54 protein-coding genes, 1 tRNA gene and 2 pseudogenes (1 of these 57 cut by a window edge) are annotated in these 56,359 nt (G+C 61.3%); 17 read left to right on the forward strand and 40 right to left on the reverse strand.

The window, feature by feature from the left end:
* Positions 1 to 110 precede the first annotated feature (110 nt).
* Positions 111 to 1,105: pseudogene (locus tag RV045_RS07085) on the forward strand (IS256 family transposase); the annotation flags it as partial.
* Here RV045_RS07085 and RV045_RS07090 read toward each other — a convergent pair.
* The 6 genes and pseudogenes from RV045_RS07090 to RV045_RS07115 form a co-directional block, all read right to left on the reverse strand.
* Positions 1,090 to 1,206, reverse strand: a pseudogene (locus tag RV045_RS07090) (dTDP-glucose 4,6-dehydratase); the annotation flags it as partial. The pseudogenes RV045_RS07085 and RV045_RS07090 overlap by 16 nt on opposite strands.
* A 10-nt stretch (positions 1,207 to 1,216) precedes the next feature.
* The gene (locus RV045_RS07095; RefSeq protein WP_423235083.1) at positions 1,217 to 1,948 is read right to left on the reverse strand and encodes a glycosyltransferase; all 732 of its coding nucleotides are present in this window, start codon (positions 1,946 to 1,948) and stop codon (positions 1,217 to 1,219) included.
* A gap of 200 nt (positions 1,949 to 2,148) precedes the next feature.
* On the reverse strand, positions 2,149 to 3,246 hold the full coding sequence (locus RV045_RS07100) for a glycoside hydrolase family 99-like domain-containing protein (protein ID WP_423235084.1): 1,098 nt from the start codon (positions 3,244 to 3,246) through the stop codon (positions 2,149 to 2,151).
* On the reverse strand, positions 3,243 to 3,989 hold the full coding sequence (locus tag RV045_RS07105; RefSeq protein ID WP_423235085.1) for a glycosyltransferase: 747 nt from the start codon (positions 3,987 to 3,989) through the stop codon (positions 3,243 to 3,245). Before RV045_RS07105 ends, RV045_RS07100 begins: the two co-directional genes overlap by 4 nt.
* Positions 3,952 to 5,199, reverse strand: coding sequence for a hypothetical protein (locus RV045_RS07110; protein ID WP_423235086.1), 1,248 nt, complete (start codon positions 5,197 to 5,199; stop codon positions 3,952 to 3,954). The genes RV045_RS07105 and RV045_RS07110 overlap by 38 nt, the downstream gene beginning before the upstream one ends.
* A 526-nt stretch (positions 5,200 to 5,725) precedes the next feature.
* Positions 5,726 to 6,043, reverse strand: a complete 318-nt coding sequence (locus RV045_RS07115; RefSeq protein WP_423235087.1) for a hypothetical protein — start codon at positions 6,041 to 6,043, stop codon at positions 5,726 to 5,728.
* A gap of 258 nt (positions 6,044 to 6,301) precedes the next feature.
* On the opposite strand from RV045_RS07115, the gene RV045_RS07120 reads away from it, so the two are divergent.
* A complete protein-coding gene (locus RV045_RS07120; RefSeq protein ID WP_423235205.1) occupies positions 6,302 to 7,276 on the forward strand; it encodes an IS481 family transposase in 975 nt (324 codons plus the stop codon).
* 626 nt (positions 7,277 to 7,902) lie between these two features.
* Here RV045_RS07120 and RV045_RS07125 read toward each other — a convergent pair.
* The 21 genes from RV045_RS07125 to RV045_RS07225 form a co-directional block, all read right to left on the reverse strand.
* Positions 7,903 to 9,114 carry a glycosyltransferase family 4 protein gene (locus tag RV045_RS07125; RefSeq protein WP_423235088.1) on the reverse strand — a complete coding sequence of 404 codons (1,212 nt, stop codon included), beginning with the start codon at positions 9,112 to 9,114 and terminating at the stop codon, positions 7,903 to 7,905.
* Between the two features lie 7 nt (positions 9,115 to 9,121).
* Complete coding sequence (locus RV045_RS07130; protein WP_423235089.1) at positions 9,122 to 10,057, reverse strand: NAD-dependent epimerase/dehydratase family protein; 936 nt, start codon at positions 10,055 to 10,057, stop codon at positions 9,122 to 9,124.
* Positions 10,058 to 10,108: 51 nt separating this feature from the next.
* A complete protein-coding gene (locus RV045_RS07135; RefSeq protein WP_423235090.1) occupies positions 10,109 to 10,852 on the reverse strand; it encodes an acyltransferase in 744 nt (247 codons plus the stop codon).
* Positions 10,845 to 12,122 carry a lipopolysaccharide biosynthesis protein gene (locus tag RV045_RS07140; RefSeq protein ID WP_423235091.1) on the reverse strand — a complete coding sequence of 426 codons (1,278 nt, stop codon included), beginning with the start codon at positions 12,120 to 12,122 and terminating at the stop codon, positions 10,845 to 10,847. The genes RV045_RS07135 and RV045_RS07140 overlap by 8 nt, the downstream gene beginning before the upstream one ends.
* On the reverse strand, positions 12,119 to 13,045 hold the full coding sequence (locus tag RV045_RS07145) for a glycosyltransferase family protein (protein ID WP_423235092.1): 927 nt from the start codon (positions 13,043 to 13,045) through the stop codon (positions 12,119 to 12,121). The genes RV045_RS07140 and RV045_RS07145 overlap by 4 nt, the downstream gene beginning before the upstream one ends.
* A complete protein-coding gene (locus RV045_RS07150) occupies positions 13,042 to 14,082 on the reverse strand; it encodes a GDP-mannose 4,6-dehydratase (RefSeq protein ID WP_423235093.1) in 1,041 nt (346 codons plus the stop codon). Before RV045_RS07150 ends, RV045_RS07145 begins: the two co-directional genes overlap by 4 nt.
* 50 nt (positions 14,083 to 14,132) lie before the next feature.
* Positions 14,133 to 15,023: an NAD-dependent epimerase/dehydratase family protein gene (locus tag RV045_RS07155; RefSeq protein ID WP_423235094.1), complete on the reverse strand. Its 891-nt coding sequence runs from the start codon at positions 15,021 to 15,023 to the stop codon at positions 14,133 to 14,135.
* A gap of 16 nt (positions 15,024 to 15,039) precedes the next feature.
* A complete protein-coding gene (gene rfbH, locus RV045_RS07160) occupies positions 15,040 to 16,392 on the reverse strand; it encodes a lipopolysaccharide biosynthesis protein RfbH (protein WP_423235095.1) in 1,353 nt (450 codons plus the stop codon).
* On the reverse strand, positions 16,389 to 17,453 hold the full coding sequence (gene rfbG, locus RV045_RS07165) for a CDP-glucose 4,6-dehydratase (protein WP_423235096.1): 1,065 nt from the start codon (positions 17,451 to 17,453) through the stop codon (positions 16,389 to 16,391). Before rfbG ends, rfbH begins: the two co-directional genes overlap by 4 nt.
* Before the next feature lie 7 nt (positions 17,454 to 17,460).
* Entirely contained in the window at positions 17,461 to 18,234 is a 774-nt protein-coding gene (gene rfbF / locus RV045_RS07170; RefSeq protein ID WP_423235097.1) for a glucose-1-phosphate cytidylyltransferase, read from the reverse strand.
* Positions 18,235 to 18,258: 24 nt separating this feature from the next.
* A complete protein-coding gene (locus RV045_RS07175; protein WP_423235098.1) occupies positions 18,259 to 19,254 on the reverse strand; it encodes a 2Fe-2S iron-sulfur cluster-binding protein in 996 nt (331 codons plus the stop codon).
* A 3-nt stretch (positions 19,255 to 19,257) separates the two neighbouring features.
* A complete protein-coding gene (gene gmd / locus RV045_RS07180) occupies positions 19,258 to 20,397 on the reverse strand; it encodes a GDP-mannose 4,6-dehydratase (RefSeq protein ID WP_423235099.1) in 1,140 nt (379 codons plus the stop codon).
* Positions 20,398 to 20,412: 15 nt separating this feature from the next.
* Complete coding sequence (gene fcl / locus RV045_RS07185; protein WP_423235100.1) at positions 20,413 to 21,390, reverse strand: GDP-L-fucose synthase; 978 nt, start codon at positions 21,388 to 21,390, stop codon at positions 20,413 to 20,415.
* On the reverse strand, positions 21,387 to 22,835 hold the full coding sequence (locus tag RV045_RS07190) for a mannose-1-phosphate guanylyltransferase/mannose-6-phosphate isomerase (protein ID WP_423235101.1): 1,449 nt from the start codon (positions 22,833 to 22,835) through the stop codon (positions 21,387 to 21,389). Before RV045_RS07190 ends, fcl begins: the two co-directional genes overlap by 4 nt.
* Positions 22,832 to 23,248: a MarR family EPS-associated transcriptional regulator gene (locus RV045_RS07195; protein ID WP_423235102.1), complete on the reverse strand. Its 417-nt coding sequence runs from the start codon at positions 23,246 to 23,248 to the stop codon at positions 22,832 to 22,834. Before RV045_RS07195 ends, RV045_RS07190 begins: the two co-directional genes overlap by 4 nt.
* Positions 23,249 to 23,356: 108 nt before the next feature.
* Positions 23,357 to 23,902 carry a transcription/translation regulatory transformer protein RfaH gene (gene rfaH, locus RV045_RS07200; protein WP_423235103.1) on the reverse strand — a complete coding sequence of 182 codons (546 nt, stop codon included), beginning with the start codon at positions 23,900 to 23,902 and terminating at the stop codon, positions 23,357 to 23,359.
* Complete coding sequence (locus tag RV045_RS07205) at positions 23,899 to 24,999, reverse strand: MraY family glycosyltransferase (RefSeq protein WP_423235104.1); 1,101 nt, start codon at positions 24,997 to 24,999, stop codon at positions 23,899 to 23,901. Before RV045_RS07205 ends, rfaH begins: the two co-directional genes overlap by 4 nt.
* An 89-nt stretch (positions 25,000 to 25,088) precedes the next feature.
* Positions 25,089 to 25,727, reverse strand: a complete 639-nt coding sequence (locus RV045_RS07210; RefSeq protein ID WP_423235105.1) for a hypothetical protein — start codon at positions 25,725 to 25,727, stop codon at positions 25,089 to 25,091.
* Positions 25,724 to 26,584, reverse strand: a complete 861-nt coding sequence (locus tag RV045_RS07215) for a cytolethal distending toxin subunit B family protein (protein WP_423235106.1) — start codon at positions 26,582 to 26,584, stop codon at positions 25,724 to 25,726. The genes RV045_RS07210 and RV045_RS07215 overlap by 4 nt, the downstream gene beginning before the upstream one ends.
* The gene (locus tag RV045_RS07220) at positions 26,581 to 27,492 is read right to left on the reverse strand and encodes a hypothetical protein (protein WP_423235107.1); all 912 of its coding nucleotides are present in this window, start codon (positions 27,490 to 27,492) and stop codon (positions 26,581 to 26,583) included. The genes RV045_RS07215 and RV045_RS07220 overlap by 4 nt, the downstream gene beginning before the upstream one ends.
* Positions 27,493 to 27,645: 153 nt before the next feature.
* The gene (locus RV045_RS07225) at positions 27,646 to 28,023 is read right to left on the reverse strand and encodes a thiol-disulfide oxidoreductase DCC family protein (protein ID WP_423235108.1); all 378 of its coding nucleotides are present in this window, start codon (positions 28,021 to 28,023) and stop codon (positions 27,646 to 27,648) included.
* A gap of 148 nt (positions 28,024 to 28,171) precedes the next feature.
* On the opposite strand from RV045_RS07225, the gene RV045_RS07230 reads away from it, so the two are divergent.
* Both RV045_RS07230 and RV045_RS07235 read left to right on the forward strand, forming a co-directional pair.
* On the forward strand, positions 28,172 to 29,830 hold the full coding sequence (locus RV045_RS07230; protein ID WP_423235109.1) for a methyl-accepting chemotaxis protein: 1,659 nt from the start codon (positions 28,172 to 28,174) through the stop codon (positions 29,828 to 29,830).
* A gap of 19 nt (positions 29,831 to 29,849) precedes the next feature.
* A complete protein-coding gene (locus RV045_RS07235) occupies positions 29,850 to 30,854 on the forward strand; it encodes an NAD(P)H-quinone oxidoreductase (protein ID WP_423235110.1) in 1,005 nt (334 codons plus the stop codon).
* Positions 30,855 to 30,871: 17 nt separating this feature from the next.
* On the opposite strand, the gene RV045_RS07240 is transcribed toward RV045_RS07235, so the two are convergent.
* From RV045_RS07240 to RV045_RS07255, 4 genes are read right to left on the reverse strand one after another with little or no spacing between them, the layout of a single operon-like run.
* Positions 30,872 to 31,876, reverse strand: coding sequence for an ABC transporter ATP-binding protein (locus RV045_RS07240; protein WP_423235111.1), 1,005 nt, complete (start codon positions 31,874 to 31,876; stop codon positions 30,872 to 30,874).
* A gap of 42 nt (positions 31,877 to 31,918) precedes the next feature.
* Positions 31,919 to 32,806: a carbohydrate ABC transporter permease gene (locus RV045_RS07245; protein WP_423235112.1), complete on the reverse strand. Its 888-nt coding sequence runs from the start codon at positions 32,804 to 32,806 to the stop codon at positions 31,919 to 31,921.
* A gap of 18 nt (positions 32,807 to 32,824) precedes the next feature.
* Entirely contained in the window at positions 32,825 to 33,925 is a 1,101-nt protein-coding gene (locus tag RV045_RS07250) for a carbohydrate ABC transporter permease (protein WP_423235113.1), read from the reverse strand.
* Between the two features lie 20 nt (positions 33,926 to 33,945).
* Positions 33,946 to 35,211 carry a sugar ABC transporter substrate-binding protein gene (locus RV045_RS07255; protein WP_423235114.1) on the reverse strand — a complete coding sequence of 422 codons (1,266 nt, stop codon included), beginning with the start codon at positions 35,209 to 35,211 and terminating at the stop codon, positions 33,946 to 33,948.
* 183 nt (positions 35,212 to 35,394) lie between these two features.
* Between RV045_RS07255 and RV045_RS07260 the strand changes: the two genes are divergently transcribed.
* The 3 genes from RV045_RS07260 to RV045_RS07270 are packed head-to-tail and all read left to right on the forward strand — an operon-like array spanning position 35,395 to position 39,293.
* A complete protein-coding gene (locus tag RV045_RS07260; RefSeq protein WP_423235115.1) occupies positions 35,395 to 36,432 on the forward strand; it encodes a LacI family DNA-binding transcriptional regulator in 1,038 nt (345 codons plus the stop codon).
* 32 nt (positions 36,433 to 36,464) lie between these two features.
* Positions 36,465 to 37,871 (forward strand): glycoside hydrolase family 32 protein, encoded by a 1,407-nt coding sequence (locus RV045_RS07265; protein WP_423235116.1) that lies wholly within the window; start codon positions 36,465 to 36,467, stop codon positions 37,869 to 37,871.
* Between the two features lie 30 nt (positions 37,872 to 37,901).
* The gene (locus tag RV045_RS07270) at positions 37,902 to 39,293 is read left to right on the forward strand and encodes a GntP family permease (RefSeq protein WP_423235117.1); all 1,392 of its coding nucleotides are present in this window, start codon (positions 37,902 to 37,904) and stop codon (positions 39,291 to 39,293) included.
* A gap of 196 nt (positions 39,294 to 39,489) precedes the next feature.
* Here RV045_RS07270 and RV045_RS07275 read toward each other — a convergent pair whose 3' ends face one another.
* Both RV045_RS07275 and RV045_RS07280 read right to left on the reverse strand, forming a co-directional pair.
* Positions 39,490 to 40,875, reverse strand: coding sequence for an amidase (locus tag RV045_RS07275; RefSeq protein ID WP_423235118.1), 1,386 nt, complete (start codon positions 40,873 to 40,875; stop codon positions 39,490 to 39,492).
* A gap of 90 nt (positions 40,876 to 40,965) precedes the next feature.
* A tRNA-Pro gene (locus RV045_RS07280) sits at positions 40,966 to 41,042 on the reverse strand.
* A gap of 147 nt (positions 41,043 to 41,189) precedes the next feature.
* Between RV045_RS07280 and RV045_RS07285 the strand changes: the two genes are divergently transcribed.
* Both RV045_RS07285 and RV045_RS07290 read left to right on the forward strand, forming a co-directional pair.
* Positions 41,190 to 43,394, forward strand: coding sequence for a malate synthase G (locus RV045_RS07285; protein WP_423235119.1), 2,205 nt, complete (start codon positions 41,190 to 41,192; stop codon positions 43,392 to 43,394).
* A 20-nt stretch (positions 43,395 to 43,414) separates the two neighbouring features.
* Positions 43,415 to 44,032, forward strand: a complete 618-nt coding sequence (locus tag RV045_RS07290; RefSeq protein WP_423235120.1) for a 5-formyltetrahydrofolate cyclo-ligase — start codon at positions 43,415 to 43,417, stop codon at positions 44,030 to 44,032.
* Here RV045_RS07290 and rarD read toward each other — a convergent pair.
* Positions 44,014 to 44,886, reverse strand: a complete 873-nt coding sequence (rarD, locus tag RV045_RS07295; protein WP_423235121.1) for an EamA family transporter RarD — start codon at positions 44,884 to 44,886, stop codon at positions 44,014 to 44,016. The two genes, RV045_RS07290 and rarD, sit on opposite strands and share 19 nt — an antisense overlap.
* Before the next feature lie 153 nt (positions 44,887 to 45,039).
* On the opposite strand from rarD, the gene RV045_RS07300 reads away from it, so the two are divergent.
* A complete protein-coding gene (locus tag RV045_RS07300) occupies positions 45,040 to 45,261 on the forward strand; it encodes an HP1242/YdcH family protein (RefSeq protein ID WP_423235122.1) in 222 nt (73 codons plus the stop codon).
* Between the two features lie 79 nt (positions 45,262 to 45,340).
* On the opposite strand, the gene RV045_RS07305 is transcribed toward RV045_RS07300, so the two are convergent.
* From RV045_RS07305 to rpe, 5 genes are all read right to left on the reverse strand, one after another.
* Positions 45,341 to 45,934: a chalcone isomerase family protein gene (locus RV045_RS07305; RefSeq protein WP_423235123.1), complete on the reverse strand. Its 594-nt coding sequence runs from the start codon at positions 45,932 to 45,934 to the stop codon at positions 45,341 to 45,343.
* A complete protein-coding gene (locus RV045_RS07310) occupies positions 45,903 to 47,108 on the reverse strand; it encodes a class I SAM-dependent methyltransferase (RefSeq protein WP_423235124.1) in 1,206 nt (401 codons plus the stop codon). The genes RV045_RS07305 and RV045_RS07310 overlap by 32 nt, the downstream gene beginning before the upstream one ends.
* Positions 47,105 to 47,890 carry a DUF1365 domain-containing protein gene (locus tag RV045_RS07315; protein WP_423235125.1) on the reverse strand — a complete coding sequence of 262 codons (786 nt, stop codon included), beginning with the start codon at positions 47,888 to 47,890 and terminating at the stop codon, positions 47,105 to 47,107. The genes RV045_RS07310 and RV045_RS07315 overlap by 4 nt, the downstream gene beginning before the upstream one ends.
* The gene (locus RV045_RS07320) at positions 47,887 to 49,263 is read right to left on the reverse strand and encodes an NAD(P)/FAD-dependent oxidoreductase (protein ID WP_423235126.1); all 1,377 of its coding nucleotides are present in this window, start codon (positions 49,261 to 49,263) and stop codon (positions 47,887 to 47,889) included. The genes RV045_RS07315 and RV045_RS07320 overlap by 4 nt, the downstream gene beginning before the upstream one ends.
* A 120-nt stretch (positions 49,264 to 49,383) precedes the next feature.
* Complete coding sequence (gene rpe / locus RV045_RS07325) at positions 49,384 to 50,127, reverse strand: ribulose-phosphate 3-epimerase (RefSeq protein ID WP_423235127.1); 744 nt, start codon at positions 50,125 to 50,127, stop codon at positions 49,384 to 49,386.
* 80 nt (positions 50,128 to 50,207) lie between these two features.
* Here rpe and apaG point away from each other — a divergent pair, with 80 nt between their 5' ends.
* The 6 genes from apaG to RV045_RS07355 all read left to right on the forward strand — a co-directional run bounded on the left by apaG (position 50,208) and on the right by RV045_RS07355 (position 53,283).
* Complete coding sequence (gene apaG, locus RV045_RS07330; RefSeq protein WP_423235128.1) at positions 50,208 to 50,582, forward strand: Co2+/Mg2+ efflux protein ApaG; 375 nt, start codon at positions 50,208 to 50,210, stop codon at positions 50,580 to 50,582.
* A gap of 31 nt (positions 50,583 to 50,613) precedes the next feature.
* The gene (gene mltA / locus RV045_RS07335; RefSeq protein ID WP_423235129.1) at positions 50,614 to 51,861 is read left to right on the forward strand and encodes a murein transglycosylase A; all 1,248 of its coding nucleotides are present in this window, start codon (positions 50,614 to 50,616) and stop codon (positions 51,859 to 51,861) included.
* A gap of 16 nt (positions 51,862 to 51,877) precedes the next feature.
* Positions 51,878 to 52,291, forward strand: coding sequence for a hypothetical protein (locus RV045_RS07340; protein WP_423235130.1), 414 nt, complete (start codon positions 51,878 to 51,880; stop codon positions 52,289 to 52,291).
* A 32-nt stretch (positions 52,292 to 52,323) separates the two neighbouring features.
* Positions 52,324 to 52,608: a BrnT family toxin gene (locus tag RV045_RS07345; protein ID WP_423235131.1), complete on the forward strand. Its 285-nt coding sequence runs from the start codon at positions 52,324 to 52,326 to the stop codon at positions 52,606 to 52,608.
* Positions 52,592 to 52,885, forward strand: coding sequence for a CopG family antitoxin (locus RV045_RS07350; RefSeq protein WP_423235132.1), 294 nt, complete (start codon positions 52,592 to 52,594; stop codon positions 52,883 to 52,885). Before RV045_RS07345 ends, RV045_RS07350 begins: the two co-directional genes overlap by 17 nt.
* An 89-nt stretch (positions 52,886 to 52,974) precedes the next feature.
* Positions 52,975 to 53,283, forward strand: coding sequence for a YciI family protein (locus RV045_RS07355; protein WP_423235133.1), 309 nt, complete (start codon positions 52,975 to 52,977; stop codon positions 53,281 to 53,283).
* Positions 53,284 to 53,296: 13 nt separating this feature from the next.
* Here the strand turns inward: RV045_RS07355 and RV045_RS07360 are convergent, their stop codons facing one another.
* A complete protein-coding gene (locus RV045_RS07360; protein ID WP_423235134.1) occupies positions 53,297 to 55,429 on the reverse strand; it encodes an exonuclease domain-containing protein in 2,133 nt (710 codons plus the stop codon).
* 110 nt (positions 55,430 to 55,539) lie between these two features.
* Between RV045_RS07360 and RV045_RS07365 the strand changes: the two genes are divergently transcribed.
* Positions 55,540 to 56,359, forward strand: partial view of a putative nucleotidyltransferase substrate binding domain-containing protein gene (locus RV045_RS07365; protein ID WP_423235135.1) — the 5' portion only. 680 nt of this gene lie beyond the right edge of the window; only the first 820 of its 1,500 coding nucleotides appear in the window; its start codon is at positions 55,540 to 55,542; its stop codon lies beyond the right edge, outside the window.

Consider the following 56,359-nt stretch of genomic DNA (forward strand, 5'->3'; position numbering starts at 1 on the left):
AGGAGCCTGTCCTGAATTTTGTGTTTGAGGCATAGCATCTCACCAAGGAGCATGTGTGCCACGCAAGACCAAATCCACCGCTGCTGCAGACACCACAGCCGCGCTGCCCGCTGATCGAGCGCACCCTAGGCGCCGAGATGAGCCATCATCTGGGCTACGCCCTCCGGCCAGCCCCGCCCCGAAGGCACGGCCAACCACCGCAATGGCAGGAGCGGCAAGACCGTCCTGACCGACACCGGACTGATGCGCATCGCCGTGCCCCGCGACCGCGAAGGCGGCTTCGAGCCGCAGATCATCGGCAAGCACGAGCAACGCTTCACTGGTTTTGACGACAAAATCATCGCCATGTACGCGCGCGGCATGACGGTGCGCACGACATCCAGGGGCTGTGGATCGGGAACACCTAGGGCGCCAACTTCTGAACGAAGGTGTTCAACGACCTGAAGACGCGCGGCGTCAACGACATCCTGATTGCCGTTACCGACGGCCTCAAGAGTATGCCCGAGGCGCTGGGCGCGTGCTTCCCGGCCACGACGCTGCAGACCTGCATCGTGCACCTGATCAGGAGCAGCCTGGACTTGGCCAGCTGGAAGGACCGCAAGGCGCTGGCCGCGGCCATCAGGCCGAGCTGGACGCCTTCGAGGCCAGTGCCTGGGGCCCGAAGTTCCCCACCGTCGTGGGCGCGTGGCGCCGGGTCTGGGACAGGGTGATCCCCTTTTTCGCCTTCCCGCCCGAGGTGCGGCGGGTGATCTACACGACCAACGCGATCGAGAGCGTGAACGCGCGCCTGCGCAGGGTCATCAAGACGCGCGGCCACTTTCCCAGCGATGATGCGGCCACCAAGCAGATCTGGCTGGCGCTGCGCAACATCGCGAGGGACTGGGGTCGAGCGAGCCTCAACTGGAAGGTGGTAATGAACCAGTTCGCGATACAAAACGAAGACCGATTCACACAGCCGACGCACAATGGCGCCCGACTGAAGGGCGCTGAGCCAAGAAGACTGGATTCACTCAGACTGCCACACACACAAAAATTCGGATACTCCCTAAAGGTGTGGCGCGGATCACCCGGGAGGCTGGCCAGCGTTTACAAATTGCCAGCGTAAGTGAGTTTGTCGAGGTTGACGATGGGCTCGTTAGACTATGTCAGCCAGTCGAGCACGAAGTTGCTGTCGATGAAGCCGACGCCTCCAGTAATTAATATCACATAGAACTCTTTACAGGCCAGTTAAATAACGTAGTGCACTGACTGCATGCCACCTCATATGTGTCAAATTTCGGCGACTCGCACGCTGCGCCATATGTGTCACACTCACAAAAGGATTTACCAAGACACCCCAACCATTCTTGTGTAGACGACGGCAAATATCTGCATCTTCTAGGTACATAAAAAATCGATGATCATCAAAACCATTTATTTTTCTATATGCCTCCGTGCGGAAAACCACAAACATGCCTGCAACCCAATCCACCGCAAAAGGGACTTTTTGCAATTTGTAATCTGAGACCCGTTTTCTCAATATCACGCGCTTAGCAAATCTCTGAAGAGTAGGAAAGTGTCTGGCACTATCCTCAATTTTACCTTCACTGGAAAGAACAATAGGTGCCACGGCAGCTATATTTTCATTCTGGAATGGCATTAGCAATTCATGCAGGTCAAGATATTGAATTCGAATATCTGGATTAACGACAGCAAAATAATTGCCTTTAGCTTCAGTAAATGCAGCATTGTGATTTGCACCGAAACCCTTGGGTTCGGAATTACGAATAATCCGTATCGGAAATGTATATCCAAAATATGGTGACTCATCCTCCGGAAGATTAATTGTAAGAATAACTTCGAAGGTATTCGGAGGCAGTCTGGCTAAGTCACCCAAGAGTGGAGCAATCAGCGCAGCCTGACCGTGGCTGACAATGGAAAAAGATAGACTATGGTTGGACACCGACATGATGCAGCCCATTTGCGACGTTGAGATGTAGCGAAGGATCGCGCTCAGCATTAAGCAATTGCTGATGCGGCATGTGTAGGCTCACAGAGTTAAATGCTTAAGGAAATGCCTCAAAACCCACTTTTTCAAAAATAGAACTGTTTAAAAGTAGACACTTGCGTGATAATTTTTCGCTGAAACGGGACTTTTGATGCGTTTCCTTAAGAGAAAACATCTGCGATTGCATCCAAATAGCAACTTTCAAGGTAAGCGCATGGTTCAATTGCCGCGCCTTCAGACCATTCGTTCCAAGCATTGACAAGAGGCGGTAGTTGTTTGCAGCGATCACTCGACTTTAAGAGTAACTGAGCGAAAACTTGGGCATCTAGGTCACCCATCGCTGTAAAGCGGTCAGAGTAACGTGGAGTATTGTTCCATCCTGGAGAGAGCACGTCTTGTACAGGACACTGAATACTACGACGGATACTCTCTCTACCTTCTGATTCCAAATAAAGAGTGAACAAGTTGGCATCGTAGGTCAAACCACGCTGCTGAACTTTATCCATTAAAAGCATAAGGCGCGAGAAAAGTGACGCACTTAGCAAACGCTTTAACCCATCGTGTACACGCTTAGCAGCAGTGCTGCGACCCATGCGTTGCATGCCAAAGAATAGTCGAGGCTCAAAAAAATATGTTGCATCAACTAAACTCGAATACTGAACATCCGAAGGATTTTTGACGAAGTGTCCTATGAAAATCTCATGACCACGCTCGCGCAATGCTGTGCGATAACCATTTAAAACCAAATCCGGATTTGAAAAATGAGATAAATTATAAAAAACAAATAACGGACGTCCATTGATCCGGAAGTAATCGGGACTATTGAAGCATTTTTCCAAATAGTCACAATGATTAGCAATATCACTTCTAGATGGAGAGTCAGTGAGATGCAAAATTGATGCGGAATCACCGAGCCAACGCTTTGACCACCCTTCAGTCGCCCAAATCATGAACCATGGCAGCCCAGGTACTCGAGAGAGTATTGTTGACTCAAAAGCATCCAGCTCCTGGTGAGTGTAAAACCAGTAGTGATAGATTGCAAATCCACCGAGGCCAAATTTCTTCATTTCATCTATTTGGGCTTGATGGACTTCTGGTGATGACCCGTCATAGAAGCCACGCCTTGGTGCACGACGAACCCATCTGTCTCTTAGATTTGCATTTGCGACTAAAGACCAATCTGTGAAGCCATGGCCCCAAGCCTTGTTGTTAGTCGGGGTCGGATAGAACTGAGGAAAGTAGATGGCAAACGGAGTCATATGTGTTTGCCCCGCAACCATCGCGAGGCTGAAAGTAATACGCCAGCAGCGGGGGCAACATAGCGTTTGAGAATAAGTGGATAGAGACGCCAGAAAAGCGGATCACGAGCCACCGACGAGAAACCTTCTGAGGCGTACCAAACTCTTCCGCCACGGTAATAGCGAACATCAGCTGCGAATCGTGAGTCCCAAAGTAATCGTATATTGAGCAAATGATCAGCTTGCACTCGCATCCGTCTAAGATACGGCCCATGCTCATCAATCACTTCGCGGGAATAGATGATGCCTTGGTGACATAAGTTGCGCAGTAATACTCGCCATTTTGAAGGACGACCAGAGTACACGCCTTTATCCCCCCAGTACACATCACAAAATACTGCGTATCCACCTACCTTGGCGAGCTCATCTAGCACGTTGCCAAAAGGCAGTAAAATTATATCATCTTTGCCGAGGAAAAACAGATAGCGGCCGCAACTCATACGGATGCCATCGTTCATTGCAGCGTATATTCCTTTGCGCGTTTCAGCAACAAAAGTAGTAACTCCAGCCATGGAGGCTTGGGCAACCTCGAGCTGACACGACGGCATAACTAAGACGATCTCGCACCGACTCTCGTCCGTACCGCATGCTAGTCTGACGGAATCGATACATCTCTTCAATTCAAGATCCACCTCAATTGCGGGAATGATGACACTCAGAAGCGGGTTAGTGTTTGCTTTGTGGTGTTTTTTTGGCAAAGACATAGAATTTTTTTTGAGAGAGCCAGATAATAAAAACTGACAGTACTGCAATTGGCAGCATGACTTGGAAGGATAAGAAATCTTGAGAAAAAATCATCAAAGTCGCTAGCCAGATCGAAGTTATTACAGCCCGATGCGTCGGCCTAAAGACCAACTTGACAGACATCATGTTTATACCCACCAGAAAGAATACGCCCAGCATGCCTAGCAATGCTGGGACAAGTGCAAATCCAGCAGGAAAATAGTATGTTGACAGCGCCATGAAGGAGGCATTTGCTCCGGACCCATTAGTAATCGAGAGCCCTTCCTCGTAAAGGATTACCCCTAATGGATCATTTCTAGGCTGCAAACCAAGAAGATTACCGAGCGAACGAAATGCTTCTGAAAAAAAACTGATGTCCGAGGTCTGTGACGTGCGTAGATCTAGAGCCAAAGCACGTGCATCATTGTTTAGGAAAAAGCGGCTTATTGCGATGTTAATAAAATCCGCGATCTGCAGATTTAAGAACTCCGCAATGATCAAAGATGATGCCCACATCGAAACCAGCCCAATCAGTACAATAATTATAAATTTATAGGTCCTAATTTTAGCGCGCTTGTAATCGATCAAGCTTGCTATTGCTAGCAACCAAAGAAATACACCACCCTTTGAACCAGCCAACACAGACAACGCCAAGTTGGCAGCAATAACCAAGTACCCCCAGAGGCCAAGATATCCGCGAATTGTTACTAACGACGCCACGAGAACAGCCTGTATCGTACTTATTAGAAAGCCAGCATACGTGTAATACTTGGCTAACGAACTTGCAGAAAGATAATCAATCCGTGAGCCATCCGAAAATAGACCAAAACCAGACATACTCATGTTGGGATAGGCGAGCGCCAGTTGAAGAACTAGAGTCCACATAAGCCCGCGAACCGCATCGATTTCAGAAATGAGCATCATTTCCCGCTTTAGCTTCAGTAATAGCCTAAAGAATAATGCAAGTACCGTAGTTTCAAACAGCAGGCCCGCAAATAAATCCGCTGAATCGGGACGCGGAAGAGCGAAGAATGCCACTGTGTAGAATGCAGCAGCAAATGCCGGCGTAAAGTTATAAATTAGTCCTTTGAACCATAACTTGCCAGCGCCGACCAGGGAGCTCGATAGTAGGGCAAGAAATATTGCTGCAAGCACGGTCGCAAGTTTTTGTTCTAAAATGAATTCATACATTTTTATTTAGCTTGGCGCTCCCTTGTGGATATTAGTGCGACCGAAAACAACAATGAAATAGTACATCAGACCAAAGTAACGCTGAACAATTACAGCTTCACAAATAGCAGTCAAGCCCCGCGCAACTATAAATCCACGTACTGAATATTTCAGGCATTCTGGCGCGCCAAGCGTTTAGGACACGAGCGTGTGTCATATGGTAAAGCGGCAGCTGTAGAATTAAGCTATTGCAGGCCTTTACATAATTTCGCAACGTTGATACAAGATTTACGCCCGAGCAAATAGCGTCTGCTTCGGCACCTCACTGATCCTAGCGTTGAAGCGCTACGCCATGCCGTTGGTCTGCAGGTGCCGCAGTAGCCACAGGATATGTCCGGTACTTAACGCCTTGCAGCGCACATCGAATCCGTGGATTTTCGTGTGCTCGCACTTCTTCATAGTCAAGCAATCAGTGAGCTGGCCTCCATTGTTGGTGGGTAGTTTCGGTATTTCCTGGCTACGGCCCGCTCGAGGCGGTTTAGGAAGTCTACGCTGAAGCCCTCCCTCTGTTCGTCATTAACCTCTGGAAACACCCAGCGCGAGGCCCGATTGATGGCAAAGAGCAGATAGCGCCGAGCATTAACGGCAGGTATTTGATTTCCAAGTACAGTAAGCCCTGCGCGTAGTCTTTGAAGACTTTGAGCGTGACACTGATCTCGCTGAAATCCGCAAGCGACTTGGCATGTATCTCCTTTAAGTTCGAAGCAATGTTCCAGCGCAGGCAGTGGATCAGCCTGCGCCGCAACATCGGCGCGTCGACTAACTCGCGCACGACAACTAGCAGGTCATCGAATGGCAGCAGCATGTAACACGTATTCACGACAACGGCCTCGAGGGCAAGCGTATGAGTGCTGCTGAGCTTGTAGGCCGCATGCGGGAGGCTTTGAGTTTATAGCACGGCTTACCATAGCTTTGCTGATGAGGTGATGCTGTGCCGACTCAACTAGGTGTCAAGTCTCGTGCGATCATATTCCCCGTCGTAGCTGGGCACTCTTCCGGGCCAGGGATGTGATGCGCGGCGTGATTGAATCCTTCCAGATGGTGAACCGCACATGAGCCACAGATCCACCCGCAGGCGCGCACCACGCCCCTGACTCGCACCGAGATCAGGGAGTCCAACGATACCCTGGTGGAGCTGGCCCACCGCTACAACATCACCAAAGCCACAGCCCGCAAGTGGAAGCAGCGCGAGGACCCGCACGACCTCTCGCATCGCGCCCACAAGCGCCACACCACGCTCACGCCCGCGCAGGAAGCCATCGCCGTGGAGCTGCGCTGCATGCTGCTGCTGCCGCTCAATGACCTGCTGGTGGTGGTGCGTGAGTTCGTCAATCCGGCGGTCTCCCGCTCCGGGCTGGACCGCTGCCTGCGCCGCCACGGCGTCTCGAACCTGAAAGAAATGCAGGCCAGGGTGCTGGCCGATTCCGGCGACATCAATGTCCCGTTGAAGACCTTCAAGGATTACGAACCGGGTTTCCTGCACGTGGACATCAAATACCTGCCGCAGATGCCCGACGAGAGCACCCGGCGCTATCTGTTCGTGGCCATCGACCGGGCATCGCGCTGGTTCCTCCCGAAGGTTTACGACGACCAGAGCGAGGACAGCAGCGTGGATTTCCTCAACCGCCTCGAGCGGGCTGCGCCCATGAAGATCACGAAACTGCTCACCGACAATGGCAGCCAGTTCACCGACCGCTTCACCAGCAAGAAGCGGGAACAGACAGGACGCCACAAATTCGATGTACGCTGCAGAGCGTTGGGTATCGAACACCGTCTGTGCCCGCCGAGACATCCCCAGACCAACGGCATGGTGGAGCGCTTCAACGGCAGGATCAGCGAGGTGCTGAACCAGACCCGGTTCGCCTCGGCCACCGATCTGGAATCAACGTTGATGAATTACGTGAAGACCTACAACCACCTCATTCCACAGCGGGCTCTCGGGTACGTGACGCCCGTTCAGGCACTGAAAGACTGGAACGCCAGAAAGCCTGAACTGTTCAGGAAGCGGGTTTATGATCAGGCGGGTCTTGACAACTAGGGTATTGGTTAACTCCCTGATCTCGGTACGGCTTCTGTACGTGGATCTGGCTCAAGTATGATGCTTCGTCTGGAAGGACTCAAGCATGCCGCGCAACTAATCCTAGTTCTCGAACAGCGCCCTGTCTCGGCGGGGAATATGATTGAACGGAACTGAACTGCCGGCAACGTCACTGCAACGATCCAAAAAAATTACTTACAATTCCTGTCCAGAAAAGCCAAGCGAGCAGGACGCGATGGCTATGCCAGTAAATACCGGCTCCATAAGACTAAGCATACCGCTGGCAGTTGCGATGACAAAGCTTATGTAAAGCTCGTGGTCAGAGCTAGAATCGGTTGTATGCAGGGCGCAGAGCATCGAAATTACGAACATCACAAACACTATACTTTTGCGTGAGCTATGTCGAGCGCGCCAGACCAAAAATCGGGTAACGACAACCCAAATAGCTAGTGCAGTGTTCATTGTGTGATCTTGTCGCTCGTATTGCGTAACATGTGTATCAACAGCAATAGCTTAGCAGGAGAGACCTGTATGGAGGCAATTTGCAGGATGGCTTAGTTTGGTTGAAAACTTTGTCGCGGCGCGGTGGCATCGACCGCGAAAAGACTATCGTTAAGAAGAGTGCGTCAGGGCGAGGTGCAAGGTGACAGTTCTGCAACAATCGCTTGGTACGTCCTGGAAAAGCCGAGGATTCGATTCTGGTGGCGGTCTAGCGCCGAGGGGACGTGCGGCAGATCCAAGCTTGACCAGTTGCCGCTCAGCACACGATCCATGCACATCGCAAGATCATCACTGTCGTCAGGAGAGAAGAATAGTGCCTCACCAGCTGGGCATTGTTCTCGATGCACCGGCAGGTTCGATAGCAGAAGCGGAACACCTACAGCTTTCGCTTCCTCTACCGTTGTGCTCCATCCTTCAAAGTGGGAAGGGTTAATCACTGCAGACGACTGCAGCATCAACCGGAAGATGTGCTTGTAAGGAATCAGCCCCAGCAGCTTGAATGCATCCTGCAGACCGAGCTCCGCAATACGATATCGCAATGCTTCGATATGGGCAGGATTGCGGTAGTCCGACAAAGCGCCGCTGCACACAATCTGGGACTGCGGCCAACGCTCGCGTAAACGAGCCAGTGCCTCGACCGCCAAGCGATGGTTCTTGTGAGCCCAAAACTGATTAGGTAAATAAAAAAATTGATCGGCCAAGCCGTACAGCGACGTAAGGTCCTCCTCTCCGTTTGCATCCAGATCCGGTCGCATCGAGCAGAACTGAAGCACGCGCGCTTTGTCAAGATGGCTAGGAGAGAATTCCGCGAGGTCGTCACGCGCAGCGAAGCTGCTGACTATGACAAGATCAGACCGATCCAGAATTGTCTTGAACTGAGAGTCGCGTGACGCAAGCTCACTGGTGCTAAAGAAGTGCGGTAGATGCACGTGCTGGAAGTCGGGAATCCAAGCGATCGTGGGCAGGGTTCCCGATTCACGTGGATCACAGTGAGACACCACATCGACACCCTCGCGTACCAGAGCACGGTTCAGAAAAAGTGTTCTACCAAAGTAACGTTTGCAGAGTCGATCGAGGAACCATGCCGGACTGTATCGATTCATCGCGCTGCATCGAACGAAAGTCACCGATGCTGGAAAATCAAAGCCCGCAGAATCGATATTACTGCCTATGAATGCTACCGGGCGGATACGGCGATCATGGTCTGCGTCCATTGCACCAAAGAGCGCGCGGAAGTAGTTCTTGCCTCCGTACCAGTGTTTCCCATCGGAAAAAAACAGGAAGGCAACCACTCTCGGCTGTACGTCACACATCACCGCGCTTTTGGTTTCGGTCATTGTGCGGCTAATCATGCCGATCCCCCGCTCCACCAGCTTCAGGCAACGATTTGAACCATGCAGCGTAACGTGCTAGACCATTCTCAAGCTTCACCTGAGGCGCCCAATTCAGCAAGCGTGTTGCATGGCCGCAGTCTGAGGTGAGACGGCTGGGATTGCCCTTGTGGAGCTCACCGTTGAAGTGAATGCCGCCGACGTGTCCATAGGCGCAGGCTAGGCCGTCTAGTAACTGGCGCGTCGTCGCGTGAACAGCACCACCGTTGAAGACCTCGAAAGTCGACTGCAGCTTGTGGCTCGCAAGCGTAAGCAGAGTTGCGGCATCGTCAACGTGTATCCAGTCGCGCAGTTCGTTGCCCGTGCCAAAAAACTGGTTCTCACCGCGTCTGAATTTATTGAGTGCATCCCAAAGTAGCTGCTTGCGCAGTCCTTCGCCGTAAACCGAGAAAAGACGCACGATGCTGGAGGCCACTCCGAAGAAGCGGCTGTAAGATTCACACAGCGCCTCCGCCGCCGCCTTGTGCACACCGTACGGGGAGATGGGCGCACGTAAGTAGTTTTCTGTAACATCAAAGTCACCTTGGTCGCCATACACGGCTGCACTCGAGACAAGCACGAAACGGGTGCGACGGGCACCAGTCAGCCGGATCCACTCAAGCGCCGCTGCTGTGCTTTGAGTCGCGCGCTCAAAGTCTGAAAAGGGGTTAGTGTACGAAAATGATACTGCGCCACTACCACCACAATGCACGATGCTGACTGGCTCCTCATCAGCGGTGACACGATCCAGCGCCTCAATACTGATGTCAGCCTCGAGCCAACCGGACAGGCCCCATCGGTGCCACTCGTGGTCCGTCCATTGGCCGTGTCCGACACCGAGTACGCGATAGCCGCGCCTGGCCAAGGCCAGTGCCGTGTGGCGACCAACGAAGCCGGCGGCACCGAGCACTACGGCGGTTGCGGAGCTTACCTCGGGTGATACTAGTTCTCGCGGACACATTTAGCATTGCCCCATGTCGCTGCCTGCAGCCAAGTAGGGCATGCGCGGATCTTGGTACTCGCGAATCTGTTTCAAATAGTTGTCAGAATCTGGGAGTGCCTCTTCATCAAGGGCAGTGAAGTCGGCGCTGCGGACCCAAGTTCGACGAGGGAAACTGTAACGTCGACGCACGGTCGCCGGAAACCCAGCCACCTGTGAAAAAGGAGGAATGTCACCTGTGACCAGTGCGCAGGCACCAATAACGCAACCATGACCAATGGTGACGTGACCAAGGACTCGTGCGCCGACACCAAAAAATGTGTTGTGCCCTACTTTGATAATGTCACTGTCAGTCGTTCCTGTTGTAATACAAGGGCGTAACGGCTCGTTAACGATATGACTGCTGCCTAAAAAATGGCAGTCGTTTGCCGTAAGCACGTAGTGACCAATTTCGATACGTTTGCCAGAAGAGAAAAAGTTTCTTCGACCAATGAAACAGTGATCGCCGACTTCGATTGCAAGATCGTCGCCATGTCGATGGTTAACATTTAGCCAGCAGTCCTGGCTCAGCACGCTGTTACTACCGATGCCTACGAATGAGCGGCCTAGTATTTGAACCGAGTGATGTATGTAAGCCCCTCGACCTACTGATACGCGGCCGTGAGAACGCATTTCAGAAATACGAGTCTGAATTCGAGGAGGGAGTGCGTCATGCACATTACGCAGCAAATTCCTAAAAGCTGAGTTAATCATATGGTCACTCATATTTTTTCATACCGCGAATTAGGTGGAGCGCACAGATATTGCAGATGACCATGGGAGATATCGTTAGCAGCAATGCGGCCAATGGGACGGATGCGATTCCTACGCCCAAATTCATGAAGTAAGTGCTCAAGGGTATCATGCATACGATTGAAGCTACACCTAATAAAATTTGCAACCGAATTTTTTCAAACGAATTCATGAATACAGCACCAACATAGGCTAACGCTTGAGCCACTGCCAGACCAGCAATGGCCAGCGCTTCACGAGTTTCAACCTGAATCCGATGTTGCGTCCAAAGACTAACTATGCTGGGGGCTGCGAACGCTCCGAGTAGTGCGACAGCAAAGAAAAAACCAGCAATCATGGCCAGATTCCAAAAAATATTCTTCAATAATTTTTCGTTTCTAGCGGCACGCGCCCTTGTAATCTCTGGCCACATGACCCCAATTACTACGGAGTAGAGGCTTAAACCCACTTGATACATCTTATTAAGTACGTCGTATCGTGCAACTTCACCAGCGCCCAAATGCTTGAATATCAATATATTACCCAAACTATATAGTACTAGTGACGACAACTGCAGCACAAGAAATTCAAGACCCACACTTAAGCGGCCACGAGGAAGACCGGCAATAGAAACGCCGAATAAGCGACTAAAGGGCAAATGTAACTTACTTAGCGCTAGAGCAAAAACAAGGAGTAACGAGACCAAGTAAAAAAAACTCCATATAAGTGCAAGACTATTTATCGATGGAGAGTGATCTATCCAAGCCCAGAATCCAATGCATACAAAAAATGCCCAGCCTCCTGATGCTTGCAGAATAGCTTGTACACCCGTGGCTCGAGCTCCTTGTAGCACACTGGCACCAAGCATTAGAGGGAGTAGCATCAGTATTGGCAAATAGAGCAGCAGCATCGCGTACGAATTTCTCGGTGCTACATCCCCAATCGCTATTGTAAAAATAAAACCAGCAGAGGCTATCAGCCCAACGTAACAAAGCAACCGGAAAAAACCAATGAATTCGAAACGAACCGCTTCGGAATTTGTGTCATCCAGTGATGCGACGGAATTGCGCATGCTGTTGCCTACGCCTAAATCCAACAGGCTAATAAAAGCGACCAACGACGTCAATGTCACCCATGTGCCATATTGCTGAGTACCTAGCATTTGCAGTAGAAGAGGTACAGAGAATATGGAAACCAAAAGCGACACAAGCTTTGCCGCCATCGACCAGACAATGTTTGAGCGCGCTGACCGAGGATCGATCATACAGTGGCCTTCCACAGTCTCCATCGCATCCTCAGAAGTCGTAGGCGGGTCATCAACTTGATGTGACGAGGGGCCTGATGTCGTACCAGAAAAAGTTTCGCATTCTCTACCTCACCTTTTTTGCACAGGCTGTTCAGGCCTGTCAACAGGTTTCTGGTATAAATTTCGTCGCGGAAGCGCTCAATGTTTACTTGCCGCGAAGGAGGCTGGTGTCCAGTCTGCAGCAATTCAGCAATCTTGCTCGTCCATAGTTCAACTTCACTCAGCCACTGATCGGTAGCTTGACGGGCATGAGTTAACGAACCACTCCAAATGCGGTACTGGCCAATCACAGTCGGCACGAATGCAGTACTACCAAGCAGTGCTGCACGTTGGATTAATTCGCTGTCAGACGCAGTCAATTCAAAGCGTTCGTCAAACCCCCCGATTCGGTGTAATAAGTCAGTACGGAACAGAACGCCCGGCATACGCGCGTTGACTCCAGACTCGAAGTGCAGGAAACCATCTCCAAGTGCACACAACTCTTCTTTCTCGGGAGCCCAGCCTTTCCGTATATTTCCATGTTTGTCTACGAAATCGCATCCGAAAATAATCATGTCTGTACTAGGATATTTCTCGATTGCTTGGTTAATAGTTTTGAATGCAGTAGGCAAATACAAATCATCATCTGAAGGGATCAGGACATGTGTTGCATCGTCGGGCACAAGGGAGACTGCGCGGTTCCAGTTAACAAAGATTGGCAACAGTTGGTCTGCATGGTGGATGTTGACGTTGCTTCCGAAAGGCATCACAAGGCCAACTAAACTTCCGTCGTTATCACTTACGCTGATAGGTATGTGAGCAGGCAAGGAACGCGTCAGCTCCAGCAAAAGTTCAGGTCGTCGGTAGGTGGGAATCGCAACAGCGATCTTAGTAGGTTTCATGTCGATTGGCCTCCAAGAACAGACCCTGCCACCCAATCTAGCATACGTGAGACACCTTCCTGAGCACTCACCTCGGGGGCCCATCCGGTCAAGTGATGTATCTTCCTGCTGTCTGCCACAAACACGCGCTGATCACTCTCCCGGGGAGGTAGCTTAGTGTATAGGAGTGTCTGCCCGATCTCAGACCCCAGCAGGCGGAACAGCTCGAGTAATGAGAGGCTGTTAGCAATGCCTCCACCGATGTTGAAAGCGTGACCGGCAACAGCATCCACATGCTTCAGCGTACTGAAGTACAGTGAGATCATGTCTTCGCTGTGCAATACGTCACGCACTTGTTTTCCATCGCCGGATACAGTGAATGGTGTTTGGCGCATACCGGCGCGCGTCTCCGCAGCCATCAGGCAGAACCAACCAATCCAGCCTTGGTCAGCCGTGGCGAACTGTCGACCACCGTACATGGAGGAGTGACGAAACACGACAGTCTTTAGACCGAAAATGCGATGGTAGTCACGCAGATACTGATCTGCCGAACCCTTGGAGCAGCCGTAGGGCGAGTGAAAATCCAGAGGCGTCTCTTCATCGAAGCCATCAGGATGCTCAACGCATACATAACGTGTATCTGTTTCACGGTATTGGTACTGCTCAAGATCGCCGTAGACCTTGTTGGTTGATGAGTAGATAACAACCGCCTCCGGCGCATGCGCGCGCACAGCTTCAAGCAGGTTAAGTGTGCCCAGTGAGTTGACCTCGAAGTCCATGCGCGGATCCGCGATAGACGTCGTCATAGCGACCTGACCAGCCAGGTGGAAGATTGAGTCGGGTTTAATGCGCGCGATCACGCGCTGTACGTCGTTTGCATTCCGTATGTCGCCATGCACGAAGTCAAAGCGGCCTTGTGCGCGGAGCCACTGCAGATTGCTCTGCGAGCCATGCCGACACAAGCTATCAAACACGCACAAGTCGATGCCTTGGGATAAGGCATGAGCCGCTAGGTTAGATCCGAGGAAGCCGCATCCACCAGTAATGAGTAATTTCATGATTAGATCTTGTAATAGTGTTTGTAGTCAGGTTTGCATGCGTGACAAGCTCAACGTCCTGAATTTATTAATTGCCTAATGCCATCAGCCAATGGTACGGTCGGATTCCATCCCAAGCGACGGAGTCGCGCCGTATCTGCAGCGCAGAGCATGGCTTCATTTGCCCGATATTGCACGGCGCCGAAATCCAAGACCGTTTCCGCACCTGCTAACTGCCGTACCATTTCCACAAAACTTCGTATCGTGACAGCTTCCCCAGACCCAACGTCGATTGCATCACTCGTAGCGAACTGATCTCGTAGTTCTAAGATACGGTCGTACGCCTGCACCACATCGTCAATGTGGATGAAGTCCCGCAGTTGCTCTCCTTCGGTCAAAGCGAGGCGTGGCTTGTTTTGGCGACAAGCTTCGATGACCTGAGTAATGAACTTACTGTCATCGTCGCCAGGTCCGTACATTTGTTGCAGTCGGATGTCGATGAATTTCAGCCGTTGCGGTGTTGACGCAGCGAGTGTTGTGCCCCAAGCAGAGAACTGACTCTTGCTCAGAGCGTACAGGCTTACTCTTGGTTCCAACACGGTACCTGTGTTTAAGAATAACGTCGGTGGCGTGTCATCAAGCGACATACGCTCCAGAATTGCCTGTAACAATGAGACGCCAAGGCGTATATTGGCATCCATCACGTCCAGCGCAGACTCGCCTTTGCGTCCATAGGAGCAGGCCGTGTGCACGATCGCATCTGGCATCGCCTCGCGTACGACGGCCGCAAGCTCGTCAGGCGTGGACGCACGCATCACCTTTACTGCAGCCAGCAGATCTTGGAGCCGGTCGAGACACGAAGATGGCCTTGCTATCAACGTCAGCTCATGCCCTCGCTCAGCCCAGAAGCGAACAAGAGCACTACCGAGAAAGCCGCTTGGCCCGGTTAAAAGGATGCGCATGGTCGCAGGGGTAAGGTTAGAAATTCACGCCGAAGAACTCTTCCAGTTTGCCGGCGATGTAGTCTAACTGCTTCTTGCCGAGCGCCGGGAATGTACCCAGCCAGAAAGTCTGGTTCATCACGACATCGGTGTTAGTCAACTCGCCGCTGACGCGGTAGTTTCGTCCGGCCATGTAAGGCTGTTTGGTCAGGTTGCCTGCAAACAGCAGTCGGGTACCGATCTTGTTCTCTTCCAGAAAATTGATTAGGTCTGCACGTTTGATTCCGGCGCTATCCTTCACGATCAAGGGGAAACCAAACCACGATGGTTCGGAGTTCGGCGTCGCTTCCGGCAGATGCAGAAAATCGGCTACGCTGGCCAATTTGGTCTTCAGGTAAGCGAAGTTTGCACGTCTCTTTGAGATGAACTCTTCCAAGCGATCCATTTGAGCCAAAGCACAAGCAGCCTGCATGTCGGTGATTTTGAGGTTGTAGCCCAGGTGGCTGTAGGTGTACTTGTGATCGTAGCCGTCGGGCAGGTCGCCGCCCAGTTCCTTCTTCGTCCAGCAGAAGCGCTTATCGCAGGTGTTGTCCTTGCCGGGCGGGCAGTAACAGTCGCGGCCCCAGTCGCGGAAGGACTCAGCGATCAGCTTCAGCTCGGGGTTATTGGTGAACACGGCGCCGCCTTCACCCATCGTGATGTGGTGTGCTGGGTAGAAGCTCAGCGTGGCGATGTCGCCAAAGGTGCCGACCAGCTGGCCTTTATATGTCGCGCCGAGGGCGTCGCAACAGTCTTCCACTAACCACAGGTTGTACTTCTTGCAAAGCCCGGTGACAACGTCCAGGTTGAATGGGTTGCCCAGGCTGTGAGCCAGCATGATGGCTTTGGTCTTGGGCGTGATGGCTGCTTCGATCTTGTTGGCGTCGATGTTGTGAGTGGCGAGATCTACGTCTACGAAAACAGGTACCGCGCCGAACTGCAAAATCGGGTTGACTGTCGTCGGGAATCCCGCCGCGACGCCGATGACCTCATCACCTTGCTTTATCGCGCGATCACCAAGCTTAGGGCTTGTCAGCGTTGAGAAGGCTACCAAGTTGGCTGACGAGCCGGAGTTCACAGTAATCAAGTATTTGACGCCCAAGAATTGAGCCAAGCGTTGCTCGAACATCGCATTGAAGCGGCCAGTAGTGAGCCAGCCGTCCAACGATGCGTCAACCATCATCTTGAGTTCGCCAGCACCAATCACCTTTCCTGACACTGGCACGGCGGTCTGTCCAGGGACGAAGGGTTTGGGTGCATATGCGATATCGGCGTACTGCTGGACCAAATCGCTGATTTGTGTGCGAATCTTGTCAAGTTGTGGTTGAAAATTAACAGGGGTTGTGGTCATGAGTCGGCTCGATATTGGTTAATTTGATTCAGGCAAACAGATCTCATGTCTTGGCCGCTAAGCCAGGCATGATGCCATTCTGTGATGCGCCTTAAAGCGGTCTCTAGGGACCAACGAGGCGCCCATTGAAGGCGCTGACGCGCCTTTGAAATGTCCAGTTTCAGAAAGCTTGCCTCATGCGGATGTTCACCTGGCTGCAAGGTCCAGGAGGCGCTATCGCCCCAGGCTTCGCACAGATGTTCAACGATCCATTGCACAGTCCGTGCATCCTCATCGCGAGGCCCGAAGTTCCACCCCTCTGCGTCGGTTTGGCCATTTGTGTACAAACGTTCAGCGAGCAGCAAGTAGCCAGAAAGCGGCTCTAAAACATGCTGCCATGGGCGTATGGCATGAGGGTTACGAATGAGAACCGGCTGTTTATCCTGTAACGCGCGGAGCACATCCGGTATCAAACGGTCCAGCGCCCAGTCACCCCCCCCGACGACGTTGCCCGCCCGGGCCGTGGCCATCGCGGTCCCTGCGTCTTTGAGAAAAGACTTGCGATAAGCCGAACTGACCAACTCTGCGCAGCCCTTGCTATTGGAGTAAGGGTCGTGACCTCCCATGGGCTCATCCTCACGGTAGCCCCAAACCCACTCGCGGTTCTCGTAGCACTTGTCCGTTGTGATGTTGACGATTGCCCTAACCGAGCCAGCGCTGCGTGCCGCCTCGAGAACGTGCACCGTGCCCATGACGTTGGTGGCGTAGGTTTCAATCGGTTGCTGGTAAGACAGTCGCACCAGTGGTTGCGCAGCCATGTGGATGACGATCTCAGGCTTGAAATCATCCATCGCTGATTTGACTGCAACGTAGTCCCGTATGTCGGCGATGTGGTGCTCCATGCCTTCGGCTACACGGGCGACATTGAACAGTGCCGGTTCCGTCGGTGGCGTCAATGACAGGCCGCGTAGAGTGGCGCCCATGGACTGCAGCCAGAGGCTTAGCCAGCTACCTTTGAAGCCGGTATGGCCAGTAAGAAGGACGCGCTTGGCACGCCAAAACTCAGTGTTGGTCTGCTCCATGGTCAGGTCAATCCCACTTTTTCCAGGGCGCCTTACCAGAAGCCCAAAGCTCCTCTAAGAGATGCTTGTCCCGAAGCGTATCCATGGGCTGCCAAAAACCGTGGTGTTCAAAGGCCATGAGTTGGCCATCCTCGGCAAGTTTCATCAGTGGCTCTTGCTCCCAGATAGTGCTGTCGCCATTCAGATACGACAAAACCTTTGGACTAAGAACGAAGAAGCCACCGTTGATCATCGCGCCATCGCCTTTCGGCTTTTCTTTAAAGCTTATGACCTGACGGCATTGAATGTCCAGCGCACCAAAACGGCCGGGCGGTAAGGTGGCAGTGAGGGTGGCGTCTTTGCCGTGTTGGCGATGAAAAGCAATGGCCGCAGAGATATCGATATCTCCCACTCCGTCGCCATATGTAAAACAAAAAGCCTCATCATCCTTCACGTATTCAGCAACTCTGCCGAGACGTCCGCCTGTCATCGAGTCATCCCCGGTATCTACAAGGGTGACTTTCCATGGCTCAGCACGTTTTTCATGCACGTGCATGGTGTTGGCTTGCATGTCGAAGGTAACGTCCGACATATGCAAAAAGTAGTTTGCAAAATACTCCTTGATGACGTACCCCTTGTAGCCGCAGCACACCACAAAATCATTAATGCCGTGGTGCGAGTACATTTTCATGATGTGCCAAAGTATGGGCTTGCCACCAATTTCTACCATAGGCTTCGGCCGGGTTGATGTCTCTTCGCTGAGCCTTGTTCCAAGTCCCCCTGCAAGAATGACTGCTTTCATATCTCGTCTTCAATATGGTTGATGTTAAATACTGCCTGAACTGACAAATGCATCGGAGTAAAAGCGCGCCATGGACAAACCAGCATTGGAAAGTAATTTTTTTGCAGCGTAGATCATGGCGTCAGAGCCGCAAGCGTAAACAGCTGCTTTGCTTAGATCCGGCGCTGTAGATAGCAAAATATCCTGAACATAGCCTGTAGCACCGGTCCAACCTTCGTGCGGGCGAGAAATCACAGGGATATAACGGTGCTTACCAGGGGTGGCCGCTATGTCAATGTATAAATCTTCGGTTTTCCGCCCGCCCCACAGCACGGTAATGGACTGGGGCTGCAGGTCTTCAGGAACATGCATTAACGATTCCAGCATGGCTTTGACCGGCGCTATGCCGGTGCCTGTCGCCAAAAGAAAGATATCACTGTTTTTGCATTCGCGAAGGAAGAAGGTGCCCAGCGGTCCGGTCAAACGCAACAAGTCATTAAGCTTGGCATGGTTAAACCAGTAGTCACTCATCGCGCCGCCGTTAACGGCTTTGATATGCAACTCAAGCAACTTATCTGAAAAACTTGCGTTTGCCAGCGAGTAACTGCGTCGTGTGCCGTTGAGACCAATTACGTCTATGTATTGACCAGGTATGAAAGAGAAGGCTGAGGTAGGAGGAAGCCTGAGTTTTACTCGCAGAACATCGGATGCTAGCTTTTCTAGCTCGGCAATCCGGCAGGGGAGCGTTTTAGGCTGAGGCAGAGTAATACCCCCCAGATCCTCTATGTCCAGCTCAACATCTGTTTCCGCTGAGCGCACACAAGTGAGGATCCAGCCAGCCTCAATTTCCTCGGGGCTAAGACCCGTTTCTTCAGTTCGCGGACACGTTTGACCGCGTTGAACAAGCGCTTTGCATGTACTGCAGCGGCCAGTACGGCAACTGTAGGGCAGTGCGATGCCAGCAGCCGATGCGGCGTCCAACAGAGAGACTCCAGATTCTGCGACAAATTCCCGCCCACTGGTTAAATGAATTATCGCCACAGATTATTCGACGCTGACGTTCACGACAAACCCGTTGGCCTTCAGCAGAGCGTGTTGCTTAGCCGCTTGCAAGTCAGCAGCCACCATTTCGGCGCACATCTGTTGCACCGTGATCTCAGGTGTCCAGCCCAGCTTGGCCTTGGCTTTCGATGGATCGCCGAGCAGGGTTTCCACCTCGGTGGGACGGAAGTAGCGCGGGTCGACGCGTACGACGATCTGCCCGGGTTTGAGCGCTGGCGCTTTGTCGCCCTCAATGCTGTCAATGATCGCGACTTCGTCCACCCCTTGGCCATCAAAGCGCAACTTGACGCCCAGTTCAGCAGCCGACCATTCAATGAACTGGCGCACGCTATATTGGACACCGGTCGCAATCACATAATCTTCAGGCTTCTCTTGCTGCAGCATCATCCACTGCATGCGCACATAGTCTTTGGCATGGCCCCAGTCACGCAGCGCATCCATATTGCCCATGTACAGGCATGGCTCCAAGCCCTGAGCAATGTTCGCCAATCCGCGGGTGATTTTGCGAGTCACGAAGGTTTCGCCGCGACGTGGACTCTCGTGGTTGAAAAGAATACCGTTGCAGGCGTAAATGCCATAAGCCTCGCGGTAGTTCACAACGATCCAGTACGCGTACATTTTGGCCACAGCATAGGGGCTGCGAGGATAAAACGGCGTGGTTTCCTTTTGTGGAATTTCTTGCACCAAGCCGTACAGCTCGCTGGTACTGGCTTGATAGAAGCGCGTCTTTTTCTCAAGGCCCAATATCCGAATGGCTTCGAGAATACGCAGCGTGCCAATGCCGTCAACGTCTGCCGTGTATTCAGGGCTTTCGAACGACACGGCCACATGGCTCATGGCACCGAGGTTGTAAATCTCGTCTGGCTGAGTTTCCTGAATAATGCGCACTAGGTTGCTGGTGTCGGACAAATCACCGTAGTGCAACTTGAAGCACGCATTGTCGATATGAGGGTCTTGGTAGATGTGGTCGATGCGCTGGGTGTTGAACAAGCTACCCCTGCGTTTAATGCCGTGGACGATGTAACCTTTTTCAAGCAGAAACTCGGCGAGGTAGGAACCATCTTGACCCGTGATGCCGGTAATGAGGGCCACTTTTGGGGTTGCACTGGGTGTTGTCATCATTTGTTTTCTCTATGTTTATGCGGCGTAACGGGCCAAAAAGTCTTCGTAGGCGACTTTCAGGCCTACTTCAAGTCCGACCTGTGCTTGCCAGCCCAATGCGTTAAGACGGGTGCTGTCCATGAGCTTGCGCGGCGCACCGTCAGGCTTAGTAGGGTCAGTGTGGATGGGGCCGGTGTAGCCCACGGTTCGAGCCACGGTTTGTGCCATTTCCAAGATGGTCACGTCTTCCCCACAGCCCACGTTAATGTGGCTGAGCATGGGCTGGGTGTACTGGCTATAGGTGGCTTGGGGCAAGTTCATGACGTGCACACTGGCTGCTGCCATGTCGTCCACATACAAGAATTCGCGCTTGGGTGTGCCGGTGCCCCAGATGGTGACGCTGGGCGCCTGGCTGACCTTGGCTTCATGGAAGCGACGAATCAGCGCCGGAATGACGTGAGAGTTCTCTGGGTGGTAGTTGTCGCCAGGGCCGTAGAGGTTGGTGGGCATAACGCTGCGGTAGTCCACCCCATGGCTTTGGCCGTACTGCCGGTTGTAGCTTTCGCACAGCTTGATGCCAGCAATCTTGGCAATGGCGTAGGGCTCGTTGGTGGGTTCCAGCGGGCCTGTCAGTAAGGCGTCTTCGCGCATGGGCTGATCTGCCAGCTTGGGGTAGATACAGCTTGAACCCAGGAAAAGCAGCTTTTGCACGCCATTGCGAAAGGCCGCATCGATGACGTTAGCCTGCATCGTCAGGTTTTGATAGATGAATTCGGCCGGATATGTGTTGTTTGCGTGTATGCCGCCCACTTTGGCTGCAGCGAGATAGACTTGATCAGGGTTTTCGATAGCAAAAAACTGGTTAACATCCACCTGATTAGTTAAGTCCAGTTTGGTATGCGTACGTGTGACGATGCGCTCGGCCGGGTGGCCATTCGATAACAGATGGCGCACGATGGCTGAGCCCACCATTCCACGGTGGCCAGCGACGTAGATTTTAGAATGTTGGTTCACGGTTTTGCACGCCCGTAAGTATCGTCAAAACGAATGATGTCGTCTTCTCCTAGGTAGCTGCCAGACTGCACTTCGATGATTTCGAGTGGTATTGTGCCGGGGTTGGCTAGGCGATGAACCTCGCCTAGCGGTATGTAGGTGGATTGGTTTTCTGTAAGGGTCAGCACCCGGTCACCGTTGGTGATTTCGGCGGTGCCCGTCACCACAATCCAGTGTTCGGCACGGTGATGGTGTTTTTGCAAGCTGAGGCTGGCTTTAGGCTTGACCTGAATGCGTTTAACCTTGAATCGACCCCCCTCGTCTATGCTATCGTACCAACCCCAGGGGCGATGCACTTTTCGATGCAGCGTGTGCTCTTCTCGCTTTGTTTTCTGCAGCTGGTTGACGATATGTTTAACGTCTTGGCTGCGGGATTTATCGGCAACCAAGACGGCGTCGGGCGTTTCCACCACGATCAGGTTTTCTACACCGACCAAGCTGACAAGGCGGCTTGTTGCATGCACCAAGGTATTGCGGCTGTCGGTGGTCAGTACATCACCTAAGTGCGCATTGCCAGCTTCGTCTTTTGGCAAGACATTCCAGACGGCATCCCAAGCCCCCAGGTCATTCCAACCTGCGTCTAGCGGGACCATCTTGATGGGGAAGTTGCTGCCCGGGCAGTGTTCCATGGCTGCGTAATCTACTGACTCGGAGGAGATGGCAGCGAATTCAGCCTTGCCCGGGCGAGTAAATGCATTGTCAGCGCTGCGCTTGTCCCAAGCGGCCTGCGTGGCTTGTAGAATATCTGGTCGGAACTGTTCGAGCGCCTTCAGCCAAGCAGAGGATTTGAGCACGAAGATGCCAGCATTCCAGTAGTAGCCGCCTTCGTTCAGATAGTTTTCGGCTGTGGGGGCGTCTGGTTTCTCAACAAAGCGACGGACATTATGTATGCCGGCATTCTCTTCAGGTTGGTTGATTTGGATATAGCCATAACCAGTCTCTGGCTTGTTCGGCATCACACCCAAAATGACGATGGTCCCGTTGGCAGCCTCTGCCACTGCTTGTTGCATGGCGGAAGTGAAGGAGTCAGCTTTCACCACGGTTTGATCAGCTGGCGTGACGACCAAAACAGGGTCAGCTCCGTCTTCCATGGCTGCTAGTGCCGCCAATGTGAGTGCAGGTGCAGTATTTCTGCCCACGGGTTCCAAAAGCGCACATCCGAGTTCAACGCCGATTTCGCGAAGTTGCTCTGCAGCGAGAAACCGATGGTCTTCACCGGTAACGATGAGGGGTGATGCGACCTGTATCTGTGCATTGCCTAGATTTCCTAGGCGCAAAGCGGCTTGTTGAAACAAACTTTTATCGCCTGTTAAACACAGAAACTGCTTAGGGAAACCAGTGCGCGACAGTGGCCACAAACGGGTTCCTGAACCACCGCAGAGAATTACAGGGGTAACGTTGATCATGCTTTTTGAGTTCTTTCTTCGCTGGCTTTTTCAACTTCAGACACCAAGGCTTCAATTTCGCCCTTCAGCGCCTCGTATTCATCCATCTTGCGCTGCAAGAACCGGTGGGCAATATCGGCTTTCTCTGCCATGCCAGTTGGGGTCAGCACATAAACGTAGCCAAACTTGTTCTTGGAAGTGGCGAAGTTTTTCATCTTCACCAAGCCCTTTTCCATCAGCGCTTTCAGACAGTAATTCAACCCACCTACACTGATTCCCAGTTGCTCGGCCAGCTCTCGCTGGGTCAAGTCAGGGTTGTCTTGCAGAATGCGCATGATCCGGAAATGCGTGTCTTCCTGGATCTTGGCTTGGCGGCTGGTCATGCTTATGGGGCTGTTTTGTGTTGGCGTGAAAGCTGAATCGGCTTTGTGCACGCTACCGCCGTGCCGTGACACGCTCGGCAGCGCGATGCGTGCGCATCCGTTCAACATTGAACACATTCTAGCGCCTGCCAACTGCGCTCGGCCGAAAAAAACTGCCAACTACTCCACCCTCGCCAAGTCTCCCGCATCCACCCGCATCTCGACCTTCCTGCTCATGATCTCCAGCAGAATCAGCGCCCTCCGTTCAGCGTCCGCTGTCTGGTAGATGGCTTCGATGCCGGCAAACGGCCCTCGCGTGATGACGACGGTTTCGCCGCTGTGGAACAGCGCTTCCAGTGGTCTGGCCTGCTCACGCTCGCGCAGAAGGTCCACCAGCGCATCATCCACGCGCGCGGTTTGCGTGCCAAAGCGCACCAGCTGGCTCACGCCCAAGGTCGAGCGGATCGGCGCCCAGCTCTTGGCCTGATCGCTGCTGTCCAGCTGGATGAAGAGGTAGCGGGGGAACATGGCCTCGGTCACCACGAGCGCCTTGCCACGCCGCACGCGCTCAATGCGCATCTGAGGCAGGTAGCAAGCGTAACCTTGACGCTCCAGATTCGTCAGGGCGATGGTCTCCTGGCGGGGTTTGGTGTGAACCAGGTACCAGAATGTCGTGAGGGTGGCAGTGCTCTCAGCGGTGCCAGGAGCCGTTGCCGTCTCGCTCAACTCAGCCTCCACCCAAACCTCACCACCCTCACATAAACCAGGTGGTACACCGCCGCACACAGTGCGAAACTCAGCACCAGCAGCGCCGTCGAGTGATAAAACAGCAGCGCACAGGCGCAGGGCAGCGCGCAGTAGGCCCACAACGGGGGGCTGGTCATGCCGTTCTGGAAGGGCTGTGAGTAGCCCTTGAACCAACGGCGTGCGATGCGGCCGTAGATCAGGTGGTGCAGGTGCGCCTTGTCGGGTTGGCCGGGATGGTGGCCGTCGCGCTTGTGGCGGCGCCAGATGCTGGCGAAGACCTCGATGCTGGGGTAGCCGCAGATCAGTACGCCCGTCCAGACCGACACTCCTTCGTTGCGCATGGGCAGCATCACGGTCAGCCACGCCAGCAGAAAGCCCGCCAGGTAGGCACCGCCATCGCCCAGGAAAATCTTCCCCCAGGGGAAGTTCATGGCGCCAAAGCCCAGCATGACAGCGGCCAGGGTCAGGGCGATCTGGGCGAGCACCGGGTCGTCGACCTGCAGTGCGACCAGCGCCACGGTCCCAAAGCACAGCACCAGCGTGCCCGACGACAGGCCGTTAAAGCCGTCAACGATGTTGACTGCGTTGGCGATGCCGCCCACGCAGAAGGCGGTGAACAGCACCGAGAACGGCAGCCACAGCAGCAGCCAGTCCAGGCCCCAGGTGTTGGCGTGGGTCAGGTGATAGTCGGTCAGCCACCAGGCCAGCACGCCGCTGCCTATGGTGGCCCACAGCCGGGTCCGTACGCTGATGCGCTTGGTGATGTCCTCGGCCATGCCAAAGCCGAAGCACGGCAGGCTGGCAACCAGCATCTGCAACATCAGCATCACGTCTTCGTTGAAAGGGTCACCACCCCGCCCGCGCATTTGGGCGCCCAGGGCCGCAATCAGGCCGAACATCAGGGCGACGCCGCCGATGCGCGGGGTGGGCGTGCGGTGCATTTTCTGCACGCCGGACAGGCCGTCCATGCTGAAGCGGCCGTGCCAGCCCTGGGTCAGCACCAGAATGGCGGCGGTGGCAAAGGCCACGACTCCGCTCAGGCAGATGCTGGACCAGTCGAGTGTGTGGGTTGTCATGACGGTGTCTTGAAAAGGCCCCTGCCGGGACGATCCATCGGCAGAGGCCTTGCTGGCATTTTAGCGGTTCTGCCCGCTAAAGTGTTGCGTCAGAACGGCGCTTCCAGCAGCACCTGATCGCTGCCCAACTCGGGGTTGATCTGCCACAGCTGGAGGGCGGGCACCTCCTGCAGCGGGTTGGCGAGGTCGGCCACGCAGTCGACCAGGCCGAAGCGGGCGCTGCTCTCGGTCTCGGTGATGGCGTTGACGCAGCGGTTTTCCGACACCGAGTACAGCTGCACGGCGCCTGTGGTGCTCGGGATGAAGGCGAACTGCTGCCGCTGGCTGCCCGGCACGCAGCCGATGGTGGTGATGCGCTTGTCATCGCCGACCGCCTTGCACTGGCCGGTGTGGTCTTCCAGCATCACTTTGCCAAAAACCCAGGCTTTGCCCGTGAAGGTGATGTCGTTCGAGACCTCGTGCACGATCAGGTTCTGCGCGTCGAAATCGGTCTCCTCCTGGTAACGGCCCAAGGCAAAGCCCAGCGCCACATTGCGCAGCGCCACGCGCGTGATCGAAGGCAGCGGGTCGGGCGGCGCGCCACCCGCATTGCTGCCGTCTGGCGTCGTGCCGGGCTGTCCGGCTTGGCCGGGTTGGCCGGGCTGAGCCGGAAAAGGGGGAAGCACGCTGTTCTGCGCGCAGGCGGCCAGCAGCGCGCTGGCCAGCAGGGAGAGGGTGAGGCGCTTCATCGCTGGGCTCCTGAGCCGGTGGGGTTGAAAAAGACCGGGAAGTGGTCGGACGAGAGCTGCGTCGTGCGCCGCCGCGATGGCGTTAGCGAAGCGGCCAGCCCGTCCGGAATCACACCGACGGCGTTGCCCAGCACGGCGTAATCCAGCGTGTTGCCCTGGCGCTGGGTGGGCGCGCCCGGGTCCAGCACGCGGGTGTGGTTGCGCGCGGGCGCTTCCAGCTCGGCGCGCAGGCGGCCGGGCGGGCGGTTGAAATCGGCCAGCAGCATCCAGTTCGTGGCCTGCCACTGCGGATTCGGGTGGTTCTGGAAGAAATCGTGCACTGATTCGACCATCGCTTCCGCGTCCGGGCCGCCGCTGGCCAGCGCGTGGCCGCTCAGGAAGGCGTCGTTGCCGATGCGTATGCCCAGAACGGGGCGGCTGACCGTGGTGCTGGGCGGCACGACGAAGACGTCGTCGGCCTGCCGGTTGCTGACCAGCGCCAGGTTGACGCGGCGCGCGCCCGTGTCAATGTCGGCGAAGTAGATGAACAGGGTTCCCGGATCGCTGGCGCCGCGCAGTGTGCCCAGCGTCCAGCGCAGCTCGCGCACGGGCGTGCCCCGCCCCAGCACTCGGCCGGTATCGACGGCGTTGAAGGGCGGCTGGCCGGCCTCCTGGACGGCCAGGATGTCGACGGCTTCGGCGCCGGAAACCAGCTGGCGCACGTTCACGTTCCATTTGCTTTCGGTGCTGGCCGACGCGCCCTGCAGGTTCCAGGTGGCGGTGCGGAAATCCTTCGGATCAGCGTGCGCCGCACAGCTGCAGGCCAGCAGGGCGGCGGCCAGCGCGGCGCGGGCGGGGATCAGGGTGTGCGGCTTCATCGCGCGGCTCCTTGCTGTTGTGCGGCCGGCGGCGGGCCGTTCGGGTGGTCGGGATCAAAGGCCGGTGGTGTGGGCGAAGGCCGGATCTCGGCCTTGGCGGTGTGCGCGAACGCGTTGCTGATGGGCGCCGAGAAGCTCCAGATGAACTCCGGGTTGACGTGGCCGTGATCGTTGGTGACCAGGGAACAGTCGTTCAGGGCGATCGCCCGCGCCCAGCGCGAGGAATGCGACATGTCGGTGTTTTCCAGGCGCACGCACTGGCCGGTGAAGCGCGACTGCAGGACGAAGCCGCCGCCCGACACAGGCAGCAGCGAGAAATCGCCCCGCTCGTCGCGGCAGAAGGCCTTGTCCTGCGCTAGAAAGGGGAAGGGAAAGCGCGTCGTTTCGCCCGAACTGTCGCGCTGGCCGATGCAGCTGCCCAGCTGCACGTTGCGAATGCGCACGCGGCCGGGCCGGGTGCCGGGCTCCATCGTCCACTCGCGCAGGTCGTCAAAGCCGCTTGCCGTGTCGCGCGGGAAATAGCCCCACAGCGCTTCGTTGGGGCGGCGCGACCACGCCGTCATCAGGCGTCCGAACTGCGACATCAGGGTGAACTGCGCCGGATCGGCCGGACGCGGCACCCGGATGGGTGCATTGCTCGGCGATGGCGCCGTGCCAGCCACGAGAGGCCCGGGCCGCGGCAGACCGGCTTCGGCGGGATCGACCAGCGGGACACCCGCCTGCGGCGGCGGAAAATCACCCCGGTCGGCCAGGGGCGCCATCTGTATGGCCAGGTCGTCGTCTGCGGGGGCGGCCCAGGCCGTCAGGCTGGCTGACGTCAGCAGGGCCAGCACGGGCAGCAGAGCGCTGTGGGTCCGTGGCGCCACGGTGCCCCGGCGGCGATTGCGGGACTGCGTCTGTGGAATCATTTCTCATCCTTCGTCTTCGTTGCAGGAAACGGACGGCTGTTAAAAACAGACGCCACCTGTGAACTATCGACGGATGAGAATTATTCTTAAGTATTTTTGTGACAATTTCCCGAAATTGACGCGCTGCAACGTCAGATCGGGCTCAAGTCGGGCTCAATCCCGCCGGGCCCACGCCTGCAGCCGGGGCCGCAACGGCAGGAAAAGCCGATAGGCGCCCTCCGCCAGCCACGACACCGGCGGCACACCCGCAACATGCCCCAGCCAGCGCCAGCCCGGCAGCGAACGCCACAGGCGCGCAAAAGCGGCGGCGCCATCCAGAAGCTGGCCCTGCGCGTCGCGCACGTGAAAGCGGCGCATCGCCAGTTCGCACGTCAGGCCATCGCCACACGGTTCGCCCCGGCTGACGTCCACCCACGCGATGGGCTGCAGCGGGCGCAGCCGCTGATAAAAAGCGATTTCGCGGCGGCACAGCGGACAGCTGCCGTCGAAGTAGACGGTGAGCGCGGGGGCGGTGTCAGCGGGGCTGGGCATGTCGGGCGTCCTGTGCAGCGAAGAGACGCAGGCATCGTGCCATTGTTGGCGTGCGGGGCGTGGGCCGGACTCAAAAGGCGCTCCAGAAAACGGCGATACCGCCGATACGCCTACGACATCCACCCGTATTCTCTCGATAGGCCCGATCATGAAATGGAATCTGCGCATCTCTCACCTGCTGGGACTGCAGGCCGCCCTGTCCGTTCTGGCGATTGCGCTGGTGCTCGGCGTGTCGCTGTGGGGGCTCAAGGCGAACGAGGACAACGCCGGGCGCGTTTACGTCGCCAAGGACGTGGCCGCCGACATCCTGCCGCCGCCGCTGTATCTGATCGAAATGCGCCTGGGCCTGTCCCGCGTGGAAGACGGGACGATGACGCCGCAGGAGCTGGCCACAGACGTGGATCGCCTGGCCAAGGAATACGAGGCGCGTGAACAGTACTGGCGCGCCCACCCGCCTTATGGTCTGGAGGCCCAGCTGCTGGGCCCGCAGCACGAGGCTGCGCTGCGCTTCATCGCGGCCGCCCGCGAAGTGGCCCGGGTGGCGGGCAGCGGGGATCGCGCCACCATCCACGCCGCCATCGGCCGCGCGCACCAGATTTACCAGCAGCACCGCGCCGGGGTCGATGCCACGGTGGCCGAAGCCGCACGCTTCAGCGATGCGACCATGGCCGCTTCGACCCGGACCAGCACCTGGGTGGAATGGATCGCGCTGGGCGCAGGCGCCCTGGCGCTGCTGGCCCTGTCGGCGCTGGCCTTGTGGGTGCGCGGCCGCATCCTGGAGCCGGTGAGCGAATCGCTGGCCATTTCGCAGCGCATCGCGCAGGGCGATCTGTCGCAGCCGATTGCCACCGATCGCCCCGGCGAGCTGGGCGAGCTGCTGCGCGCCCTGAGCGCCATGCAGGACGCGCTGATCGACATCGTCAGCCAGGTGCGCACCGCCACCGACGGCATCAATGTGGCGTCCAGCGAAATCGCCACCGGCAACCTGGACCTGTCCAACCGCACCGAACAGGCCGCGTCGCGCCTGCAGGACACGTCCGGATCGATGAGCCAGCTCAGCAGCCACGTGCGCCACAGCGCCGATGCCGCCCAGCAGGCCAACCGTCTGGCGCAGGACGCCACCGGCATCGCCCGTCGCGGCGGCGAAGTCGTCGAACAGGTGGTCAGCACCATGACCGGCATCAGCGAGAGCAGCCGCCGCATCGCCGACATCATCGGGGTGATCGATGGCATCGCCTTCCAGACCAACATCCTGGCGCTCAATGCCGCCGTGGAGGCCGCCCGTGCGGGCGAGCAGGGCCGCGGCTTCGCCGTCGTGGCGGGCGAAGTGCGCAGCTTGGCGCAGCGCAGCGCGGGCGCGGCGCGCGAGATCAAAGACCTGATCGGCCACAGTGTCGAGCGCGTGGACGCGGGCAGCCGCCTGGTCGCCGATGCGGGCAGCACCATGCGCGACATCGTCGCGGCGGTCGGCCAGGTGACGGGCGTGATCGGCGAAATCACCACGGCGTCTGGCGAGCAGAGCGAGGGCATCGGCCGCGTCAACGACGCCGTCGCCGAGCTGGACCAGATGACGCAGCAGAACGCTGCGCTGGTCGAGGAAAGCGCCGCTGCGGCGCAGAACCTCAGCGATCAGGCCAAGCGCCTGGCCACGCTGGTCGAGGTCTTCCGCCTGAGGGGCCACGGACAAGGCAGCAGCCCGCTGCGTCCAGGTCAGAGGGCCACCCCCGCCGATCTGGCCGCGCAGGCGGTGGGCCAGGCGCGCTACACGTCGGCGCAGTCTGCGGGCCACGCGGCGAGCACCTCCTGAGGGGCCGTATCATCGCGGGATGAATACTGACTTCATCTCCTACATGGACCACGGCGCGGGCGGCCCGCCCGAGGTGCTGCACACCGCCACCCGGCCGCGCCAGACGCCGCAGGGCCAGCAGGTCGAAATCGCTGTCGCCTTTGCGGGCGTCAACCGCCCGGACGTGCTGCAGCGCTCGGGCCTCTACCCGCCCCCGCCCGGCGCCAGCCCGCATCTCGGCCTGGAAGTGTCCGGGCGCATCGTGGCGGTCGGCGACGGCGTACAGCGCTGGCGGGTGGGCGACCGCGTCTGCGCCCTGACGCCCGGCGGCGGCTACGCCAGCCACGTGCTGGCCGACGAGCGGCACTGCCTGCCCGTCCCGGACGGCATGGATCTACGCCACGCCGCCGCGCTGCCCGAAACCTTCTTCACCGTCTGGACCAACGTCTTCGAGCGAGCGCACCTGCGCCCGGGCGAGCGCCTGCTGGTCAAAGGCGGATCGGGCGGCATCGGCCAGACAGCGATCGCGCTGGGCGCGGCCTTCGGCGCCGAAGTCTGGGCGACGGCGGGCAGCGCCGCCAAAGCGCAGGCCTGCCGCGAGGCGGGCGCGCAGCACGTCATCCTCTACCGCGAGACGGATTTTGTGGACGCCATCACAACCGGCACGGGCGGAGCGGGCGTGGACGTGATCCTGGACATGGTCGGCGGCGCCGACATCGCCCGCCACCTGCGCTGCCTGGCGCTGGAGGGGCGGCTGGTGCAGATTGCCTTCCTGGAAGGCAGCCGCGCCGAGATCGATCTGATGCCGGTGATGCTCAAACGCCTGACGCTGACGGGCTCGACGCTGCGCCCGCGCTCGGACGACGACAAGGCCGCCATCGCCCGCGCCCTGGAAGAGCGCGTCTGGCCGCTGCTCGCCCAAGGTCGCGGCCTGCCGCGCATCGATGCCGAATTCCCGCTGGCCGAAGCAGCCAAGGCGCACACGCTGATGGAGAGCGGCGCGCACATCGGCAAGATCGTGTTGCGGGTGGGGGACGGGGATTGATCCTCGCCCTGATCTGATCAGCCCTGCAGCCGGGCGTTGCCTTGGAAGCGGTGCTCGCAGCCTGCGCGGGGGCTGATCCGGATGGATTGCCCGACGCGGTAATCCAGCGCGCCTTCGGTGCGCACCGTCATCGAACCCACGCCGGTGATTTCGGCGTAGAGCACTGTATCGGCGCCCAGGTGTTCGATGTGGCGCACCGTGGCGGGCCAGCGCCCGGTGTCCGTCGAGACGTCCAGGTGCTCGGGGCGCACGCCGTAGACTTCACAGCCCATGTCGCGGGCCAGATTGCCCTCGAAAAGGTTCATGCTGGGCGCCCCGATGAATCCGGCGACAAAGGGGCTTTTGGGCTCGCGGTAGAGATCCATGGGCGCGCCGACCTGTTCGACCCGGCCCTTGTTGAGCACCACGATCTGGTCGGCCATGGTCATGGCTTCGACCTGGTCGTGGGTGACGTAAATCATGGTGGCGCCGATTTTTCGGTGCAGGTCGGCCAGTTCCACGCGCATCTGGCCGCGCAGCGAGGCATCGAGGTTGGAGAGCGGTTCGTCGAAGAGGAAGACCGACGGATTGCGCACGATGGCCCGGCCGATGGCCACGCGCTGGCGTTGCCCACCCGACAGCGCCTTGGGCGTGCGGTCCAGCAGGTGCTCGAGCTGCAGGATTTCGGCGGCGTGCTTCACCTTCTGCTCGATTTCGGCCTTGGGCCGCCTGGCGATGGTCAGGCCGAAGGCGATGTTTTCGGCCACCGTCATGTGCGGGTAGAGCGCATACGACTGAAACACCATGGCGATGCCGCGCTCGGCCGGTTCCAGCTCGGTCACGTCGCGGTCGCCAATGAAAATCTGCCCGCCGCTGGCGGCTTCCAGACCGGCCACCATGCGCAGCAGCGTGGATTTGCCGCAGCCCGACGGGCCCACCAGCACGGTGAACGATCCGGCCGGGATTTCAACATCCAGACCTGGAATCACGGTCACGCCGGACGAATAAGATTTGGTGATGCCTTTGAGGCGGACGGGATGCATGGCAGTTCTTTCTTGTGCGTCGCTAAATGGCGCGTCAGCGCGTCAGCCTTTGACGCCGGTCGAGGCGATCGAGGCAATGAAGGCCCTTTGCAGGCTGAGGTAAAACAGCAGGACAGGAATGGTGATGACGCTGAGGTAAGCCATCATTTCTCCCCACGCGATATTGAGCTGGAAGAAATACTGCAGGCCGACCATGATGGGCCGGTACTGCTCGGCCTGTGCGGTCATGACGGGCCACAGATACTGGTTGTACATGGCCAGAAACTTCAGGATGGCCGCCGTGGCAAACACTGGCCCAGCCAGAGGAACTACCACGCGGCGGTAAATCTGAAAATAGCTGGCGCCATCCACCCGGGCGGCTTCGACCAGATCGCGCGGCAGATCGCGGAAATACTGCACGAACAGGAATATCGTCAGCGCATCAGCTATGAAAGGAATAATCTGCACATGGTAAGAATTCAGCCAGCCGAATTCGATGCCATTCATGCCGATCCAGGGCAGCTTGTTGACGATGAGCAGCAGCGGAATCGCAATCGATTCAAACGGGACAATGAATGTGGCCAGAATCACCGCCATCATCACATTCTTGCCGGGAAACTCCAGAAACACGAATGCGAAGGCCGCCATCGAGCAGATGGCCAGTGACAGCACCATGGTCACGCCCGTGACCAGCAGCGAGTTGAAAATGAAGTGGGCGATGGGCACCCGGTTGAAGGCGGCGCTGTAATTCTCCAGCGAGACATCGCCCACCGGCAGGAAGGCGCGCAGCGAAGTCGCGTCCTGCAGCAGCTGCAGATCGGGCTTGAGCGAGGACACGATCATGAACACGACCGGGAAAATAAACACCAGCGCGATCCAGCACAGCAGCACGTAATTCAGCGCCTTGCTGGCCCACTGGGGCGCCCGGGAATGCGTCATGGAATGGGACATGGGGATCTCCTTGGCGGGTCAGCGGGTTTTTTCGCGCGTCAGCCAGCGCTGGCCCAGCGATATCACCAGAACGATCAGGAACAGCAGCACGCTGATGGCCGAACCGCCGGCGATGTCCTGGTTTTCATACCCGCGCTGCACGGCCTGGAAAACCAGCGACTGGGTGGAGTCCAGCGGCCCGCCTTTGGTCATGACGTCGATCTGCGGGTACAGCGTGAAGGCCTGCATGGTGATCACCACCATCACCAGGATCGCGGTATTGCGCAGCCCGGGCCAGGTGACATAGCGGAACACCTGCCAGCGCGAGGCGCCTTCCAGCGCCGCCGCTTCATACAGCGTGGAGGGAATCGTCTGCAATCCGGACAGCCAGACGATCATATGGAATCCCACCCCCTGCCAGACCGACATGGCCATAATCGACCACAGCGCGGTCGAGGGCTGACCCAGCCAGTCCACGGGCTGGATATGGCCAAAAGACAGCATGCCCAGCAGCGCATTCAGCAGGCCCGAATCGGCCGAGTAAATAAAACGCCACAAAAAGGCCACCACCACCATGGAAATCACCACGGGCATGAAATAGATGGTGCGAAACACGTTAATGCCCCACAAAGGCCGGTTGATCAGCAGCGCCAGCAGCAAAGCCAGCCCGGCCTGGACAGGCGCCACCACGATCACGAAAAGCGCGGTATTGACCAGGGCTTTCATGAAGAGGACATCGCTGGCCAGCACATAGACGCGCTGGTCGCCCGTCCAGTCAAAGTGAAACCATTCTTTTTTGCGGTCCAGGTGGGGGTATTCCGGATTGCCGCGCGTGTACTGGCGCAGAGAGGGGTATTGCGGCTGGCCGCTGTCGTCGCGCACGGTCTGGCCCTGCGCGTCTTTTTCGGGCGCCAGCACCAGCGTGCCCAGGCCCAGCATCTGGCGGTAGTTGTCCAGCCCGACATACTCGGTCGGGTTGGGCGACACCAGGCGCTGGTTGGTGAACGACATGGCAAAAGCCAGCACAAAGGGCAGGATCAGGAAGACCGCCATCAGAATCATGGCGGGCGACACCATGAGCAGACCGGCCCGGCGGGCGCGTGCGGCGCCGGGAGCGGAACGGGGAACGGACTGGCTCATGGGGTTCTCCTGACTGGGGCTCAGCGGTAGCCGTTGTTCTTCTTCAGGTCGGCGTCGATGGCGTCGGCGGCGCTGTCCAGAGCGTCGGCCGCATCACCGCCATTGGCGATGTCCGACAGGGCCTTTTCAAACGCGTTCGAGGCCAGGGCGTAGCCCGGTGAAACCGGACGCAGCGTGGCCTGGCGCTTGGACAGCTCGAAGAAGACCTCCAGCGGGCCGCCCTTGGCGTAGTTCTTCGTCATGGCGGCGGCGCTGGGCGTGGACGGGATCAGGCCGATGGCGTCCGAGAAGGCGGCCAGGTATTTGTCCTGAAGCGCGAAAGCGATGAAAGCGTTGGCGCCCTTGGCGTTTTTCGTGGTGGCTGACACGCCGAACTGCCAGGACGCGGCGCCGATCTTCGGGCCTTTGCCGAAATCGGGGGCGGGCAGGAAGACCAGGTCTTTGCCGTATTTTTTCAGCGCGGGCAGGGCGGCCCAGTTGCCGTTCCACTGCAGGGCGTATTTGCCGTCCAGGAAGCCGGTGTCGCGCTCGGCGCCGCTCTGCGAAGTGCCCGGGGTCAGCTTGCGGGTGAAGAGGCTCTTCCACCACTCGCCAAACGCCACACCGGCCGGGCCGTTAAGCACGCCGTTGGATTTGCCCGCGGCCGGGTCCAGCAGGTTGCCGCCCGCGCTCTGCAGGAAGGGGCCAAAAGCGTAGGAGTACCACTCGCCCTTCCAGGCCAGTCCCATGTCGATGGGGTACTGGAACTTGCCGCTTTTTTGCAGCGTGACCAGGGCCGCGTCAAACTCGGCTTTGGTCCAGGGCTTGTCCAGCGTCGGGATGCGGATCTTGTTGGCTTCCAGCACCGATTTGCGCGCAAACACGGCCACCGCCGCGTCCCACAGGCCCACCGAATACACCTTGCCGTTCCACTTGCCGATGGTGCCGGGCAGGAAATTGTCCAGCTTGCCCTTGGGCAGATCCAGCGGCTGCAGATACTTCGACCAGGCCCAGTTGGGCATGATGGGCCCGTCCACGTCCATGATGTCGGGCAGCTTGCCCGCCACCGCCGCCGCCACCACCGAGGTGTTGTAGGCCTCCTGCGGGAACTGCTGCAGCGAGACCTTCCAGTCCTTCTGGCTCTTGTTGAAGTCGTCGATGATGCCCGTGATGATTTTCTTTTCGTCCGGGTTGCCTGCACCGTGGTACCACATGGACAGCGAGGTCTGGGCCTGGACGGACACGGCCGTCAGGGCGGCAAAGGCAACGGCGCCAAGGCGCAGGCAGGCGGAGAGGCGGAGGGTCATGGTCGGCTTTCGCTCAGGTGAGTGGATCTGGCAGGGTCTGCGCCAGCGCGGTTCTGAAGAATGGACAAAATGACAATGTTGTCATTTGTCTGAACTTTAGGCAGCAAAGAGGGCCGAATCCATCGGGGCAAACCCTGGATCGCGGCATTAAACAACGTTGTCTTTTTCTGGGATGATGAAGGCATGAGCACGATCCACGATGTCGCCCACCTGGCGGGGGTTTCGATCAAGACGGTGTCCCGCGTGGTCAACCGGGAATCCGGCATCCGCCCGGCGACGCTCGAGCGCGTCACGCAGGCCATCGAAAAGCTTTCCTACCGGCCCCACCGGGGGGCGCGCATGATGCGCTCGGCCAAATCCGGGCTGGTGGGCATCGTGACGGCGCGGCTGTCGCTGTCCGGCGGGCCCAATGACGACATCGGCCTGTCCGACATGCACCTGCTGCGCGGCGCGCACCGCGTGTGCCGCGAGGCTGGCATGACGCTGCTGATGGCCGATGCGGCTGGCGACCCGAACGCGGTGGCCGATCTGCTGGACACTTTCGCCTCCCACCAGGTCGAGGGCGTCATTTTTGTGGCGCCGTCCCACCAGCTGGTGCCCATGCTGCTGAAGTCCGACGTGCCACTGGTGCTGGCCAACTGCTTTGATCTGCTGGGAACGACGTCGGTGCTGCCCGACGACGCGCTGGGCCAGCGGCTGGCGGTGGAGCGCCTGGTGGCGCTGGGCCACCGCCGGATCGGTTACGTCGGGCTGCCGGAAACCAATGTGGCGGGCCGACTGCGCAAGGCCGCGTTCATCGAAACCTGCCAGGCGCAGGGCCTGAGTCCAGCCGATTGTCCTGCGCTGATCGGGGCCACCGCCGACGGGCCGAACACCTTCGCCCCCCTGGCGGCCGCGCTGGCCGACCTTGTGGCCCGGCCGCAGCGGCCGACCGCGCTGTGCCTGGGCAACGACATCATGGCCCTGCACGCCATCCGCTGTCTGGAGCAGCTGGGCCTGCGCCTGCCGCAGGACATGGCCCTGATCGGCTACGACAACGATTCCACCCTGTGCAATGCGCTGCGGCCCCGGCTCAGCACCATCACGCTGCCCTACGAGGCCATGGGTGCCCGGGCGGCCGAACTGCTGCTGGAGCGGCTGGCCCAGCCGGATCAGCCCGCCCAGACCTGTCTCGTGCCCTGCGAAGTGGTCCTGCGCGATTCCTGCCCCGCCCTGAACTGAACTGCTGACCCCATCTGATCCCCGGAGCCCCCATGCCCGCCATCGACCACCGCCCCATTTTTCACCTGACCGCCCCGTCGGGCTGGATCAACGACCCCAACGGCGTCTGCCACCACGGCGGCCGCTACCACGTGTACTACCAGCACAACCCCGGCGCCAACCGCTGGGGCGACATCCACTGGGGACACGCCAGCAGCGCGGATCTGGTCCACTGGCGCGACGAGCCGCTGGCGCTCGCGCCCTCGCCCGGCGACGATCAGGGCGGATGCTTTTCAGGCAGCTTCGCCCGGGTCGATGGTATGCCCACGATGTTCTACACCGGCTACACGCCGCAGCGCCAGGTGCAGTGCGTGGCCACCAGCCAGGACATGATCCGCTGGACCAAACACCCGCAGCGCACCCTGGCCGAGCCGCCGCCGGGCGTGGAGGCGCACGATTTCCGCGACCCCTACGTTTTTGCGCACGAGGGCTGGTGGTACATGGTGCTGGGCGCCGGGCAGGAGCACCGCCGCGCGCAGTGCCTGATCTACCGCAGCCCGGACGGCGTGCACTGGGAGGATCGCGGCGTGCTCTTTGCCGCGCCCCACGCCCGCCATGGCGTGATGTGGGAGTGCCCGAACCTCTTCCCGCTGGGCGACCGCTGGGTGCTGACGGTCTCGCTGTGGCAGGGGCCCGGCGCGCTGGCCTGGGTGGGCCGCTTCGAGGGCGAACGCTTCCTGCCGGATCACGAAATGGTGCTCGATGGCGACAGTGGCGCCTTCGCCCACCTGGCGATGCGCGCGCCGGACGGCCGCACGCTGCAATGGGCGTGGATGAACGAGCAGCGCGACCAGGGCCTGATCGATCTGGACGGCTGGGCGGGTGCGCTGAGTGTGCCGCGCGAACTCTCGCTGGACGCCCGGGGCCGCCTGCTGCAGGCCCCGGCGGCTGAAGTGGCGCTGCTGCGCGGCGATGCGGCCGACGTGGCGGCGACCGGGCTGGATCAGGGCGTGCTGCACCGCTTCCAGGGGCGGCACCTGGACATCGAGGCCGTTTTTGAAGCGCCGGAGCGCGGTCGCCAGGGCCTGAACCTGTGCGCCGCGCCGGATGGCAGCGAGTTCACCCGCGTGGTCTACCAGCCCGAAATGCGCCGCCTGAGCATCGAGCGCGCGCGCAGCTCGCTGACCCGCGAGGTCAGCCACCAGAATCTGCACGCCCACCTGGCGCTGGACCCCGCCGAAGCGCTGGAGCTGCGCGTCCTGCTCGACGGCAGCGTGCTGGAGGTCTTCGCCAACCGCCGCGTCTGCCTCAGCACCCGCGTCTACCCCCAGAGCGCCGCCAGCCGCCTGGGCGAAGTCTTCAGCGAAGGCCCCGCGCGCGCGCAGTGCGCGGTGTGGCGCATGCGGCCGATGTGGGCGGGGAAGCGGGCTGCAGCGCTGTCCGGCCCTGCTGACCTATGATGCATCGGACCGTTTGCCCGAAAGTACGCCATGTCTCCCTTTGATATCCAGCTGCTGATCACCGCTTTAGTCAGTGTGCTTGTTCTGGTCGCGCTGATTGTGTCGCGCATCCGCATGCACCCCCTGCTGGCCTTGCTGATTGTCTCGGCGGGTGTTGGTCTTGCTACAGGCATGGCGCCCACGGATATTGCCAAAAACCTCACCAGCGGAGCGGGCAAGACGCTGGGCGCTGTGGGGGTCGTCATTGCGCTAGGAGCCATGCTGGGCAAAATCCTGGCGGATTCGGGAACCACCGAGCGCCTGGCCAGTGCAATCCTGCGCCGCACCCCGGATCGCATGATTCCCTGGGCGATGACGCTGGTGGCTTTGGTCGTCGGAATCCCGATGTTCTTTGAAGTCGGACTGGTGGTGATGTTGCCGCTGATTTTCAGCGTGGCACGAAAGCTCGAAAGCCGGGAGCATTTCCGGGGCTCTGCGTATGTTTATGTGGGCGTCCCGGTGATCGCGGCGCTGGCGGCCATGCACGGAATGGTACCGCCGCACCCGGGGCCGCTCACCGCGATCGCCACGCTGAAAACCAGTGTCGGACCCACGATGGTTTACGGTTTCATCGCCGCGCTACCCGCCATGGCCCTCGGCGGGCCGCTTTACGGCGCTTTCCTCACTCCCCGCATGACGACCCGACCCGACAGGGCCCTGCTCGACCAGTTCACCACCACAACGCAGCAGGTGGGACCTGCGCCCACTCAGCCAGGCGTGGGCCTCGGCGTGCTGGCGGCCCTGCTGCCCGCGCTGCTGATGCTGGTCAATGCTCTGGCCGAAATGCTGCTGCCTGCCCACGCCCCTTTGCTGCGCGTCTCTGCCTTCCTGGGCAACCCGCTGATCGCCATGCTGCTGGGTGTGCTCTTTGCGGCGGTTGCGCTGGTGTATGCGCGCGGCGGATCTCCCGAAAAACTGCGTGAGGCCCTGGGGCAGAGCCTGAAACCCGTGGCCAGCATCATGCTGATCATTGCGGGCGGCGGTGCTTTCCAGCAGATCCTGACGGCGGCCAAGGTGGGCGATGCCATCGTGCACCTCACCCACCAGTTCGCCTTCCCGCCGCTGGTTCTGGGCTGGCTGATCGCCATGCTGCTGTCGGTCTCTACCGGGTCGGCTACCGTGGGCATCGTGGGTGCCGCTGGGCTGCTCGCGCCACTGGCGGGCAGCGATCCGACCTTGAACCTTCCGCTGCTGGCACTGGCCATCGGCTGCGGATCGCTGTTTTTCAATTACGCCAACCACGCCGGGTTCTGGCTGGTGAAGGAATCCTTCGGCATGACGATGGGCGAAGCCACCCGGACGATTTCCGTGGTGCAGTCCATCGTGGCCGTGGTCGGTTTGATCGCGGTACTGCTGTTCAACTTGCTGCCTGCGATCGGGTGAGTGCCCCTCCGGTTATCCCGCCGCCATAGCCAGCATCACGACCATGTTGGCCGCATCGGTTGGCGCCCGCGATTGTCCCGACCCCGCCGTTATGGGCTTGTAAGTGACGCCCCCACGCTGGACAGACTCTGGCCGTCACACATGCAGCGGACTGCTTTCATGCGGCAGATTCTGCCCCCGTGCGTTTCGCCGGCGATCAGCCCCGCAGCAGCGGTTCCACCGCCAGCGCCAGCGACAGCAGATGGCTGTCCTGACCGCCCGCTGCGGCCAGGCTGAAGCCCACCGGCGCCTCGCCTGGCGCGTGGCAGGGCAGCGAAATGGCGCAGCCGTCCAGGACGTTGATGATGGCCGGGTTGCGCAGGATCAGGCCGTTGGCGGCGAAATAGGCCGTGTCGCTGCGCTCCAGATCGGCGATTTTGGGCGCTACGACGGGTACGGTGGGCATGACCAGCGCGTCGAAGCCGGAGAGCAGCGCGCCCATGTCCTCGATCCAGCGCTGGCGCCGGGCCAGCAGTTCGATGTAATCGGCGGCTGTTACGTCACGCCCAGCCTGAATGCGGACCAGTACGCGTGGATCGTATTCGGCCTGCCGCGCGGGCAGAAAGCGGCGGTGCCAGGTCCAGGCTTCGGGCGGCGAAAAGCCGCCTTTGGCATTGATTCCGGGCAGCTCGTCCAGCGGCGCCACGCGCTGGTGCACCAGCTGCACGCCCGCCTGCGCCAGGCGGTCCAGGGCGCGGGTCCAGCTGGCCCGGACCGTATCGTCCATGCCGTCCAGCACCACATTGTCCGGCACCAGAAATCGCAGTCCGCGCACGGTGGCGGGCCGCAGGCCGGTGTGGGGCTCGCCTGACAGCACGGCGTCCATGGCGATGCAGGTGCTGACGCTGGTGGCCAGCGGGCCCAGCGAATCCAGTGTGGGCGACAGCGGCACCGTGCCCTGCAGCGGAACGCGCCGCGCCGTCGGCTTGAAGCCGACCAGGCCGCACAGCGCGGCCGGAATCCGCACCGATCCGCCCGTGTCCGAACCCAGCGCGGCGACCGCCATGCCCTCGGTGATGGAAATGGCCGCGCCCGATGACGAGCCGCCCGGAATCCGCCCGCCGCCGTCCGCATCGCGCTGCCACGGGTTGCGCGGCGTGCCGTAATGCGGGTTGATGCCCAGACCCGAAAAGGCGAATTCGGTCATGTTGGTGCTGCCGATGATGACCGCGCCCGCGTGGCGCAGGCGCTGCACCGCTTCGGCCGATGCGCTGGCGGGCGGCGCGCCATCCAGCACGCGCGAGCCGGCCCGCGTGGTGTAACCGGCCACGTCCAGCAGATCCTTGACGGAGATGGGCAGCCCTTCGAGCGGTGAGCGCGCCAGCCCGGCGGCGCGCAGCGCATCGCTGGCGTGCGCCTCGGCCCGCGCTGTCTTGCGGAAAAGTCGGGTGAACACACGGGGCCCTTCGCCCGTTTCGGCACGGGCCAGCGCGAGCTCGGTCAGGGCGACCGAGCTGATGCCCCCGGCCAGGTCTGCAAGGCCAGCCGGCGCTGTTTCCGGAAACGGCGTCACAGAGGATGTCAGAGAAGGGGAGCGCTGCATGGAATGTCCTTGGCTGGGGCTACAGGCCGGGATTGCGCGGGCACAAAAAAGCCCAAGTGCCTGAAACACTTGGGCTTTTTTGATGGTGTCTGGTCGGGGTGAGAGGATTCGAACCTCCGGCCTCTACGTCCCGAACGTAGCGCTCTACCAGGCTAAGCTACACCCCGAAAATGCAGCCCGAGATGATAACCCAAATTTTGCCGTTTGCGTGCGGCGCGTGCAAGGCCGGGCGGGCCGTCGCGGGCTGTCAGACTGTGATGGACTCGGCCAGTATGATCGGGCGATTGACTGACTTGCCTCTGGACGGAATCCCCATGACCAACCGCATCGACTGCGCCGGCCTTCAGGTCGCGCCCCAGCTTCAACAGTTCATCGACAGCGAAGTGCTGCCCGCCGTGGGCCTGACGCCTGACGCGTTCTGGCCCGGATTTTCGGCCATCGTCCACGACCTGGCGCCCAAAAATGCGGCCCTGCTGGCCGAGCGCGACCGCCTTCAGACGGAACTCGACACCTGGCACCGCGCCCACCCCGGTCCCATCCAGGACATGGCGGTCTACCGCGACTTTCTGGAGCGCATCGGCTACCTGGTGCCGCAGCCCACCGGCGTGCAGGCCACCACCGCGAATGTGGATGACGAGCTGGCGCGCCAGGCCGGTCCGCAGCTGGTCGTGCCCATTCTGAACGCGCGTTACGCGCTCAACGCCGCCAACGCGCGCTGGGGCAGCCTGTACGACGCGCTCTACGGCACCGACGCCATCCCCGACAGCGATGGCGCTGAGCGCACGCCCGCTTACAACCCGGTGCGCGGCGCCAAAGTCATCGCCTACGCCCGCGCGGTGCTGGACCAGGCCGCGCCGCTGGCGGGCGGTGCCAGCCACGCCGACAGCACCGGCTACGCGGTGGTGAACGGCCAGCTGGAAGTCAGCCTGAAGGACGGCCGCCGCGTGGGTCTGCAGGACGCGGCGCAGTTCCGCGGCCATCAGGGCGATGCGGCAACGCCCACCGGCATCCTGCTGCAGCACAACGGCCTGCACATGGATGTGCGCATCGACGCCAGCCACTCCATCGGCCGTACCGATGCGGCGCACGTGGCCGATCTGGTGATGGAATCGGCGCTGTCCACCATCCTGGATCTGGAGGATTCGGTCGCCGCCGTGGACGCCGAAGACAAGGTGCTGGCCTACCGCAACTGGCTGGGCATCCTCAAAGGCACGCTGACCGAAGCCGTCAGCAAGGGCGGCAAGACTTTCACGCGCGGGCTGAATCCCGACCGGGTTTACACCGCGCCCGACGGCAGCGCGCTGGCACTGCACGGCCGCAGCCTGATGTTCGTGCGTAACGTGGGCCACCTGATGACCAATCCGGCCATCCTGTGGGGCGAGGGCCGCGAGATCCCCGAAGGCATCATGGACGCCGTCATCACCACGATGATCGCGCTGGTCGACCTGCGGGGCCTGGGCACGCCCGGCATCCGCAACAGCCGCACGGGCAGCGTCTACATCGTCAAACCCAAAATGCACGGCCCGGCGGAAGTCGCCTTTGCGGCGGAGATTTTCAGCCGCGTCGAGCAGCTGCTGGGCCTGCCGGACAGCACGGTCAAGCTGGGCATCATGGACGAAGAGCGCCGCACCAGCGTCAACCTGGCCGCCTGCATCGCCGCCGCCGCCAGCCGCGTCGCCTTCATCAACACCGGCTTCCTGGACCGCACGGGCGACGAGATGCACACCTGCATGCAGGCCGGTCCGGTGCTGCGCAAGGGCGACATGAAATCCAGCGCCTGGATCACCGCCTACGAGAAAAACAACGTGCAGGTCGGCCTGGCCTGCGGCCTGCGTGGTCGCGCCCAGATCGGCAAGGGCATGTGGGCCATGCCCGACCTGATGGCCGCGATGCTGGAGCAGAAAATCGCGCATCCCAAAGCGGGCGCCAATACCGCGTGGGTGCCCAGCCCCACGGGCGCGACGCTGCACAGCCTGCACTATCACCAGGTCAAGGTGGCCGACATCCAGATCGCCCTCGAAGACGCTGCCGCCAAGGCCGATCCGGCCCAGCAGCGCGCCAGCCTGCTGGACGGCCTGCTGACCATCCCTGTGACCGCGACACCCGACTGGTCCGACGCCGAGAAACAGCAGGAGCTGGACAACAACGTCCAGGGCATTCTGGGCTATGTGGTGCGCTGGGTGGACCAGGGCGTGGGCTGCTCCAAGGTGCCCGACATCCACAACGTCGGACTGATGGAAGACCGCGCCACGCTGCGCATTTCCAGCCAGCATATCGCCAACTGGCTGGCCCACGGCGTGGTCAGCGAGGCGCAGGTGCGCGCCACCTTCGCGCGCATGGCCCAGGTGGTCGATGCCCAGAACGCGGGCGATCCGGCCTATAAATCTCTGGCCGCTCACCCCGAAGGCGCCGCCATGCAGGCCGCACTCGACCTGGTCTTCAAAGGCCAGCAGCAGCCCAGCGGCTACACCGAGCCACTGCTGCATGCGTGGCGGCTGCGGGTGAAGGCGGGGGGCTGAGCGCTGCTATCATTTCCCCCATGAGCGCCACCCCCCCCTCCTTCAACTGGCAGCAGACCTGCAGCGACAAGAAACAGCTGCGCAGGCAGCTGCAGATGGAGCGCCAGAACATGGCGCAGCGGGCTCGCAGCACCGACGATCTGCAGACGGTGCTGCGCCTGTGGCTGGCCACGCGGCGCGAGAAAACCATCGGCGCGTACTGGGCGATCAAGGGCGAGTTCGACCCGCTGCCCGCGCTCTTTCGCTGGTGGGAGTCCGACGGGCCCAATGCGCGCCAGGAGCGGCGCATCGGCCTGCCGGTCATCAACCGCGAGACGCGCCACCTGACCTTTCACGTCTGGTACCCCGGCTGCCCCATGGAGGACGATGCCTACGGCATCCCCAAACCCAAGGACACCGAGGCCTTCCACCCCGAGCTGCTGCTGGTGCCCTGCGTCGGTTTTGGTCCGGGCGGCTACCGCCTGGGCTATGGTGGCGGGTTTTACGACCGCACGCTGGCCGATCTGCAGCCGCGTCCGGTGACGGTGGGCGTGGCTTTCGAGCAGGCTTTCGTGCCCTGGCTGAAGCCCGAGCCGCACGATGTCCCGCTGGATGTCATCCTGACCAACCAGGGCGTGGTTTACGACCGCCACGACTGACGGCGCGGACGCTGGCGCAGGGCGTCGGCGCTGTAGATCAGCAGCGCAATCCAGATCAGGGCGAATCCCGCCAGGCGCGCGGCGTCCAGCCGCTCTTCAAACACCAGCCAGCCCAGCGCAAACTGCAGCGTCGGGCCCAGATACTGCAACAGGCCCAGCGTACCCAGGCTGACGCGCTGTGCGCCATAGCCAAACAGCAGCAGCGGGATGGCGGTGAGCGGCCCGGCCAGCACCAGCCAGATCCAGGTTTCCGCGCTGTGACCGCCGCTGCCCTGCCCCAGCCAAAGCAGCGCGGGCAGCGCGATGGGCGCCAGCACCAGGGTTTCGAGCGCCAGGCCTTCCAGGGCGCCCAGGCGGGCCAGCTTTTTCAGCAGGCCATAAAAGCCGAAACTGCCCGCCAGCGCCAGCGCGATCCAGGGCGCCGCGCCCTGCGCCACCGCCATCCACACCACGCCCGTGGCCGCGATGGCCAGCGCGCCCCACTGCAGGCGGCGCGGGCGCTCGCCCAGCACCAGCACGCCCAGCAGCACGTTGACCAGCGGGTTGATGAAATAGCCGAGGCTGGCCTCCAGCACATGGCCGTGGTTGACAGCCCAGACATAGATCAGCCAGTTGCACGACAGCAGCAGCGCGGCCGCCGTGAAGGTGGCCAGCACGCGCGGCTGGCGCAGCACGGAAGTCAGCCAGGCCCAGCGGCGCTGGATCAGCAGCAGCAGCGCGACGAAGACCAGCGACCAGACCGAGCGGTGCGCGACGATCTCCAGTGCGTCCACCGCCTGCAGGCGGTGAAAGTACAGGGGAAAGAGTCCCCACAGGATGTACGCGGCCGCGGCGGCCCAGAGCCCCTGGTTCATGGTGGTGCGGCCCCTGGAGGGCGATGCCGAAAGTGACGCATCTTAGCGGACGCCGCCTGCACCCTCGCCCGCCAATGCGGTCCGGGAGTGGTAAGGTTGTGGCGGAGGCTCCAGCAGGTGCGGGAGCCATTTTCAGCAGTTCAAGGAGAGCCCATGTTTCCGGAGTACCGCGATCTGATCAGCCGCCTCAAAGGGCATGACATCCACTTCACCCGCCTGTTCGACAAGCACAACGAGCTCGATCACGTCATCAAGAACAAGGAATCCGGCCTCGATCCCAGTTCGCAGACCGAAATCGAGCAGCTCAAGAAAGAAAAGCTGCACCTCAAGGACCAGCTTTACGTCCACCTCAGACAGGTCGCGGCCAAGGAATAAGGCCCGCCGCAGGGCCGCGCGGCTGCCCCTGCACAAGCGCCCGCACCGCGCCTTCCGGGGCCGCCGTGCGGGCGCCCTGTCATCCGCGCTGCAGCAGCGCCTTGCGCAGGTCGGGCGCGCTGGTTTTCTCGCTCAGCCAGATGCCAAAGAAGATCGGGCAGAAGCCCGCCGCGCTGATCTGGCCGGTCGGCGTGCTGTTGTGCCAGAAGCGCGCCGAGTCACCCTGCCACACGCCCCAGATCGTGTCCCCGGACGAAACGCCCGGCAGCACCTTGGCCATCAGGGGCTCCCACTGATCCATCTGCGCGTCGCTGGCGCCCAGGCGGCGCATTTCCTGCACGCCGGCCTGCACGAAAATCGACGACGACAGCCCCCGCTTGTAAACCAGCTGCAGCGCCAGCGGCGGTTGGCCGGGCGCGCCGTCGGCGCTGGCCCACAGCGTGGCGCGGTAGAGCGAAATCCCCAGGCGGCTGAAATCGCCGCTGCCCCAGCGCATCAGGCCCTCGACGGGCGGGCCCTCGGCGGCGTGGGCCAGGCCCGCGTGGCCCAGCAAAGGCGCCAGCGGGATCAGCGCGGAAGCACCCGCCACCTGGCCAACACGGCCCAGAAACTGGCGGCGGCTGGAAGAAGGGCTGGACCGCTCAGGCGTGTTGCAGTTCGAATTGGATGACATCGGTGGTTCCGGCCTGGAAGCCGGCCTCGCAGTAAGCCAGATAAAACCGCCACAGTCGGCGGAACGGAGCATCAAAACCCAGCGGCGCAATGTCGTGCCAGCGCGCCTCAAAGCGCTCGCGCCACTCGGCCAGGGTGCGGGCGTAATCCAGACCGAAGGCGTGCGCGTCGCTGACCTTCAGCCCCTGGCGCCGCGCCTGGCGCTCGAACACCTGGCGCGACGGCAGCATCCCGCCCGGGAAGACGTGCTGCTGGATGAAATCGGTGCTTTTGCGGTAGGCGGAGAACAGATCGTCGCGCAGCGTGATGGCCTGTACCACCGCCTTGCCGCCCGGTTTGAGCGACTGCGACAGCGTGCGAAAGTAATGCGGCCACCAGCGCTCGCCGACCGCTTCGATCATCTCGATCGAGACGATGTGGTCGTAGCGCTCGCGCGTGTCGCGGTAATCCTGCAGGCGCAGATCGGCCTGCGGCACGCGCTGGCGGGCGAACTCCAGCTGCGCGGGCGACAGCGTCAGGCCCGTCACGGCCAGGCCGTCCTCGACCGCCATTTCGGCGAAACCGCCCCAGCCGCAGCCGATCTCCAGCACGTGCGCGCCCGTGGGTTGGCCGCCGTGCAGCCGGTCCAGGATGCGGCGGTATTTGGCGCGCTGTGCGCTCTCCAGCGTCGCGTCCTGCCCGGGCAGGAAGAGCGCCGAGGAATAGCTCATCGTGCCGTCCAGCCACTGGCGGTAAAACTCGTTGCCCAGATCGTAGTGGGCCATGATGTTGCGCTGGCTGCCTTTGCGGCTGTTGCGGTTCAGAAGATGGCGCAGGCGCGCCATCAGCAGCCGGGGCCACGAGCCGTACACCGCGCGGCGCAGCGCGGCGTGGTTGCGCGCCAGCAGGGTCAGCACGTCGGCCAGGCTGTAGCCCTCGCCCGCGTCCCATTCGCCCTCAATGTAGCTCTCGGCCAGACCGATGTCGCCGTGCGCCAGCACGCGGCTGAAGAGGGCCTCGTCGTGCACGCGCAGGGCCGCCACGACCGGCCCATGGCCGAAGCGGTGGCGCTGGCCGTCGGGCAGATCGAGCTGCAGGCTGCCGCCTTCCAGGCCTTCGAGCAGTTCCAGGACGGTGCGGGTGTTGCGCGAGCTGGCGGGCAGCGGCGCACGGATGGTGTTCAGTGCCAGAGTCATGATGCAAGCTCCTTGCCTGAGGCCGCGGGTGTGCCGTCGCGGCCGTGAAAGGGAACGCCCTTGATCCACAGGATCAGGGCCTGCCAGTGGATGCGGGCGACCACGCCCAGCGTCATCATCGGCATGCGCGCCAGTGCGCCCAGCAGAGCGCGCACGCTCCAGCCGCTGGCCCGGCCGGCCAGGGCGGTCTGCAGCAGCGGGCCCTGGTCGTCGTCGTAATCGATCCAGGCCACAGGGCGCTGCGTGTCGCGCTCGAAGCGGAAGCGGTAGCCGCCCTGGATCTGGTTGAAGGGCGACACATGCAGCGCCTTGTCAGCGGTCAGCTCGTCGCCGGGCTGGATGGCGCGGCCATCGGCGTGGTGTAGCAGGTAGTTGTGGCGCTGGCCAAAGGTGTTGCGCACTTCGGCCAGCACGGCGCGCAGCGCGCCCTGCGCGTCGTGGCAGTACCAGAAGCTGACCGGGTTGAAGGCGTAGCCCAGAATGCGCGGCATGGTGTGCAGGACGATGTCGCCATCCACTGGCAGACCGCGCTCGCGCAGCAGGCCGTCCATCCAGGCGTCCAGCGCCGAACCGTCGCGCGGGCCGTGATCGCGCGGCTGAAAGGAGAGCAGGTTCCAGCGGCCCACGCCAAACACGGCGCAGCGCGCTTCGTCCAGACGGCGCAGCGGCAGCTGCACGAAAAACGTCGGGTAGTGGAAAACGTGATCGCGCGGGCGCAGGCGCCGGTGCATGACGCGGCCCAGAAAGAGCTGGGGCGCTGAAGCCGTGGCGGGCGTGCTCATGCGCTGACGGCCTCCGGCGCGGGCGCAGGGGTCACTGACACGCTGGACGCCGACCAGGGCGGTTCGATGCCAAAGCCGCGAGCCACGGCCAGCGCCGACATCAGCCCATCTTCGTGGAAGCCGTAACGTCCCCAGGCCCCCGCCAGCCAGATGCCGCCTTCGCCCTGCACCTGCGGCAGGCGCTGCTGCGCGGCCACGGCGGCGGCGTCAAACACCGGGTGGGCGTAATCGAACTGCGCGTGAATGTGCTCCTGCGCCACCGGGCGCGGCGGGTTGAGCGTGACCACCACCGGCGTGCTGAAGGGCAGCGGCTGCAGGCGGTTGATCAGGTAGGACACGCCCACCGACGCGTCGGCTTGACCCGCGCGGGCCGGGCTGTCGGCCAGATAGTTCCAGGCCGACCACAGACGGCGGTCGCGCGGCAGCAGCGCCGGGTCGGTGTGCAGCACAGCGCGGTTGGGCTGGTAGCGCACGGCAGCCAGCACCTCGCGCTGGCCGGGGCTGGCGGTGTCGCCCAGAATCTCCAGACTCTGGTCGCTGTGGCAGGCCATGACGACCTGGTCAAAATCCTCGGGGCCGCTGTCCAGCAGCAGGCGCACGCGCGGCGCGGCGCCGCTCTCAGCCGCCAGACGCTGCACGGCGCGCACGGGCGAGCCGGTGCGGATGTCGTCGAGTTGATCAGCGATGCGGCGCACGTACTCGCGCGATCCGCCCTGCACGGTGCGCCACTGCGGGCGGTCGAAAATCTGCAGCAGGCCGTGGTTGACGCAAAAGCGCACGAAAGGCGCCAGCGGCATGTCCTGCATCTGCGCGGTCGGGCAGGACCAGATCGCCGCCGCCATCGGCAGCAGATACCAGTCGCGGAAAGCGGTGCTGTAGCGCCCGGCATCCAGAAACTGGCGCAGGCTCATTCCGCCGCTGGACTGGCCCTGGGCGTGAGCGGCCAGCCAGGCGGTGCTCTCGCGGTTGAAGCGCAGGATGTCGCGCAGCATGCCCCAGAAGGCTGGGCTGACCAGGTTGCGCTTCTGGCCAAACACGGTGGCCAGCGTGCTGCCCGCCCATTCCAGGTTGGGCTGGTTCAGGCTGACGGCAAAGGTCATCTCGGTGGGCACAGAAGGCACGCCCAGATGCGCAAACAGTGCGATCAGGTTCGGGTAGGTGCGGTCATTGAAGACCAGAAAGCCGGTGTCGACCGGGTGGGTGTGACCATCGACCGTGACATCGACGGTGTTGCTGTGGCCGCCCAGACGAGGCTCGGCTTCGAACAGCGTGACGCGGTGGTGGCGGGACAGCAGCCAGGCGCTGGCCAGTCCGGCGATGCCCGCGCCGACGACGGCAATGCGTTGCGGGGATGAAACTGTGTGGGCAGGCATGAATGTCTCTTGGGGATCTTCTGTTGTTGTGTGCTTGGACATGTCCTGATACGCGCAAGCCGCGCCTTTGGATGCAGGTGCGGTGCGCAGTCTGGGCCCGCCGGGGCGCCTGCTGCCCCCTCAGGCGGGGGGTTCTGCGGGGTGAGAGGCCGAGGATGCGGCCAGCGCCTCGCGCATCTGGCGGATGACGTGCGCGTAATCGCTCTGGCCAAAAATCGCGCTGCCCGCCACGAAGGCGTCGGCTCCGGCGGCAGCGGCGGCAGCGATGTTGTCCACCTTGATCCCGCCATCGACTTCCAGACGGATGTCGCGCCCGCTGGCCGCGATGCGCTGGCGCACGGCGCGGATCTTGTCCAGTGACGTGGGGATGAAGGACTGCCCGCCAAAACCGGGGTTGACGCTCATGATCAGGATGAGATCCAGCCGGTCCATCACCCAGTCCAGCACCGACAGCGGCGTGGCGGGGTTGAGCACCAGCCCCGCACGGCAGCCCGCCCCCTGGATCAGCGACAGCGTGCGGTCGACGTGCGCGCTGGCTTCGGGGTGGAAGCTGATGATGTCAGCCCCGGCGGTGGCAAAGGCCTGCGCCAGCTCGTCCACGGGCTGGACCATGAGGTGGACGTCGATGGGCGCAGGCGTGCCGTCGGGTTTGACGGCGTGTTTTTTCAGCGCCTGACAGACCATGGGGCCGAAGGTCAGATTGGGCACGTAATGGTTGTCCATCACGTCAAAATGAATCCAGTCGGCGCCAGCGGCCAGCACGCTGCGCACCTCCTGGCCCAGGCAGGCAAAGTCAGCGGCCAGCAGGCTGGGCGCGATGACCGAAGGGATTCCAGAAGCGGCGGCAGGGCGAGGTGGCGTCATGTCGGAGTCGGGGGGTGGGTTTTTCGGCCAAAATAAGGTCAGACTGTCCATCCAAATCATACCTGTCCCCACCTGCGCCCATGTCCCACCCTGAATTCTCCTGTCACGTCGTGGTCAATCCCCTGCACGCCGAAACCGACCCCGGCCAGAACCGCCACGCCTTCGCTTACACCATCACGGTGCGCAACACGGGGGACGTGCCCGCGCAGCTCATTGCGCGCCACTGGCTGATCCACGACGCCAGCGGCGGCACGCAGGAGGTGCGGGGCCTGGGCGTGGTGGGCAAACAGCCCATGCTCAGCCCCGGCGAATCGTTCGAATACACGAGCTGGGCGGTCATTCCCACGCCGCAGGGCAGCATGGAAGGCAGTTACCTGTGCATCACCGAAGCGGCGGAAACCTTCGAGGCCGCCGTCCCCGAATTCGCGCTGGCGCGCAGCCAGCACCTGCACTGAATCCTGCACCGAGACCTGGACCGAGATGCCCATGATGACGATCTCTCCCGCGCACCCTCGCGCGCGTTTTTTTGGCCTGGCCGCTCTGGCGCTGACGGCCTTCCTGTCCGCCTGCACCAGCCCCCGTCCGCCCTCGATGGGCGCCGCGCAGCCCCCGGCGATGCCGTCGCAGTCGGTGGCGGCGCAGGACCCCAGCCTGACGCAGCTCAGCGGCCCGGCCGAAATGCGCCAGCCTGCGTCGCGCTGGCTGGCCGTGCCTTACACCGCGCTGCCGGGCTGGCAGCAGGACGATCTCTCGCAGTTCTGGACCGCTCTGCAGGCCAGCTGCGGCCGCGTCAGCCGCGCCATGGCGCCCGTCTGGACACCGGTCTGCCGCGACGCCGCGCGCCTGAACAATGCGCCCGCCGACCAGCAGCGCCTGTTTCTGCAGCGGCGGCTGCAGCCCTACCGCATCGAAGCCGTGTCAGGTGCGGCGGCAGCGCAGCCCGATGTCGGTCTGGTCACCGGTTATTACGAGCCCATCCTGCACGCCAGCCGCCTGCCCCAGGGCGATTTCCGCGTGCCGCTGTGGCGTCCGCCGGCTGATCTGAAAACCCGCGTGCCCTACTGGACACGCCAGCAGCTGGACACCCTGCCGCAGGCGCAGGCCTCGGTGGCGGGGCAGGCCATCGCTTACGTGGCCGACCCGGTCGAGGCGCTGATCCTGCAGATCCAGGGCAGCGGCCGCGCCATCATCACCGAGCCCGACGGCCGCCGCATTTATTCCCGCCTGAAGTTTGCCGGGCACAACGGCCAGCCCTACCGATCAGTCGGTACCTGGCTGATCCAGAACGGCCAGATCACGCCCGCTCAGGCCAACTGGCCGGGCATCAGCGACTGGATGCAGCGCAACCCCGACCGCGTGCAAAGCCTGCTGTGGCAGAACCCGCGCGTCGTCTTCTTCCAGGAAGAAAAAATGGCCGAGCTGCCGCCCGGCGCCGACGCCGATCACGACATTCCGGGCCCGGTGGGCGCGCAGGGCGTGCCGCTGACGGGTGGGCGCTCGATCGCGGTCGATCCAGGCAGCATCCCCTACGGCACGCCGGTGTGGCTGTCCACCACCGAGCCCATCAACCTGCAGCCGCTGCAGCGCCTGGTGATGGCGCAGGACACCGGCACGGCGATCCGGGGCGCCGTGCGCGCCGATTATTTCTGGGGCGCGGGCCAACGCGCCGAGCAGGCCGCTGGCCGCCTGAAAGCGCCGCTGCGTCTGTGGGCGCTGTGGCCCCGTCAACTCTGAACGCGGAATTGCGATCATGAAAAAAGGCATCCTGCTGAGTCTGCTGGCCATTGCGCTGATCGTGGTGGCGGTGCTGCTGATGCTGCCCGTCGGTTACTTTGACCCGGACAGCGCATCGCCGCAGCCCGACACGGCGGCGGTGCCCGCTGCCCCCGACGCAGCCCGCCTGCCCGCGATTGGCATCAATGGTTCGGCCGACCCGACCGCGCCCCTAGCCCCCGCTGACCCGAATGCCGCGCTGCAGTCCGGCCAGGCGCCGGCCGCGCCGGGGGCGGCCAACCCGGAGCTGGTCGAACGCGCCATCCAGCAGGCCGAGCGCGAACTGCACAGCGCCCCCAACCCCGCCAGCGACGCGCCGATTCCCTGCGACAACGACCTGTCGGCGACGTCGGACTGCCCGCCGGGGCTCAATGGACAGCGGCCGCAATGACAAATGTCCATACATGCGTGTAGCATGTGCTCATGAAAGTTGCGGGCTTCGACTGGGATGACGGCAACTGGCCCAAGTGCGGCAAGCATGGGGTTTCCCGGGAGGAGATCGAGCAGGTCCTGAGTGGCGCACCGCAGGTCATGCCCGACCCCAACCCGGCAGAGCCCCGCTTGCGCGCCATTGGACAGACTCTGGAGGGCCGCCATGTTTTTCTGGTGTTCATGCTGCGCCCAAAGGCCTCAGGTCTGTTTTTGCGCCCCATCAGCGCCCGTTACATGCACACAAGGGAGATCCTGCGCTATGAAGAATCCCGCTAAACCCATGCCGACGCTGTACAGTGACGAGGCGGCCGAAGAGTTTGTGGCGACGGCTGATCTGACGCAGTACGACCTGAGCGGTTTCAAGCCGATGCAGTTTGAGTTCCAGTCCAAGTCGGCGGCCCTGAACCTGCGGATTCCGCCCAGCCTGCTCGAGGCGCTCAAACGTAAGGCCAGCGCCAGCGGGTTGCCTTACACCCGCTACGTGCGTCTGCTGCTAGAAAACGATGTGGGTCGTCCGGATCGGGCCACGCGGTCTGGAACTGATCTGAACTGATCCCCCACAACCCCGCCAGCGACGCGCCGATTCCCTGCGACAACGATCTGTCGGCGACGTCGGGTTGCCACTGACGCGAAGGAGTGATGATGAGTCCCCAGTCTCTCTTTGTCATCGTTTTCACCGACCGGCCTGGTCAGGGAGCGCTGAGGGCTCAGCACCTGACGGCGCATATTGCCTGGCTGGAGGATCAACGCAAGATCGTTCCCGTCGGCGGGTCACTGCGGCGTGAGCTGGGCGAAACCCCAGTTGGCGGTCTGTGGCTGGCCCGGGCCGATTCCAAAGAAACGCTCGACGCGCTGATTCGCACCGACCCGTTTTACCTGGCAGGCTTGCGCCAGGGGTGGGAAATTTTCCACTGGTCCAAGGCCAATGCGGAGCGGCTTGAACTGATCTGACCTTTCCGCGAACCTACCCACCCCGCCCCAGCGGTGAGCGCTGTGAGGCTTGGCGGGCCTGGCCCAGGGTGTGGATGCCCTGGGTGGCCAGCAGCGGGATCAGGCGCAGCAGAACCTGCGCAGTGACCAGCGCGTCGCCCAGCGCGGTGTGGCGGTTGACGACCGCGATCTGCAGGCGCTCGCACAGCGCGTCCAGGCTGTGCGAGGGCGCGTCGGGCTGCGCCACCCAGGACAGCAGCATCGTGTCCAGCACGGGCTGATCGAAGCGCACGCGGCACACGCCTTCTTTCAGCATCAGAAAGCGCATGTCAAACGCCGCGTTGTGCGCCACCAGCACGCTGTCGCGCGCGAAGGCGTGGAACACCGGCAGCACCTGCGCAATGCCGGGCTGGCCGCGAACCTGATCGTCGGTGATGCCGTGAATGGGGATGCCGGCCAGCGGAATCGGCTGCCCCGGATCAACCAGCTGCTCGTAGCCTTCGTGCGCCAGGCAGCGCCCGCCCACTACACGCACCGCGCCGATCTGGATGATCTCATCGCCCTGGTCGGGATGCAGGCCGGTGGTTTCGGTGTCAAAAACGGTGTAGATCAGATCGGTGAGCGGCCGATCGTCCAGCGCCGTGTCGCTGGCCTGGCGCGTGAACAGATCGACATCGACAAACTCGGGGCGAGCGTCCAGCGTGGTCAGCGCCGGCGGCGCCGCTTCGGTCTGCGCCAGCGGCAGCTGCAGGCGGAAATAAAGCTGCTGCAGCGTGCGTTCGCGCTCCAGCCAGAAGGCGGCGTGGTGGCGCGCCAGCACTTCGCGCACGGTGAAGCCCAGCGGCTGGCCCTGCAGCGTCAGCGCGTCCTGCTCCCAGGCCATGGCGGCTTCGGTGCTCATGGCCTGGCCCAGCCAGATCAGGTCCAGATACGCCGTGTCGTCCGTCGCCGTCAGGCGCAGTTGCACAAAGCGCACGTCGCGTTCGTCCTTCAGGCGCTCGGCCAGCGCGGCCAGCATGTGGATGAGCGCGTAGCTGTCCACGGACAACCAGATTCCCTGCGCGGCGGCGGCCTCCAGCAGGTCGGTGGGGCGTGGCATGACGCGGTCCATCTGGCGGCGCAGCAGACTCAGCAGGTCGCTGGCGGACAGCTCCTGCAGCGGCCAGCGCACCGAATACTGCTGCGCCGTGCTGTCCTGCAGCGCCTGCGCGCGGGCCTGCAGGCGGGCCAGTGGCTCGGTCGCGGAGGCGCTGTGCAGCGCGGCCAGCGCCTCGTCGGCCAGACCACGCCAGGCGGCAACGCTGGACTGGTTCTGCGCCTCGCGGGCCAGATCATGCGTCAGATCGTCCAGCAGTAGCACGTAGGCCTGCGGATCGCTTGTGGCGCCGGGCTGGGGCGCTGCGTCCAGGCCGCGCACGGCGCTGATCTGCACGCGCACCAGCTGGCCCTGTCCGCCCGTGGTGACAAAGCGCGTGCGCGCCGTGCGGGCCGGATCGCGCCGCGTCAGCTCGACCAGCTGCTCGATGGCGTGGGCCAGCAGGCGCGCGTCCAGCGCGTGGTACAGGCTGCGGCCCAGGCCCAGCAACTCGCTGCCCGCGCGGGCGGCAGACTGGCCTGAAGCGCCGGAGCCGGAAAGGTGACCGGAAAGGTGACCGGAAAGGCGACCAAACATGCCGCGCGCCTGCTGGTTGTAGAGCAGCACGCGACCTTCCGGGTCGCAGACGACCAGGCTGTGGCCCAGTTCGTCGATCAGCGCGGCCAGGCGCTGCTTTTCGCGGGCCACGCTGGCGCTGGCGCGGTCGATGTGGCCTTGCAGATCGTCGCGCTCCTGGCGCTGGCGCTGCAGCAGACGGTTGAGCGAGCCCAGCAGCTCCTGCACCGGCGCGCCGCCCGCCACGGCGATGTCACCAGAGACGCCGCCCGCTTCGCGCAGCTTCAGCGCCTGCGCCACCTGCGGCCACGGCGCCAGATGGCGCAGCCACAGCGCACGCAGCGCGGCCAGCAGGCCGCCCGCCCAGATCAGCGACCACAGCACCGTCAGCCCGCCCCGGTCTGCGCCCGCGTGCTGCCAGATCAGCAGACCGCCCAGCGCGCCCAGCGCAGACCAGGCCAGCACAGCCGCCCACAGCAGCAGCACGGGGCGAGGCAGGGCGGCGGTGGGGCTCATTGGGGTCTCCTCATCGTTTATCCGAGTGTTTGCTGCGAGAAAGGTCGGCGGGGCACACTGCGTGACAACATCCTCCATGCATCTTCCACCACGCTGACAGCCTGGCCATCATGTCCGACAAAAACACCCCGACAGTTCCACCCGCGCTGGAGAGTGCCGCCGTTCTGGCGCCTGACCCGGCCATGGCGCTGACCGGCACGCCGGTGCGCGAGCTGCTGCGCAAGGCGCCCATCAGCGTGGCGCCCGGCACGTCGATCCGCGATGCGGCGGTGCTGATGAGCGAGCACGGCGTCTCCTCGGTGCTGGTGGTGAACGAGGGCCGCCTGCAGGGCATCGTCACCGACCGCGACCTGCGCCGCCGCGTTCTGGCGCTGGGCCGCGAAACCAGCGCCCCGGTGCTGGAGATCGCCACCCTGCTGCCGCGCACGGTGCAGGCGCAGGACACGGCGTTTGACGTGATGCTGCTGATGGCGCGCCACAACATTCACCACGTGCCCGTGCTGGACGGCGCGGCGGTGGCGGGCATGGTCACGTCCAGCGACATCCTGCGCCAGAACAACGGTTCGGCGCTGGTGCTGGCCGCCGAAATCTACCGCCAGCCCGATCTGGCCGGTCTGGTCACGGCCAGCGGCCGCATCCGCACCGTGCAGCGCCAGCTCGCCGCCGCGCGTGCCAGCGCCTACAGCACCGGCCACATCGTCACCGCGCTGACCGATGCGCTGACCGCGCGTCTGCTGCAGCTCGCCGAACGTCGTCTCGGGCCACCGCCAGTGCCTTACGTCTGGGTCGCGGCGGGCTCGCAGGCGCGCAACGAGCAGACGGCCAAATCTGATCAGGACAACGCCCTGATCCTGGATGACGCCTACAGCCCGGCGCTGCACGGCGAGTATTTTGAATCGCTGGCGCGCGAGGTCTGCGCGGGGCTGGATG

It is taken from the genome of Amphibiibacter pelophylacis (assembly GCF_037688875.1).
Classification (GTDB): domain Bacteria; phylum Pseudomonadota; class Gammaproteobacteria; order Burkholderiales; family Burkholderiaceae_C; genus Amphibiibacter; species Amphibiibacter pelophylacis.

Coding starts and splice junctions, on each gene's coding strand:
- RV045_RS07270 (WP_423235117.1), top strand. CDS start 37,902: ATGTCTCCCTTTGATATCCAGCTGCTGATCACCGCTTTAGTCAGTGTG.
- RV045_RS07300 (WP_423235122.1), top strand. CDS start 45,040: ATGTTTCCGGAGTACCGCGATCTGATCAGCCGCCTCAAAGGGCATGAC.
- RV045_RS07360 (WP_423235134.1), bottom strand. CDS start 55,429: ATGAGCCCCACCGCCGCCCTGCCTCGCCCCGTGCTGCTGCTGTGGGCG.
- RV045_RS07225 (WP_423235108.1), bottom strand. CDS start 28,023: ATGCCCAGCCCCGCTGACACCGCCCCCGCGCTCACCGTCTACTTCGAC.
- RV045_RS07240 (WP_423235111.1), bottom strand. CDS start 31,876: ATGCATCCCGTCCGCCTCAAAGGCATCACCAAATCTTATTCGTCCGGC.
- RV045_RS07210 (WP_423235105.1), bottom strand. CDS start 25,727: ATGAAGCGCCTCACCCTCTCCCTGCTGGCCAGCGCGCTGCTGGCCGCC.
- RV045_RS07110 (WP_423235086.1), bottom strand. CDS start 5,199: ATGTATGAATTCATTTTAGAACAAAAACTTGCGACCGTGCTTGCAGCA.
- mltA (WP_423235129.1), top strand. CDS start 50,614: ATGATGACGATCTCTCCCGCGCACCCTCGCGCGCGTTTTTTTGGCCTG.
- RV045_RS07145 (WP_423235092.1), bottom strand. CDS start 13,045: ATGAAACCTACTAAGATCGCTGTTGCGATTCCCACCTACCGACGACCT.
- RV045_RS07105 (WP_423235085.1), bottom strand. CDS start 3,989: ATGTCTTTGCCAAAAAAACACCACAAAGCAAACACTAACCCGCTTCTG.
- RV045_RS07275 (WP_423235118.1), bottom strand. CDS start 40,875: ATGCAGCGCTCCCCTTCTCTGACATCCTCTGTGACGCCGTTTCCGGAA.
- RV045_RS07115 (WP_423235087.1), bottom strand. CDS start 6,043: ATGCTGCTGCCATTCGATGACCTGCTAGTTGTCGTGCGCGAGTTAGTC.
- RV045_RS07355 (WP_423235133.1), top strand. CDS start 52,975: ATGAGTCCCCAGTCTCTCTTTGTCATCGTTTTCACCGACCGGCCTGGT.
- RV045_RS07290 (WP_423235120.1), top strand. CDS start 43,415: ATGAGCGCCACCCCCCCCTCCTTCAACTGGCAGCAGACCTGCAGCGAC.
- rfbG (WP_423235096.1), bottom strand. CDS start 17,453: ATGGAGCAGACCAACACTGAGTTTTGGCGTGCCAAGCGCGTCCTTCTT.
- RV045_RS07135 (WP_423235090.1), bottom strand. CDS start 10,852: ATGAGTGACCATATGATTAACTCAGCTTTTAGGAATTTGCTGCGTAAT.
- RV045_RS07310 (WP_423235124.1), bottom strand. CDS start 47,108: ATGACTCTGGCACTGAACACCATCCGTGCGCCGCTGCCCGCCAGCTCG.
- RV045_RS07215 (WP_423235106.1), bottom strand. CDS start 26,584: ATGAAGCCGCACACCCTGATCCCCGCCCGCGCCGCGCTGGCCGCCGCC.
- RV045_RS07305 (WP_423235123.1), bottom strand. CDS start 45,934: ATGTCATCCAATTCGAACTGCAACACGCCTGAGCGGTCCAGCCCTTCT.
- RV045_RS07230 (WP_423235109.1), top strand. CDS start 28,172: ATGAAATGGAATCTGCGCATCTCTCACCTGCTGGGACTGCAGGCCGCC.
- apaG (WP_423235128.1), top strand. CDS start 50,208: ATGTCCCACCCTGAATTCTCCTGTCACGTCGTGGTCAATCCCCTGCAC.
- RV045_RS07150 (WP_423235093.1), bottom strand. CDS start 14,082: ATGAAATTACTCATTACTGGTGGATGCGGCTTCCTCGGATCTAACCTA.
- RV045_RS07245 (WP_423235112.1), bottom strand. CDS start 32,806: ATGTCCCATTCCATGACGCATTCCCGGGCGCCCCAGTGGGCCAGCAAG.
- RV045_RS07125 (WP_423235088.1), bottom strand. CDS start 9,114: ATGACCGAAACCAAAAGCGCGGTGATGTGTGACGTACAGCCGAGAGTG.
- RV045_RS07190 (WP_423235101.1), bottom strand. CDS start 22,835: ATGATCAACGTTACCCCTGTAATTCTCTGCGGTGGTTCAGGAACCCGT.
- RV045_RS07100 (WP_423235084.1), bottom strand. CDS start 3,246: ATGACTCCGTTTGCCATCTACTTTCCTCAGTTCTATCCGACCCCGACT.
- rpe (WP_423235127.1), bottom strand. CDS start 50,127: ATGACGCCACCTCGCCCTGCCGCCGCTTCTGGAATCCCTTCGGTCATC.
- RV045_RS07260 (WP_423235115.1), top strand. CDS start 35,395: ATGAGCACGATCCACGATGTCGCCCACCTGGCGGGGGTTTCGATCAAG.
- RV045_RS07140 (WP_423235091.1), bottom strand. CDS start 12,122: ATGATCGATCCTCGGTCAGCGCGCTCAAACATTGTCTGGTCGATGGCG.
- gmd (WP_423235099.1), bottom strand. CDS start 20,397: ATGATGACAACACCCAGTGCAACCCCAAAAGTGGCCCTCATTACCGGC.
- RV045_RS07350 (WP_423235132.1), top strand. CDS start 52,592: ATGAAGAATCCCGCTAAACCCATGCCGACGCTGTACAGTGACGAGGCG.
- RV045_RS07220 (WP_423235107.1), bottom strand. CDS start 27,492: ATGATTCCACAGACGCAGTCCCGCAATCGCCGCCGGGGCACCGTGGCG.
- RV045_RS07345 (WP_423235131.1), top strand. CDS start 52,324: ATGAAAGTTGCGGGCTTCGACTGGGATGACGGCAACTGGCCCAAGTGC.
- RV045_RS07250 (WP_423235113.1), bottom strand. CDS start 33,925: ATGAGCCAGTCCGTTCCCCGTTCCGCTCCCGGCGCCGCACGCGCCCGC.
- RV045_RS07155 (WP_423235094.1), bottom strand. CDS start 15,023: ATGCGCATCCTTTTAACCGGGCCAAGCGGCTTTCTCGGTAGTGCTCTT.
- RV045_RS07340 (WP_423235130.1), top strand. CDS start 51,878: ATGAAAAAAGGCATCCTGCTGAGTCTGCTGGCCATTGCGCTGATCGTG.
- RV045_RS07265 (WP_423235116.1), top strand. CDS start 36,465: ATGCCCGCCATCGACCACCGCCCCATTTTTCACCTGACCGCCCCGTCG.
- RV045_RS07205 (WP_423235104.1), bottom strand. CDS start 24,999: ATGACAACCCACACACTCGACTGGTCCAGCATCTGCCTGAGCGGAGTC.
- RV045_RS07095 (WP_423235083.1), bottom strand. CDS start 1,948: ATGTCGGTGTCCAACCATAGTCTATCTTTTTCCATTGTCAGCCACGGT.
- RV045_RS07320 (WP_423235126.1), bottom strand. CDS start 49,263: ATGCCTGCCCACACAGTTTCATCCCCGCAACGCATTGCCGTCGTCGGC.
- RV045_RS07285 (WP_423235119.1), top strand. CDS start 41,190: ATGACCAACCGCATCGACTGCGCCGGCCTTCAGGTCGCGCCCCAGCTT.
- rfbH (WP_423235095.1), bottom strand. CDS start 16,392: ATGACCACAACCCCTGTTAATTTTCAACCACAACTTGACAAGATTCGC.
- RV045_RS07315 (WP_423235125.1), bottom strand. CDS start 47,890: ATGAGCACGCCCGCCACGGCTTCAGCGCCCCAGCTCTTTCTGGGCCGC.
- RV045_RS07255 (WP_423235114.1), bottom strand. CDS start 35,211: ATGACCCTCCGCCTCTCCGCCTGCCTGCGCCTTGGCGCCGTTGCCTTT.
- rarD (WP_423235121.1), bottom strand. CDS start 44,886: ATGAACCAGGGGCTCTGGGCCGCCGCGGCCGCGTACATCCTGTGGGGA.
- rfbF (WP_423235097.1), bottom strand. CDS start 18,234: ATGAAAGCAGTCATTCTTGCAGGGGGACTTGGAACAAGGCTCAGCGAA.
- RV045_RS07235 (WP_423235110.1), top strand. CDS start 29,850: ATGAATACTGACTTCATCTCCTACATGGACCACGGCGCGGGCGGCCCG.